Annotated in this window: 53 protein-coding genes and 1 riboswitch (1 of these 54 only partly in view); of the genes, 41 read left to right on the forward strand and 12 right to left on the reverse strand. The window is 70.7% G+C overall.

The window, feature by feature from the left end; translation table 11 throughout:
- Positions 1 to 138 precede the first annotated feature (138 nt).
- On the reverse strand, positions 139 to 642 hold the full coding sequence (gene bldD, locus ACFQ6S_RS35240; protein WP_007491469.1) for a transcriptional regulator BldD: 504 nt from the start codon (positions 640 to 642) through the stop codon (positions 139 to 141).
- A gap of 255 nt (positions 643 to 897) precedes the next feature.
- On the opposite strand from bldD, the gene pyrR reads away from it, so the two are divergent.
- From pyrR to ACFQ6S_RS35310, 14 genes are all read left to right on the forward strand, one after another.
- Complete coding sequence (gene pyrR / locus ACFQ6S_RS35245; RefSeq protein WP_383418818.1) at positions 898 to 1,470, forward strand: bifunctional pyr operon transcriptional regulator/uracil phosphoribosyltransferase PyrR; 573 nt, start codon at positions 898 to 900, stop codon at positions 1,468 to 1,470.
- Positions 1,471 to 1,573: 103 nt separating this feature from the next.
- On the forward strand, positions 1,574 to 2,551 hold the full coding sequence (locus ACFQ6S_RS35250; RefSeq protein WP_383418820.1) for an aspartate carbamoyltransferase catalytic subunit: 978 nt from the start codon (positions 1,574 to 1,576) through the stop codon (positions 2,549 to 2,551).
- A gap of 5 nt (positions 2,552 to 2,556) precedes the next feature.
- The gene (locus ACFQ6S_RS35255) at positions 2,557 to 3,846 is read left to right on the forward strand and encodes a dihydroorotase (protein ID WP_383418822.1); all 1,290 of its coding nucleotides are present in this window, start codon (positions 2,557 to 2,559) and stop codon (positions 3,844 to 3,846) included.
- On the forward strand, positions 3,843 to 4,430 hold the full coding sequence (locus ACFQ6S_RS35260) for a hypothetical protein (protein WP_383418824.1): 588 nt from the start codon (positions 3,843 to 3,845) through the stop codon (positions 4,428 to 4,430). The genes ACFQ6S_RS35255 and ACFQ6S_RS35260 overlap by 4 nt, the downstream gene beginning before the upstream one ends.
- On the forward strand, positions 4,427 to 5,569 hold the full coding sequence (gene carA / locus ACFQ6S_RS35265) for a glutamine-hydrolyzing carbamoyl-phosphate synthase small subunit (protein ID WP_383418826.1): 1,143 nt from the start codon (positions 4,427 to 4,429) through the stop codon (positions 5,567 to 5,569). Before ACFQ6S_RS35260 ends, carA begins: the two co-directional genes overlap by 4 nt.
- A complete protein-coding gene (gene carB / locus ACFQ6S_RS35270; RefSeq protein ID WP_383418828.1) occupies positions 5,562 to 8,870 on the forward strand; it encodes a carbamoyl-phosphate synthase large subunit in 3,309 nt (1,102 codons plus the stop codon). Before carA ends, carB begins: the two co-directional genes overlap by 8 nt.
- A 51-nt stretch (positions 8,871 to 8,921) precedes the next feature.
- Entirely contained in the window at positions 8,922 to 10,028 is a 1,107-nt protein-coding gene (locus tag ACFQ6S_RS35275; protein WP_383418830.1) for a quinone-dependent dihydroorotate dehydrogenase, read from the forward strand.
- Positions 10,025 to 10,864: an orotidine-5'-phosphate decarboxylase gene (gene pyrF, locus ACFQ6S_RS35280; RefSeq protein ID WP_383418832.1), complete on the forward strand. Its 840-nt coding sequence runs from the start codon at positions 10,025 to 10,027 to the stop codon at positions 10,862 to 10,864. The genes ACFQ6S_RS35275 and pyrF overlap by 4 nt, the downstream gene beginning before the upstream one ends.
- Positions 10,865 to 11,183: 319 nt before the next feature.
- Complete coding sequence (locus ACFQ6S_RS35285) at positions 11,184 to 11,507, forward strand: integration host factor (protein WP_003977346.1); 324 nt, start codon at positions 11,184 to 11,186, stop codon at positions 11,505 to 11,507.
- A 59-nt stretch (positions 11,508 to 11,566) separates the two neighbouring features.
- Positions 11,567 to 12,124 carry a guanylate kinase gene (gene gmk, locus ACFQ6S_RS35290; RefSeq protein WP_383418834.1) on the forward strand — a complete coding sequence of 186 codons (558 nt, stop codon included), beginning with the start codon at positions 11,567 to 11,569 and terminating at the stop codon, positions 12,122 to 12,124.
- A 51-nt stretch (positions 12,125 to 12,175) separates the two neighbouring features.
- Positions 12,176 to 12,448, forward strand: a complete 273-nt coding sequence (gene rpoZ, locus ACFQ6S_RS35295) for a DNA-directed RNA polymerase subunit omega (RefSeq protein ID WP_003988945.1) — start codon at positions 12,176 to 12,178, stop codon at positions 12,446 to 12,448.
- Positions 12,449 to 12,587: 139 nt separating this feature from the next.
- Positions 12,588 to 13,790, forward strand: coding sequence for a bifunctional phosphopantothenoylcysteine decarboxylase/phosphopantothenate--cysteine ligase CoaBC (gene coaBC / locus ACFQ6S_RS35300; RefSeq protein ID WP_383418836.1), 1,203 nt, complete (start codon positions 12,588 to 12,590; stop codon positions 13,788 to 13,790).
- A 240-nt stretch (positions 13,791 to 14,030) separates the two neighbouring features.
- The gene (gene metK, locus ACFQ6S_RS35305) at positions 14,031 to 15,239 is read left to right on the forward strand and encodes a methionine adenosyltransferase (RefSeq protein ID WP_383418838.1); all 1,209 of its coding nucleotides are present in this window, start codon (positions 14,031 to 14,033) and stop codon (positions 15,237 to 15,239) included.
- A gap of 109 nt (positions 15,240 to 15,348) precedes the next feature.
- Positions 15,349 to 17,511, forward strand: coding sequence for a primosomal protein N' (locus ACFQ6S_RS35310; RefSeq protein WP_383418840.1), 2,163 nt, complete (start codon positions 15,349 to 15,351; stop codon positions 17,509 to 17,511).
- A 110-nt stretch (positions 17,512 to 17,621) separates the two neighbouring features.
- Here ACFQ6S_RS35310 and ACFQ6S_RS35315 read toward each other — a convergent pair whose 3' ends face one another.
- On the reverse strand, positions 17,622 to 18,164 hold the full coding sequence (locus tag ACFQ6S_RS35315; RefSeq protein ID WP_030048834.1) for a hypothetical protein: 543 nt from the start codon (positions 18,162 to 18,164) through the stop codon (positions 17,622 to 17,624).
- Between the two features lie 350 nt (positions 18,165 to 18,514).
- Here ACFQ6S_RS35315 and fmt point away from each other — a divergent pair, with 350 nt between their 5' ends.
- Together fmt and ACFQ6S_RS35325 are read left to right on the forward strand one after the other, a co-directional pair.
- Positions 18,515 to 19,447, forward strand: a complete 933-nt coding sequence (fmt, locus tag ACFQ6S_RS35320; RefSeq protein ID WP_383418842.1) for a methionyl-tRNA formyltransferase — start codon at positions 18,515 to 18,517, stop codon at positions 19,445 to 19,447.
- Between the two features lie 74 nt (positions 19,448 to 19,521).
- Positions 19,522 to 20,940 carry an RsmB/NOP family class I SAM-dependent RNA methyltransferase gene (locus ACFQ6S_RS35325; protein WP_383418844.1) on the forward strand — a complete coding sequence of 473 codons (1,419 nt, stop codon included), beginning with the start codon at positions 19,522 to 19,524 and terminating at the stop codon, positions 20,938 to 20,940.
- Between the two features lie 172 nt (positions 20,941 to 21,112).
- Here ACFQ6S_RS35325 and ACFQ6S_RS35330 read toward each other — a convergent pair whose 3' ends face one another.
- Complete coding sequence (locus ACFQ6S_RS35330) at positions 21,113 to 23,275, reverse strand: MMPL family transporter (protein ID WP_383418846.1); 2,163 nt, start codon at positions 23,273 to 23,275, stop codon at positions 21,113 to 21,115.
- Positions 23,276 to 23,409: 134 nt separating this feature from the next.
- Between ACFQ6S_RS35330 and rpe the strand changes: the two genes are divergently transcribed.
- From rpe to ACFQ6S_RS35365, 7 genes are all read left to right on the forward strand, one after another.
- Entirely contained in the window at positions 23,410 to 24,096 is a 687-nt protein-coding gene (rpe, locus tag ACFQ6S_RS35335) for a ribulose-phosphate 3-epimerase (protein WP_383418847.1), read from the forward strand.
- A gap of 78 nt (positions 24,097 to 24,174) precedes the next feature.
- Positions 24,175 to 25,218, forward strand: a complete 1,044-nt coding sequence (locus ACFQ6S_RS35340) for a sugar-binding transcriptional regulator (RefSeq protein ID WP_383418849.1) — start codon at positions 24,175 to 24,177, stop codon at positions 25,216 to 25,218.
- Positions 25,219 to 25,301: 83 nt separating this feature from the next.
- Entirely contained in the window at positions 25,302 to 25,616 is a 315-nt protein-coding gene (locus ACFQ6S_RS35345; RefSeq protein ID WP_383418851.1) for a barstar family protein, read from the forward strand.
- Between the two features lie 131 nt (positions 25,617 to 25,747).
- Entirely contained in the window at positions 25,748 to 27,190 is a 1,443-nt protein-coding gene (locus ACFQ6S_RS35350) for a GuaB1 family IMP dehydrogenase-related protein (protein ID WP_383418853.1), read from the forward strand.
- Between the two features lie 95 nt (positions 27,191 to 27,285).
- Positions 27,286 to 27,783 (forward strand): GNAT family N-acetyltransferase, encoded by a 498-nt coding sequence (locus ACFQ6S_RS35355; protein ID WP_383418855.1) that lies wholly within the window; start codon positions 27,286 to 27,288, stop codon positions 27,781 to 27,783.
- A 231-nt stretch (positions 27,784 to 28,014) separates the two neighbouring features.
- The gene (locus ACFQ6S_RS35360) at positions 28,015 to 29,487 is read left to right on the forward strand and encodes an amino acid permease (RefSeq protein WP_383418857.1); all 1,473 of its coding nucleotides are present in this window, start codon (positions 28,015 to 28,017) and stop codon (positions 29,485 to 29,487) included.
- Between the two features lie 10 nt (positions 29,488 to 29,497).
- Positions 29,498 to 29,950 carry an Lrp/AsnC family transcriptional regulator gene (locus ACFQ6S_RS35365; protein WP_370255821.1) on the forward strand — a complete coding sequence of 151 codons (453 nt, stop codon included), beginning with the start codon at positions 29,498 to 29,500 and terminating at the stop codon, positions 29,948 to 29,950.
- A 50-nt stretch (positions 29,951 to 30,000) separates the two neighbouring features.
- Here the strand turns inward: ACFQ6S_RS35365 and ACFQ6S_RS35370 are convergent, their stop codons facing one another.
- Both ACFQ6S_RS35370 and ACFQ6S_RS35375 read right to left on the reverse strand, forming a co-directional pair.
- On the reverse strand, positions 30,001 to 30,363 hold the full coding sequence (locus ACFQ6S_RS35370; protein WP_383418860.1) for a hypothetical protein: 363 nt from the start codon (positions 30,361 to 30,363) through the stop codon (positions 30,001 to 30,003).
- Positions 30,364 to 30,439: 76 nt separating this feature from the next.
- Positions 30,440 to 31,180 carry a GntR family transcriptional regulator gene (locus ACFQ6S_RS35375; protein ID WP_383418862.1) on the reverse strand — a complete coding sequence of 247 codons (741 nt, stop codon included), beginning with the start codon at positions 31,178 to 31,180 and terminating at the stop codon, positions 30,440 to 30,442.
- A 250-nt stretch (positions 31,181 to 31,430) separates the two neighbouring features.
- Here ACFQ6S_RS35375 and ACFQ6S_RS35380 point away from each other — a divergent pair, with 250 nt between their 5' ends.
- The 6 genes from ACFQ6S_RS35380 (at position 31,431) to ACFQ6S_RS35405 (ending at position 38,203) form a co-directional block, all read left to right on the forward strand.
- Positions 31,431 to 32,588, forward strand: a complete 1,158-nt coding sequence (locus ACFQ6S_RS35380) for an ABC transporter substrate-binding protein (RefSeq protein WP_383418864.1) — start codon at positions 31,431 to 31,433, stop codon at positions 32,586 to 32,588.
- Positions 32,585 to 33,481: an ABC transporter permease gene (locus ACFQ6S_RS35385; RefSeq protein WP_383418866.1), complete on the forward strand. Its 897-nt coding sequence runs from the start codon at positions 32,585 to 32,587 to the stop codon at positions 33,479 to 33,481. Before ACFQ6S_RS35380 ends, ACFQ6S_RS35385 begins: the two co-directional genes overlap by 4 nt.
- Positions 33,469 to 34,281, forward strand: a complete 813-nt coding sequence (locus ACFQ6S_RS35390) for an ABC transporter permease (RefSeq protein WP_383418868.1) — start codon at positions 33,469 to 33,471, stop codon at positions 34,279 to 34,281. Before ACFQ6S_RS35385 ends, ACFQ6S_RS35390 begins: the two co-directional genes overlap by 13 nt.
- 3 nt (positions 34,282 to 34,284) lie before the next feature.
- Positions 34,285 to 35,364, forward strand: a complete 1,080-nt coding sequence (locus ACFQ6S_RS35395; protein ID WP_383418870.1) for an ABC transporter ATP-binding protein — start codon at positions 34,285 to 34,287, stop codon at positions 35,362 to 35,364.
- Positions 35,365 to 35,425: 61 nt separating this feature from the next.
- A complete protein-coding gene (locus ACFQ6S_RS35400; RefSeq protein WP_383418872.1) occupies positions 35,426 to 36,886 on the forward strand; it encodes an HAD-IA family hydrolase in 1,461 nt (486 codons plus the stop codon).
- 120 nt (positions 36,887 to 37,006) lie between these two features.
- Positions 37,007 to 38,203, forward strand: coding sequence for an MFS transporter (locus ACFQ6S_RS35405; protein WP_383418875.1), 1,197 nt, complete (start codon positions 37,007 to 37,009; stop codon positions 38,201 to 38,203).
- On the opposite strand, the gene ACFQ6S_RS35410 is transcribed toward ACFQ6S_RS35405, so the two are convergent.
- Positions 38,172 to 38,711, reverse strand: coding sequence for a Repetin (locus ACFQ6S_RS35410; RefSeq protein WP_383418877.1), 540 nt, complete (start codon positions 38,709 to 38,711; stop codon positions 38,172 to 38,174). The genes ACFQ6S_RS35405 and ACFQ6S_RS35410 overlap by 32 nt on opposite strands.
- Before the next feature lie 297 nt (positions 38,712 to 39,008).
- Between ACFQ6S_RS35410 and ACFQ6S_RS35415 the strand changes: the two genes are divergently transcribed.
- Together ACFQ6S_RS35415 and ACFQ6S_RS35420 are read left to right on the forward strand one after the other, a co-directional pair.
- The gene (locus tag ACFQ6S_RS35415) at positions 39,009 to 39,797 is read left to right on the forward strand and encodes a carbon-nitrogen hydrolase family protein (protein WP_383418879.1); all 789 of its coding nucleotides are present in this window, start codon (positions 39,009 to 39,011) and stop codon (positions 39,795 to 39,797) included.
- A 47-nt stretch (positions 39,798 to 39,844) separates the two neighbouring features.
- Entirely contained in the window at positions 39,845 to 41,548 is a 1,704-nt protein-coding gene (locus ACFQ6S_RS35420) for a flavin monoamine oxidase family protein (protein ID WP_383418881.1), read from the forward strand.
- A gap of 5 nt (positions 41,549 to 41,553) precedes the next feature.
- Here ACFQ6S_RS35420 and ACFQ6S_RS35425 read toward each other — a convergent pair whose 3' ends face one another.
- Both ACFQ6S_RS35425 and ACFQ6S_RS35430 read right to left on the reverse strand, forming a co-directional pair.
- A complete protein-coding gene (locus ACFQ6S_RS35425; protein ID WP_383418883.1) occupies positions 41,554 to 42,483 on the reverse strand; it encodes an LLM class F420-dependent oxidoreductase in 930 nt (309 codons plus the stop codon).
- Between the two features lie 119 nt (positions 42,484 to 42,602).
- The gene (locus ACFQ6S_RS35430; RefSeq protein ID WP_383418885.1) at positions 42,603 to 43,286 is read right to left on the reverse strand and encodes a DUF5995 family protein; all 684 of its coding nucleotides are present in this window, start codon (positions 43,284 to 43,286) and stop codon (positions 42,603 to 42,605) included.
- Positions 43,287 to 43,459: 173 nt separating this feature from the next.
- Between ACFQ6S_RS35430 and ACFQ6S_RS35435 the strand changes: the two genes are divergently transcribed.
- Positions 43,460 to 44,593 carry a glycoside hydrolase family 6 protein gene (locus tag ACFQ6S_RS35435; protein WP_383419031.1) on the forward strand — a complete coding sequence of 378 codons (1,134 nt, stop codon included), beginning with the start codon at positions 43,460 to 43,462 and terminating at the stop codon, positions 44,591 to 44,593.
- Here ACFQ6S_RS35435 and ACFQ6S_RS35440 read toward each other — a convergent pair.
- Positions 44,575 to 45,984, reverse strand: coding sequence for a uracil-xanthine permease family protein (locus tag ACFQ6S_RS35440; RefSeq protein WP_383418887.1), 1,410 nt, complete (start codon positions 45,982 to 45,984; stop codon positions 44,575 to 44,577). The genes ACFQ6S_RS35435 and ACFQ6S_RS35440 overlap by 19 nt on opposite strands.
- Positions 45,985 to 46,140: 156 nt before the next feature.
- Between ACFQ6S_RS35440 and ACFQ6S_RS35445 the strand changes: the two genes are divergently transcribed.
- Entirely contained in the window at positions 46,141 to 46,599 is a 459-nt protein-coding gene (locus ACFQ6S_RS35445) for an acyl-CoA thioesterase (protein WP_383418889.1), read from the forward strand.
- Here the strand turns inward: ACFQ6S_RS35445 and ACFQ6S_RS35450 are convergent.
- Entirely contained in the window at positions 46,559 to 47,770 is a 1,212-nt protein-coding gene (locus ACFQ6S_RS35450) for an MFS transporter (RefSeq protein WP_383418891.1), read from the reverse strand. The two genes, ACFQ6S_RS35445 and ACFQ6S_RS35450, sit on opposite strands and share 41 nt — an antisense overlap.
- Before the next feature lie 138 nt (positions 47,771 to 47,908).
- Here ACFQ6S_RS35450 and ACFQ6S_RS35455 point away from each other — a divergent pair, with 138 nt between their 5' ends.
- Entirely contained in the window at positions 47,909 to 49,240 is a 1,332-nt protein-coding gene (locus tag ACFQ6S_RS35455) for an ROK family transcriptional regulator (protein WP_383418893.1), read from the forward strand.
- Positions 49,241 to 49,275: 35 nt separating this feature from the next.
- On the opposite strand, the gene ACFQ6S_RS35460 is transcribed toward ACFQ6S_RS35455, so the two are convergent.
- A complete protein-coding gene (locus ACFQ6S_RS35460) occupies positions 49,276 to 50,013 on the reverse strand; it encodes an SDR family oxidoreductase (RefSeq protein ID WP_383418895.1) in 738 nt (245 codons plus the stop codon).
- A gap of 91 nt (positions 50,014 to 50,104) precedes the next feature.
- Complete coding sequence (locus ACFQ6S_RS35465) at positions 50,105 to 50,995, reverse strand: RNA polymerase sigma-70 factor (RefSeq protein WP_383418897.1); 891 nt, start codon at positions 50,993 to 50,995, stop codon at positions 50,105 to 50,107.
- A gap of 343 nt (positions 50,996 to 51,338) precedes the next feature.
- A riboswitch (FMN riboswitch) is annotated at positions 51,339 to 51,469 on the forward strand.
- A 147-nt stretch (positions 51,470 to 51,616) separates the two neighbouring features.
- On the opposite strand from ACFQ6S_RS35465, the gene ACFQ6S_RS35470 reads away from it, so the two are divergent.
- The 7 genes in view from ACFQ6S_RS35470 to ACFQ6S_RS35500 are tightly spaced (at most 50 nt apart) and all read left to right on the forward strand, a layout consistent with a single transcriptional unit that may run on beyond the window.
- On the forward strand, positions 51,617 to 52,234 hold the full coding sequence (locus ACFQ6S_RS35470) for a riboflavin synthase (RefSeq protein ID WP_383418899.1): 618 nt from the start codon (positions 51,617 to 51,619) through the stop codon (positions 52,232 to 52,234).
- Positions 52,231 to 52,872: a nicotinamide riboside transporter PnuC gene (locus ACFQ6S_RS35475; protein ID WP_383418901.1), complete on the forward strand. Its 642-nt coding sequence runs from the start codon at positions 52,231 to 52,233 to the stop codon at positions 52,870 to 52,872. Before ACFQ6S_RS35470 ends, ACFQ6S_RS35475 begins: the two co-directional genes overlap by 4 nt.
- Positions 52,869 to 54,227, forward strand: a complete 1,359-nt coding sequence (locus ACFQ6S_RS35480) for a bifunctional 3,4-dihydroxy-2-butanone-4-phosphate synthase/GTP cyclohydrolase II (RefSeq protein WP_383418903.1) — start codon at positions 52,869 to 52,871, stop codon at positions 54,225 to 54,227. The genes ACFQ6S_RS35475 and ACFQ6S_RS35480 overlap by 4 nt, the downstream gene beginning before the upstream one ends.
- 24 nt (positions 54,228 to 54,251) lie before the next feature.
- Positions 54,252 to 54,737: a 6,7-dimethyl-8-ribityllumazine synthase gene (ribH, locus tag ACFQ6S_RS35485; RefSeq protein WP_003988915.1), complete on the forward strand. Its 486-nt coding sequence runs from the start codon at positions 54,252 to 54,254 to the stop codon at positions 54,735 to 54,737.
- Between the two features lie 34 nt (positions 54,738 to 54,771).
- Positions 54,772 to 55,044, forward strand: a complete 273-nt coding sequence (locus ACFQ6S_RS35490; protein WP_383418905.1) for a phosphoribosyl-ATP diphosphatase — start codon at positions 54,772 to 54,774, stop codon at positions 55,042 to 55,044.
- 50 nt (positions 55,045 to 55,094) lie between these two features.
- Positions 55,095 to 55,955, forward strand: coding sequence for an ATP phosphoribosyltransferase (gene hisG, locus ACFQ6S_RS35495; RefSeq protein WP_383418907.1), 861 nt, complete (start codon positions 55,095 to 55,097; stop codon positions 55,953 to 55,955).
- Positions 55,956 to 55,966: 11 nt separating this feature from the next.
- Positions 55,967 to 56,038, forward strand: partial view of a PH domain-containing protein gene (locus tag ACFQ6S_RS35500; RefSeq protein WP_383418909.1) — the start only. Its footprint extends 384 nt past the window's final position; only the first 72 of its 456 coding nucleotides appear in the window; its start codon is at positions 55,967 to 55,969; its stop codon lies off the right edge, out of view.

Consider the following 56,038-nt stretch of genomic DNA (forward strand, 5'->3'; position numbering starts at 1 on the left):
CATGGAGCCTTTTGTATCCCCCCCTTCTCTTCTCTCCCCCCCTGGTCCCCCCCGGCCCACCACACCCCCTTCGCGCTCCCCCCCCCCCCCCTCCCCCCCCCCCCCCCGCCGGTACGTTTCTGCTCAGTCGTGGAGGGCTCAGCCCTCGTCGGCGTGCGAGACCGCGCGGCGCGCGTCCGCGTCCAGCACGCCCCAGCTGATCAGCTGCTCGGTGAGGACCGAGGGCGACTGGTCGTAGATGACGGCGAGTGTGCGCAGGTCGTCCTGGCGGATCGAGAGCACCTTGCCGTTGTAGTCACCGCGCTGCGACTGGATGGTCGCGGCATAGCGCTGCAGGGGACCCGCCTTCTCGGCCGGCACATGGGCGAGCCGCTCCAGGTCCAGGACCAGCTTCGGCGGCGGCTCGGCGGCCCCGCCCGGCGTGGTGCCCGGCAGCAGCTCCTGCACCGGAACGCCGTAGAAATCCGCCAACTCGGCGAGGCGCTGCACGGTCACGGCGCGGTCACCGCGCTCGTACGAACCGACCACGACGGCCTTCCAGCGTCCCTGGGACTTCTCCTCGACACCGTGGAGGGAAAGGCCCTGCTGGGTGCGGATGGCCCGGAGTTTGGCCCCGAGCTGTTTGGCGTATTCGCTGGACATATAGCTCCCCGGACACTGTGTCGACGCGGCGTGGCTTGGGTTCCATGCCGCGCGGTTGGTAACTCACTGTGAGGTTACGCAGCGTTACTCTGGCGCGTCAAGCCGAATGGTCCACACCGACGCTTCCGTGCCGGCGGTGGCCGATTGAGCCAAGGGGGTGATGAGACGCGCCCGGATGGCCTGCTACGGTGGATGGCGCAAACCAGACGTCCTTTAAGGTCCGTCCCGTGAGGCGGAGAAGGAGGTCCTTTTCGTATGGACAGGCACCAGGACACGCAAGCGTCCGACGCCAGGCCCGTTCTCGAAGGCCCTGACATCGCGCGGGTGTTGACCCGCATCGCCCACGAGATCGTCGAACGCGCCAAGGGCGCCGACGACGTGGTGCTCCTCGGCATCCCCACCCGAGGCGTCTTCCTCGCCCAGCGGCTCGCCGCCAAGCTCGAGGAGATCACCGAGCGCAAGATGCCGGTCGGCTCGCTCGACATCACGATGTACCGCGACGACCTGCGCATGCACCCGCCGCGTGCGCTCGCCCGCACCGAGATCCCCGGTGACGGCATCGACGGCCGCCTCGTCATCCTGGTCGACGACGTCCTCTTCTCCGGCCGCACCATCCGGGCCGCCCTCGACGCCCTGAACGACATCGGCAGGCCGCGCGCGGTCCAGCTCGCGGTGCTCGTCGACCGGGGCCACCGCGAACTGCCCATCCGCGCCGACTACGTCGGCAAGAACATCCCCACGTCGCTGCGGGAGACGGTCAAGGTCCAGCTCGCCGAGGAGGACGGTCGGGACACCGTGCTGCTCGGTGCCAAGCAGACCTCCCAGTAGCGCCCACGGCGTACGCCGCTGTCGTACGCCCGCTGAGTGCGCTCTGGTGCGCACCCGTCTGCCCCGATTCTTCCTGAATTAACTGCCTTACGGAGCCTGACAGATGCAGCGTCATCTCATCTCGGCCGCCGACCTCACCCGCGACGACGCCGTCCTGATCCTCGACACCGCCGAGGAGATGGCCCGGGTCGCCGACCGGCCGATCAAGAAGTTGCCGACCCTGCGCGGCCGTACCGTCGTGAACCTCTTCTTCGAGGACTCCACGCGCACGCGTATCTCTTTCGAGGCCGCCGAGAAGCGGCTGTCGGCGGACGTCATCAACTTCACCGCCAAGGGGTCGAGCGTGTCCAAGGGCGAGTCCCTGAAGGACACCGCCCAGACCCTGGAGGCCATGGGTGTCGACGCCGTCGTCATCCGGCACGGCGCCTCCGGAGCGCCGTACCGCCTCGCCAACTCGGGCTGGATCGACGCGGCCGTGATCAACGCCGGCGACGGCACCCACCAGCACCCCACCCAGGCCCTGTTGGACGCCTTCACGATGCGGCGCCGGCTCGTCGGCCGGGACGCCGGGATAGGGCAGGACCTCGACGGCAGGCGCATCACGATCGTCGGCGACGTCCTGCACAGCCGGGTCGCCCGCTCCAACGTCGACCTGCTGCACACCCTCGGGGCCGAGGTCACCCTGGTCGCCCCGCCGACCCTGGTGCCGGTCGGCGTCGAGACCTGGCCCTGCGAGGTCTCGTACGACCTCGACAGCACGCTTCCCAAGTCCGACGCGGTGATGATGCTGCGCGTGCAGCGCGAGCGGATGAACGCCGCGTTCTTCCCGACCGAGCGCGAGTACTCGCGGCGCTACGGCCTGGACGGCGACCGCATGGCGCGGATGCCCGAGCACGCCATCGTGATGCACCCCGGCCCGATGGTCCGCGGCATGGAGATCACCGCCGAGGTAGCCGACTCCGAGCGCTGCACCGCCATCGAGCAGGTCGCAAACGGAGTCTCCATCCGGATGGCCGTTCTGTACCTGCTGCTCGGGGGCAACGAGCCCGCCGTCACGCACACCCGTACCGAGGAGAAGTAAGACACATGAGCAAGATCCTGATCCGTGGTGCGAAGGTGCTCGGCGGCGAGCCGCAGGACGTGCTGATCGACGGCGCCGTCATCGAGGCCGTCGGCACGGGGGGGCTCTCGGACGAGGGTGCCCAGGTCGTCGAGGCGGCCGGCAAGGTGCTGCTGCCGGGCCTGGTCGACCTGCACACGCATCTGCGTGAGCCCGGCCGCGAGGACTCCGAGACGGTGCTGACCGGCACCCGCGCGGCGGCCTCCGGCGGCTTCACGGCCGTGTTCGCCATGGCCAACACCTTCCCGGTCGCCGACACCGCCGGTGTCGTCGAGCAGGTCTACCGGCTCGGCCAGGAGCACGGCTACTGCGACGTCCAGCCGATCGGCGCCGTCACTGTCGGCCTGGACGGCAAGAAGCTCGCCGAGCTGGGCGCCATGCACGAGTCGGCCGCCGGTGTCACCGTCTTCTCCGACGACGGCAAGTGCGTCGACGACGCCGTGATCATGCGCCGCGCGCTGGAGTACGTGAAGGCCTTCGGCGGGGTCGTCGCCCAGCACGCGCAGGAGCCGCGGCTGACCGAGGGCGCCCAGATGAACGAGGGCGTCGTCTCCGCCGAGCTGGGCCTCGGCGGCTGGCCGGCGGTGGCCGAGGAATCGATCATCGCCCGGGACGTCCTGCTCGCCGAGCACGTCGGCTCGCGCGTCCACATCTGCCACCTGTCGACCGCCGGCTCGGTGGAGATCGTGCGCTGGGCCAAGTCCCGCGGCATCGACGTCACCGCCGAGGTCACCCCGCACCACCTGCTCCTCACCGACGAACTGGTGCGCACCTACAACCCGGTCTACAAGGTCAACCCGCCGCTGCGGACCGAACGTGACGTCATGGCGCTGCGCGAGGCGCTCGCCGACGGCACGATCGACATCGTCGCCACCGACCACGCCCCGCACCCGCACGAGGACAAGGACTGCGAGTGGGCCGCGGCCGCCATGGGGATGGTCGGACTGGAGACCGCCCTGTCGGTGGTGCAGGAGACCATGGTGGACACCGGGCTCCTCACCTGGGCCGGGGTCGCCGAGCGCATGTCCGTCAAGCCCGCGCAGATCGGGCAGGCGAAGGGGCACGGTCGTCCCGTCTCGGCTGGTGAGCCCGCCAACCTCACGCTCGTCGACACGGAATACCGTGGGTCCGTGGACCCCGCAGGCTTCGCCTCGCGCAGCCGCAACACCCCGTACCAGGGGCGTGAGCTGCCGGGCCGTGTGACGCACACGTGGCTGCGGGGCAAGGCCACGCTCGTCGACGGGAAGCTCACGTGACACCTGCAACACTGCTCGCAGCCGGCACCGGACTCGCGGCCGAGGAGAAGTCGGCCGAAGTGACCGACTGGGCCGCCCGCATCGGCTGGGTCGTCGGACTCGTCCTCTTCATCGCGCTCGTCTACTGGCTGATGCGCGAGGGCTGGAAGTGGCGCGGCACGCTCCAGGGCGACCTGCCCGAGCTGCCCAGCGCGCCGGACGACCCCGGCCCGGCGAGACTGAGCATGAGCGGCCGCTACCACGGCTCCACCACCGCCGGTCAGTGGCTGGACCGCATCGTGGCGCACGGCCTCGGCACCCGCAGCCGGGTCGAGCTCACGCTGACGGACGCGGGACTGGACGTCGTACGCCCCGGCGCGACCGACTTCTTCGTCCCGACCGCACAGCTGCGCGAGGCCCGGCTCGACAAGGGCATCGCCGGCAAGGTCCTGACCGAGGGCGGACTGCTCATCGTGACCTGGGCGCACGGCGAGCGGCTGATCGACTCCGGCTTCCGTTCGGACCACGCGGCCGAGCACAACGAGTGGGTCGACGTCATTAACTCCATGATCAACAACAACAGCACGGAAGGCGCCGAACGATGACGACCTCCACAAGGGGAGCCGCCAAGGTTCCCGCAGTACTCGTCCTGGAGGACGGCCGGATCTTCCGCGGCCGCGCCTACGGGGCCGTGGGGGTGACCTTCGGCGAGGCCGTGTTCTCCACCGGCATGACCGGCTACCAGGAGACCCTCACCGACCCGTCGTACCACCGCCAGGTCGTCGTCATGACCGCCCCGCACGTCGGCAACACCGGCGTCAACGACGAGGACCCCGAGTCCCGGCAGATCTGGGTCGCCGGGTACGTCGTGCGCGACCCCGCGCGCGTGCCGTCCAACTGGCGCTCCCGCCGCTCGCTGGACGACGAACTGCGCCACCAGGGCGTCGTCGGGATCTCCGGCATCGACACCCGCGCGCTCACCCGCCATCTGCGCGAGCGCGGCGCCATGCGCGTCGGCATCTTCTCCGGCAACGCGCTGCCCGACGAGGGCACCATGCTCACCGAGGTCCGCCAGGCCCCCGAGATGAAGGGCGCCGACCTCTCCGCCGAGGTCGCCACCAAGGAGACGTACGTCGTCCCGGCGATCGGCGAGAAGAAGTTCACCGTCGCCGCCGTCGACCTCGGCATCAAGGGCATGACGCCGCACCGGATGGCCGAGCGCGGCATCGAGGTGCACGTGCTGCCCGCGACGGCGACCGCCGAGGACGTCTTCGCCGTGAACCCGGACGGTGTGTTCTTCTCCAACGGCCCCGGCGACCCGGCCACCGCCGATCACCCGGTCTCCGTGATGCAGGCCGTCCTGGAGCGCGGCACCCCGCTCTTCGGCATCTGCTTCGGCAACCAGATCCTGGGCCGCGCGCTCGGCTTCGGCACCTACAAGCTGAAGTACGGCCACCGCGGCATCAACCAGCCGGTGCAGGACCGCACCACCGGCAAGGTTGAGGTCACCGCGCACAACCACGGCTTCGCCGTGGACGCCCCGCTCGACAAGGTCTCCGAGACCCCCTACGGCCGCGCCGAGGTCTCCCACGTCTGCCTCAACGACAACGTGGTGGAGGGCCTCCAGCTCCTCGACAAGCCGGCCTTCAGCGTCCAGTACCACCCCGAAGCGGCAGCGGGTCCGCACGACGCCGCCTACCTGTTCGACCGCTTCGTTTCCCTGATGGAGGGCCAGCGTGCCTAAGCGCACCGATATCCAGTCCGTCCTGGTCATCGGCTCCGGCCCGATCGTCATCGGCCAGGCCGCCGAGTTCGACTACTCCGGCACGCAGGCGTGCCGTGTCCTGAAGTCCGAGGGCCTGCGCGTCATCCTCGTGAACTCCAACCCGGCGACGATCATGACCGACCCGGAGATCGCCGACGCCACGTACGTCGAGCCGATCACCCCGGAGTTCGTCGAGAAGATCATCGCCAAGGAGCGGCCGGACACCCTGCTGCCCACGCTGGGCGGCCAGACGGCCCTCAACACCGCGATCTCGCTGCACGAGGCGGGCACCCTGGAGAAGTACGGCGTCGAGCTGATCGGCGCCAACGTCGAGGCCATCAACAAGGGCGAGGACCGCGACCTCTTCAAGGGCGTCGTCGAGGCCGTCCGCCAGAAGATCGGGCACGGCGAGTCCGCCCGCTCGGTCATCTGCCACTCCATGGAGGACGTTCTCGCGGGCGTCGACACGCTCGGCGGCTACCCGGTCGTGGTCCGGCCCTCGTTCACCATGGGCGGCGCCGGCTCCGGCTTCGCCCACGACGAGGAAGAGCTGCGCCGCATCGCCGGCCAGGGCCTGACCCTCTCTCCCACCACCGAGGTGCTCCTGGAGGAGTCCATCCTCGGCTGGAAGGAGTACGAGCTGGAGCTGATGCGCGACAAGCACGACAACGTCGTGGTCGTCTGCTCCATCGAGAACTTCGACCCGATGGGCGTGCACACCGGTGACTCGATCACCGTCGCGCCCGCGATGACGCTGACCGACCGCGAGTACCAGACCCTGCGCGACATCGGCATCGCCGTCATCCGCGAGGTCGGCGTCGACACCGGCGGCTGCAACATCCAGTTCGCGGTGAACCCCGAGGACGGTCGTGTGATCGTCATCGAGATGAACCCGCGCGTGTCGCGTTCGTCGGCCCTCGCGTCCAAGGCGACGGGCTTCCCGATCGCCAAGATCGCCGCCAAGCTGGCGGTCGGCTACACCCTCGACGAGATCCCGAACGACATCACGCAGGAGACCCCGGCCTCCTTCGAGCCGACGCTCGACTACGTGGTCGTGAAGGCGCCGCGCTTCGCCTTCGAGAAGTTCCCGCAGGCCGACTCGACGCTGACGACCACCATGAAGTCCGTCGGTGAGGCCATGGCCATCGGCCGCAACTTCACCGAGGCCTTCCAGAAGGCGCTGCGCTCGCTGGAGAAGAAGGGCAGCCAGTTCACCTTCGTCGGCGAGCCCGGCGACAAGGAGGAGCTGCTGCGCGAGGCCGTGCGGCCCACGGACGGCCGTATCAACGCCGTCATGGGGGCCATCCGCGCGGGCGCCACCCAGGAGGAGGTCTTCGAGTACACGAAGATCGACCCCTGGTTCGTCGACCAGCTCTTCCTCATCAAGGAGATCGCCGACGAGATCGCCGAGGCCGCGAAGCTCACCCCGGAGCTGCTCGCCGAGGCCAAGCGGCACGGCTTCTCCGACCAGCAGATCGGCGAGATCCGCGGGCTGCGCGAGGACGTCGTGCGCGAGGTGCGGCACGCGCTGGGCATCCGGCCGGTCTACAAGACGGTCGACACCTGCGCCGCCGAGTTCGCCGCGCGGACGCCGTACTTCTACTCCTCCTACGACGAGGAGACCGAGGTCGCCCCCCGCGAGAAGCCGGCCGTCATCATCCTGGGCTCCGGTCCCAACCGCATCGGCCAGGGCATCGAGTTCGACTACTCCTGCGTCCACGCCTCCTTCGCGCTGAGCGACGCCGGGTACGAGACCGTGATGGTCAACTGCAACCCGGAGACCGTCTCCACCGACTACGACACCTCCGACCGGCTGTACTTCGAGCCGCTGACGCTGGAGGACGTGCTGGAGATCGTCCACGCGGAGCAGCAGGCCGGTCCGGTGGCGGGCGTGGTGGTCCAGCTGGGCGGCCAGACCCCGCTGGGTCTGTCGCAGGCGCTGAAGGACAACGGCGTGCCGATCGTCGGCACCTCCCCGGAGGCCATCCACGCCGCCGAGGACCGGGGCGCCTTCGGGCGGGTCCTGGCCGAGGCGGGCCTGCCGGCCCCCAAGCACGGCACCGCGACCACGTTCGCCGGCGCCAAGGCCATCGCCGACGAGATCGGCTACCCGGTGCTGGTGCGGCCGTCGTACGTCCTCGGTGGCCGCGGCATGGAGATCGTCTACGACGAGACCCGGCTGGAGTCCTACATCGCCGAGTCGACCGAGATCAGCCCCTCGCGGCCGGTCCTCGTCGACCGGTTCCTGGACGACGCCATCGAGATCGACGTCGACGCCCTCTACGACGGCGAGGAGCTCTACCTCGGCGGCGTCATGGAGCACATCGAGGAGGCCGGCATCCACTCCGGCGACTCGGCGTGCGCCCTGCCCCCGATCACGCTCGGCGGCTTCGACATCAAGCGCCTGCGGGCCTCCACGGAGGCCATCGCCAAGGGCGTCGGCGTGCGCGGCCTGATCAACATCCAGTTCGCGATGGCCGGCGACATCCTGTACGTCCTGGAGGCCAACCCGCGCGCGTCCCGTACGGTCCCCTTCACCTCGAAGGCGACCGCGGTGCCGCTGGCCAAGGCCGCCGCCCGGATCTCGCTGGGCTCGACCATCGCCGAGCTGCGCGCCGAGGGTCTCCTGCCGGCGAACGGCGACGGCGGTGAGCTCCCGCTCGACGCGCCGATCTCCGTCAAGGAGGCCGTCATGCCGTGGTCGCGCTTCCGTGACATCCAGGGGCGTGGCGTCGACACCGTCCTCGGCCCGGAGATGCGTTCCACCGGCGAGGTCATGGGCATCGACTCCGTCTTCGGCACGGCGTACGCCAAGTCGCAGGCGGGCGCCTACGGCCCGCTGCCCACCAAGGGCCGCGCCTTCATCTCGGTGGCCAACCGCGACAAGCGCTCGATGATCTTCCCGGCTCGTGAACTGGTCGCCCACGGCTTCGAACTGCTCGCCACGTCCGGCACGGCCGAGGTGCTCAAGCGCAACGGCATAAACGCCACCGTCGTGCGCAAGCAGTCCGAGGGCACCGGCCCGAACGGCGAGAAGACCATCGTCCAGCTCATCCACGACGGCGAGGTCGACCTCATCGTCAACACCCCCTACGGCACCGGCGGCCGCCTCGACGGCTACGACATCCGTACGGCGGCCGTGGCGCGGTCCGTGCCCTGCCTGACGACGGTCCAGGCGCTCGCCGCCGCCGTCCAGGGCATCGACGCCCTCAACCACGGTGACGTGGGCGTGCGTTCACTGCAGGAACACGCCGAGCATCTGACCGCGGCCCGCGACTAGCAGCCCTGAGGGGGACACCGGAGACGGTGTCCCCCTCTTCATGAGGACACCATGTACAAGATCTTCTTCAACCTCGTCTTCAAACGAATGGACCCCGAGAAGGCCCACTACCTGGCCTTCCGCTGGATCCGCCTCGCCGTCCGCATCCCCGTACTGCGCACGTTCGTCGCCGCCGCACTCGCGCCCCGCCACGAGGAGCTGCGCACGGAGGCCTTCGGTCTGCGTATGCACGGCCCCTTCGGGCTCGCCGCGGGCTTCGACAAGAACGCGGTCGCGATCGACGGCATGTCGATGCTGGGCTTCGACCATGTCGAGATCGGCACGGTGACCGGGGAGGCGCAGCCCGGCAATCCCAGGAAGCGGCTGTTCCGCCTCGTGAAGGACCGTGCGCTGATCAACCGCATGGGCTTCAACAACGAGGGTTCGCTCGCCGTGGCGGCCCGTCTGGCGTCCCGTGAGGCGGTCTTCAGGACCGTCGTCGGCGTCAACATCGGCAAGACCAAGGTCGTCCCGGAGGAGGAGGCCGTCGGCGACTACGTGAAGTCGACGGAGCGGCTGGCGCCGTACGCCGACTACCTGGTCGTCAACGTCTCCTCGCCCAACACGCCCGGCCTGCGCAATCTGCAGGCCACGGAGGCCCTGAGGCCGCTCCTGAGCGCCGTCCGCGAGGCCGCCGACCGTACGGTGTCCGACCGCCGTGTGCCGCTGCTGGTGAAGATCGCGCCGGATCTCGCCGACGAGGACGTCGACGCCGTCGCCGACCTGGCCGTCGAGCTCGGCCTGGACGGGATCATCGCCACGAACACCACCATCGCGCGCGAGAGTCTCGGTTTGAAATCCGAACCCTCGCTGGTCAAGGAGACCGGCGGTCTCTCCGGGGCGCCCTTGAAGGCGCGCTCCCTGGAGGTGCTCAGGCGCCTCTACGCGCGCGTGGGCGACCGGATCACCCTCGTGGGCGTCGGCGGCATCGAGAACGCCGAGGACGCCTGGCAGCGCATCCTCGCCGGTGCCACCCTCGTGCAGGGATACAGCGCGTTCATCTACGAGGGGCCCTTCTGGGGCCGTGCCATCCACAAGGGGCTCGCCGCGCGCCTGCGCACCAGCCCGTACGCCACCCTCGCCGACGCGGTCGGCGCCGACGTGAGGAAGACGGCATGACCGAGTCCTTCGGTACACGACTGCGCCACGCCATGGACGAGCGCGGCCCCCTGTGCGTCGGCATCGACCCGCACGCCTCTCTCCTCGCGGAGTGGGGCCTGAACGACGATGTGGCCGGCCTGGAGAGGTTCAGCCGTACGGTCGTCGAGGCGATGGCCGACCGGGTCGCCGTGCTCAAGCCGCAGAGCGCGTTCTTCGAGCGCTTCGGGTCGCGCGGTGTCGCCGTCCTGGAGAAGTCGGTGGAGGAGGCGCGGGCGGCCGGTGCCCTGGTGGTGATGGACGCCAAGCGCGGCGACATCGGCTCGACGATGGCCGCGTACGCCGAGTCCTTCCTGCGCAAGGACTCCCCGCTGTTCTCGGACGCTCTCACCGTCTCGCCGTACCTCGGCTACGGCTCGCTCTCCCCGGCGATCGCACTCGCGCGGGAGAGCGGCTCGGGCCTCTTCGTGCTCGCGCTGACCTCGAACCCGGAGGGCGGCGAGGTGCAGCACGCGATCCGCGCCGACGGTCGCAGCGTCGGCGCGACGATGCTCGCCCATCTGGCGGCCGAGAACGAGGGCGAGCAGCCCTTGGGCTCCTTCGGAGCGGTCGTCGGCGCCACGCTCGGCGACCTGTCGACCTACGACCTCTCGATCAACGGTCCGCTCCTCGCCCCCGGCATCGGAGCCCAGGGCGCCACACCGGCGGATCTGCCGCGTGTCTTCGGCGCCGCGGTGCGCAATGTCGTCCCGAACGTCAGCCGGGGTGTGCTGCGGCACGGGCCGGACATCGTCGCGCTGCGTGAGGCCGCGTCACGCTTCGCCGATGAGATCACTGACGCTGTGACGGGTGCCTGACCGTCGTCAGAGGCGTTCGAGCCGGTCGGAGAGTCCTCGGATGCGTGGTCGGCGGACGACTTGAGTCTGAATACATCCTCAAATCCGGGGCATTATGTCCTAAATGTCCGGCCTGACGGAGGCTGACCAGGACTTTTCCGCTGTTCTCGCTGACTCTGGCGGACTTGGCCGCTAGTCTCCGACGAGTGAGGGCGCCTCCCACGCCCTTCAGGCAGTGGGGGAGAACGGGCAGCGTGTTGCTCGTGGCTCCCCAGGTGTGGGGCGACTAGGTTCCTCACCGGTCCGTATCCGACAGTTCGACATCCGAGGTGACGTAGGCGTGGCTCTTCCGCCCCTTACCCCTGAACAGCGCGCAGCCGCGCTCGAAAAGGCCGCCGCGGCTCGCCGGGAGCGGGCCGAGGTCAAGAATCGACTCAAGCACTCCGGCGCCTCTCTTCACGAGGTCATCAAGCAGGGCCAGGAGAACGACGTCATCGGCAAGATGAAGGTCTCCGCACTGCTCGAGTCCCTGCCGGGCGTGGGCAAGGTCCGCGCCAAGCAGATCATGGAGCGACTCGGCATCTCCGAGAGCCGCCGCGTGCGCGGTCTCGGCTCGAACCAGATCGCCTCCCTGGAGCGTGAGTTCGGCAGCACCGGCTCCTGAGTCCGCGCTCTTGGGACAGGGAGTCCCGGGCACTCCGGGATTGCTGGAATAATCGCTGCATGAGTGAACGTCCGCGGCTGACCGTGCTCTCCGGCCCCTCCGGGGTCGGCAAGAGCACGGTCGTCGCCCATATGCGCAAGGAACACCCCGAGGTCTGGCTCTCGGTGTCGGCGACGACCCGCAAGCCCCGCCCCGGCGAGCGGCATGGGGTCCACTACTTCTTCGTCAGCGACGACGAGATGGACAAGCTGATCGCCAACGGGGAGCTGCTGGAGTGGGCCGAGTTCGCCGGCAACCGCTACGGCACGCCGCGTGCGGCCGTGCTGGAGCGGCTGGAGGCCGGTGAACCCGTCCTGCTGGAGATCGACCTCCAGGGTGCGCGGCAGGTCCGCGAGTCCATGGCCGAGGCTCAGCTGGTGTTCCTCGCCCCTCCCTCCTGGGAGGAGCTCGTGCGCAGACTCACCGGACGTGGCACCGAGCAGCCCGAGGTGATCGAGCGTCGCCTGGAGGCGGCGAAGGTCGAGCTGGCGGCCGAGCCGGAGTTCGACATGACCTTGGTCAACACCTCCGTCGAGGACGTGGCGCGCGAGCTGCTAGCCTTGGTGGACGTTGTGTGATCGTCTCTGATCATTCACACTGAATCTTTCCCATCCATCGGAAGGTAGAGCGTGTCCTCTTCCATCTCCGCGCCCGAGGGCATCATCAACCCGCCGATCGACGAGCTTCTCGAGGCCACCGACTCGAAGTACAGCCTCGTGATCTACGCGGCCAAGCGGGCCCGCCAGATCAACGCGTACTACTCGCAGCTCGGCGAGGGCCTCCTCGAGTACGTCGGTCCGCTCGTCGACACCCACGTGCACGAGAAGCCGCTCTCGATCGCCCTGCGCGAGATCAACGCGGGTCTGCTGACGTCCGAGGCCGTCGAGGGTCCGGCGCAGTAAGTAGTATTTTCAGCTTTGAGCTCGCTTTTCCACAGGCCCGGCAGCGCGACTGTCGGGCCTGTGGTCTGCTCGGGGGTGCGGGGGTCGTCCCCCGCTGTGATGCAGCATGGAGTCGTCGGTCAACGAGTGGGGAGGCCCGGTGGACAAGCCGAAGGTCGTTCTGGGGGTCAGCGGTGGTATCGCCGCGTACAAGGCCTGTGAGCTGCTGCGCAGACTCACGGAGTCCGGCCATGACGTCCGGGTCGTGCCCACCGCCTCCGCCCTGCACTTCGTCGGCGCCGCCACCTGGTCCGCGCTGTCCGGCAACCCCGTCTCGACGGAGGTCTGGGACGACGTCCACGAGGTGCCGCACGTCCGCATCGGCCAGCACGCCGACCTGGTGGTCGTCGCCCCGGCCACGGCCGACACCCTCGCCAAGGCGGCACACGGTCTCGCCGACGACCTGCTGACCAACACCCTGCTCACCGCACGCTGCCCGGTGGTCTTCGCCCCCGCCATGCACACCGAGATGTGGGAGCACCCGGCCACTCAGGAGAACGTGGCGACGCTGCGCCGGCGCGGCGCGGTCGTCATCGAGCCCGCCGTCGGCCGCCTCACCGGCGTCGACACCGGCAAGGGCCGGCTGCCCGAGCCCGCGGAGATCTTCGAGGTCTGCCGCCGTGTGCTGGCCCGGGGTGTCACCGAGCCGGACCTCAAGGGCCGGCACATCGTGGTCAGCGCCGGCGGCACGCGCGAGCCCCTCGACCCCGTCCGCTTCCTCGGCAACCGCTCCTCCGGCAAGCAGGGCTACGCCCTCGCCCGCACCGCCGCCGCCCGGGGCGCCCGCGTCACCCTGGTGTCCGCCAACACCGGACTGGCCGATCCGGCGGGCGTGGACGTCGTGCGGGTCGGCACGGCCGTACAACTGCGGGAGGCGGTCCTCAAGGCCGCCTCGGACGCCGACGCGGTGGTCATGGCGGCGGCGGTCGCCGACTTCCGCCCGGCTACGTACGCCGCCGGAAAGATCAAGAAGAAGGACGACCAGGAGCCCGAGCCGATCGTCCTGGTGCGTAATCCGGACATCCTCGCGGAGATCTCCACCGACCGCGCCCGCCCCGGCCAGGTGATCGTCGGCTTCGCCGCCGAGACGGACGACGTGCTGGCCAACGGCCGCAAGAAGCTGGACCGCAAGGGGTGCGACCTCCTCGTGGTGAACGAGGTGGGGGAGCGCAAGACCTTCGGCTCGGAGGAGAACGAGGCGGTCGTCCTGGGCGCCGACGGCAGCGAGACCCCGGTCCCGTACGGGCCCAAGGAGGCCCTGGCCGAAACCGTGTGGGACCTGGTGGCGCGACGGTTGGGGTGAATTGTTTGATGCGCTCGGGCTTCTCTGGAGCCTTCCTCGATTCGGGTGTGGCGTCCCTGGTCAAGGGTGTGTGAGAGTGGGCAGAATGCCCGTGCCGCAGGTCACAGCGCTCCCGAGAGGCGAGACAGGGGGTCTGTGACCGAGCACGACAGATAAACTGTCCTCGGACGACGCCGGGCGCAGCCCCCAGGCCCGTCCGCCAATGATCAGCCAGCAGCCGCTGCAACCACAGGGAGCGTTGTGTCCCGTCGCCTGTTCACCTCGGAGTCCGTGACCGAGGGTCACCCCGACAAGATCGCTGACCAGATCAGCGACACCATTCTCGACGCGCTTCTGCGCGAGGACCCGACCTCCCGGGTCGCCGTCGAGACCCTGATCACGACCGGCCTCGTGCACGTGGCCGGAGAGGTCACGACCAAGACGTACGCGGACATCGCGACGCTGGTCCGCAACAAGATCCTCGAGATCGGCTACGACTCCTCGAAGAAGGGCTTCGACGGCGCCTCCTGCGGCGTGTCGGTGTCGATCGGCGCGCAGTCCCCGGACATCGCGCAGGGCGTGGACACCGCGTACGAGACCCGGGTCGAGGGCGACGAGGACGAGCTGGACCGCCAGGGTGCCGGTGACCAGGGCCTGATGTTCGGCTACGCCTCGGACGAGACGCCCACCCTGATGCCGCTGCCGATCTTCCTGGCGCACCGCCTGTCCAAGCGCCTGTCCGAGGTCCGCAAGAACGGCACGATCCCCTACCTGCGTCCGGACGGAAAGACGCAGGTCACCATCGAGTACGACGGCGACAAGGCGGTCCGTCTGGACACGGTCGTCGTCTCCTCGCAGCACGCGAGCGACATCGACCTGGACTCGCTGCTCGCCCCCGACATCCGGGAGTTCGTCGTCGAGCCGGAGCTGAAGGCCCTGCTGGACGACGGCATCAAGCTGGACACCGAGAACTACCGTCTGCTGGTGAACCCGACCGGTCGTTTCGAGATCGGCGGTCCGATGGGTGACGCGGGCCTGACCGGCCGGAAGATCATCATCGACACCTACGGCGGCATGGCCCGCCACGGTGGTGGCGCGTTCTCCGGCAAGGACCCGTCCAAGGTGGACCGTTCGGCGGCGTACGCGATGCGCTGGGTCGCCAAGAACGTCGTCGCGGCAGGCCTCGCCTCGCGCTGCGAGGTGCAGGTGGCGTACGCGATCGGCAAGGCCGAGCCGGTGGGCCTGTTCGTCGAGACCTTCGGCACGGCCAAGATCGACACCGAGAAGATCGAGAAGGCCATCGACGAGGTCTTCGACCTGCGCCCGGCCGCGATCATCCGGGACCTGGACCTGCTGCGCCCGATCTACGCCCAGACCGCCGCGTACGGGCACTTCGGCCGTGAGCTGCCCGAGTTCACCTGGGAGCGTACGGACCGGGTCGAGGCGCTGCAGAAGGCCGCGGGGCTGTAGGGCCTGGCTTCAAGGGTTTGTTCGAGGCCCGGTGTCCCCTGTCGGGGCGCCGGGCCTCGGCGTTTCCCGGTGCATCCCGATGTCAGTGGGGTTTGGTAAGAATGCAAGCGTGAGCAGCGAGAACGGGACCGGTGGTGGCGGGGCCGAGGGGGCGTCGCCGGAGCAGCTCGCGCTCATTCGGGAGAGCGTGCGGAAGGCCAAGGCACCGCGGGCCAAGCCGAGGACGTGGCGGGGGGCCGGTCTCGCCAAGGAGTTGCCTGTCGCGCGGGTGCTGGTCGACAAGGGTGTGCTGCATCTCGATCGCTACTTCGACTACGCCGTGCCCGAGGAACTCGACGCCGATGCGCAGCCCGGGGTGCGGGTGCGCGTGCGGTTCGGGGCCGGGCGGCATCGGGTGCGCGAGGGGCGGCGTGAGGGCGGGGGGCTCATCGACGGGTTCCTCGTGGAGCGGGTCGCGGAATCCGACTACTCCGGGCCGCTGGCTGCCCTCGCCCAGGTCGTTTCGCCCGAGCGGGTGCTGAGCGAGGAGCTGTTGGGGCTCGCCAGGGCTGTCGCCGACCGGTATGCCGGGGGGCTCGCCGATGTGCTGCAGCTCGCTGTGCCGCCGCGCAGCGCGCGCGCCGAGCAGCGTCCCTCGCCGGAGCCGCTTCCACGGCCCGGGGCACCTGAGGTGGGGTCATGGGCACGCTATGAGCGGGGGGCCGGTTTTCTGGAGGCGCTGGCCTCCGGGGGTGCGCCGCGGGCCGTGTGGAATGCGCTGCCCGGACCGGAGTGGAGTGAGGAGCTGGCTCGGGCCGTCGTCGCCACGCTGGCCTCCGGGCGCGGGGCCCTGGTCGTGCTGCCGGACGGCAGGGCCGTCGCCCGGGTCGACGCCGCCCTGACCTCGCTGATGGGCGAGGGACGGCACGCGGTGCTGACCGCCGACGCCGGACCCGAGAAGCGGTATCGCGAGTGGCTCGCGGTGCGGCGGGGGAGCGTGCGGGCCGTCGTCGGGACGCGGGCCGCCATGTTCGCGCCCGTGCAGGACCTCGGTCTGGTCGCGCTCTGGGACGACGGCGACGACAGCCACAGTGAGCAGCACGCCCCGCAGCCCCATGCGCGTGAAGTGTTGTTGCTGCGGGCCGCGCAGGACAAGTGCGGCTTTCTGCTGGGGAGTTGGAGCTGCACCGTCGAGGCGGCCCAGCTCGTGGAGAGCGGCTGGGCCCGGCCGTTGGTCGCCACGCGGGAACAGGTGCGGGGAGCCGCTCCGCTCGTACGGACCGTGGGCGACCAGGATCTCGCGCGCGACGAGGCCGCTCGGGCCGCCCGATTGCCCACGCTCGCCTGGCAGGCGGTGCGGGACGGGCTGCGGCACGGGCCGGTGCTCGTACAGGTGCCCCGACGGGGGTATGTGCCACGGATGGCCTGCGCCAACTGCCGTGCGCCGGCTCGGTGCCGGCACTGCTCGGGGCCGCTTCAGGCGCAGGGCTCCGGGGCCGATCTGCAGTGCGAGTGGTGCGGGCGCGAGGAGGGCGCCTGGCACTGCCCGGAGTGCGGCGGGTTCCGGCTGCGGGCCCAGGTGGTGGGGGCACGGCGGACCGCCGAGGAGTTGGGGCGGGCCTTTCCCGCCGTTCCGGTGCGGACCTCGGGGCGTGAGCATGTGCTGGACACCGTGCCGGGCACGCCCTCGCTGGTCGTGAGCACACCTGGCGCCGAGCCCGTCGCCGAGGGCGGGTATGCGGCGGCCCTGCTGCTGGACGGCTGGGCGATGGTCGGGCGGCCCGATCTGCGGGCGGGCGAGGACGCGTTGCGGCGGTGGATCGGGGCTGCCGCCCTGGTACGGCCGCAGGGCGCCGGGGGGACGGTGGTCGTCGTCGCCGAGCCCACGCTGCGGCCCGTACAGGCGCTGGTGCGCTGGGATCCCGTCGGGCATGCGGTGCGGGAGCTCGCCGAGCGGGCCGAGCTGGGGTTTCCGCCGGTGTCCCGGATGGCCTCCGTGGCCGGGCCCGGGGAAGTGATCGCCGAGTTCCTCCGTGCGGCTGAACTGCCGCCGGACGCGGAGGTGTTGGGGCCCGTGCCGCTGCCCGTCACGGCGGCGGGGCGGCCTCGGCGCGTGGGGGCGCCGCCGCCGGGGGAGCACTGGGACCGGGCGTTGGTCCGGGTTCCGCCGGGGAGCGGGGCCGCGTTGGCCTCGGCGCTGAAGGCCGCGCAGGCTGCTCGGATGGCGCGTGGTGGTGGGGCCGGGGAGGCCGCGGCCGTGCGGGTTCGGATCGATCCGCCTGATATCGGGTGACGGCGGCGGAGCGCTTGGTGTGGCCCTCCGGCCCCGGCAGCGGTCCGGCAGTGCTCCGGAAATGGTTCTGCCCTCCCGGGTGCGCTCCGGGAGGGCAGAGTTCAGGGGGGTCAGCCGTTGCGCGGGCCCGGGAACGCCGTGGGCCTGGCCTCGTCGCGGAGGCCGGGGCTGCCTGCGGTCGGCTGCGTCGGCATGGAGCGGGCGGCGGGAACCGTCGGCACCGTGGGGAGGGCGGTGGAGACGTTGACCGTCCGGGTGCCCGCCGGCTCGGTGGTCCGCTCTGCCTCGGCTGCCGCCTGGGTGGCGGCGCGGCGTGCGCCGTAGCGGCGATGGACGGCCTGCTTGGTGACGCCGAGGGCGCTGCCCACCGCGTCCCAGGAGAAGCCGAGTGAGCGGTCGAAGTCCACGGCTGCCGTGACCAGGGTTTCGACACTGTCCCGCAGCTCCTGGGCGAGACGGACCGTCGGGGCGGGGGCGCGTCCGTAGACGACGAAGCCCGTGGAGGGACCGGAGCGGCGCGGGCGGTAGACATTGCCCAGTTGCGCGGTGAGCGTGCGCAGTGCGTCCACCTGCCGGCGGACCCGCTCGATGTCCCGCACCAGCAAGTGCAGGCTGGCCCGAGCCTGGGCGTCGTGGGTTGCGTGGTCGGCCATGAACAAGCCTCTCGAACCGGCGTTGAAGGAGTGGGCCGCGAAAACAGATGCGACGGATGCGGCCCGTTGTGGTCAACTCTTTCTTGACCAACGCGGCAGCGCTCCGCTGGTCACGCAGTGGGGGCGTGTGGGCATATGCCTACGCCCCTGGGCCGGGGGTCCGTGCGCCTTGGTGCCTCGGCCTTCGGCCTCGGTATGTCCCCAGCCGGCGCTTCACCCGTTTCCAGTCGGCCAGGAGGAGCCAGGAGCCCAATAGCGTGCGTGCGCTGCCGTGGTGAGCCCCTGCGCCGTGCACCAATAGACTTGTGTGTCGCCCCTGCCAACCTCGCCCGAGAGGCCCGTGCCCACCCATGAAGCTTGTCTTCGCCGGTACCCCCGAGGTCGCCGTTCCCGCTCTGGACGCTCTGATCGCCTCCGGGCGGCACGACGTCGCCGCCGTAGTCACGCGGCCCGACGCGCCGGCCGGGCGGGGGCGCAGGCTGGTGGCGAGCCCGGTGGCCGAGCGGGCCGAGGAAGCGGGCATCGAGGTGCTGAAGCCCGCCAAGCCGCGGGATCCCGAGTTCCTGGAGCGGCTCAGGGAGATCGCGCCGGACTGCTGCCCCGTCGTCGCCTACGGCGCCCTGCTGCCCCGCGTCGCCCTCGACATTCCGGCCCACGGCTGGGTGAACCTGCACTTCTCGCTGCTGCCCGCCTGGCGGGGGGCCGCGCCCGTGCAGCACTCGATCATGGCGGGCGACGAGATCACCGGCGCCTCCACCTTCCTCATCGAGGAAGGGCTCGACTCGGGGCCCGTCTACGGCACGGTCACCGAGGAGATCCGGTCCACCGACACCAGCGGTGACCTGCTGACCCGGCTCGCCTTCGCGGGCGCCGGGCTGCTCGCCGCGACCATGGACGGGATCGAGGACGGCGCGCTGAAGGCCGTACCGCAGCCGTCCGACGGGATCACCCTCGCCCCCAAGGTCAACGTCGAGGACGCCCACATCGACTGGAGCGCCCCCTCCCTGCGCGTCGACCGGCTAGTGCGTGGGTGCACGCCCGCGCCGGGCGCCTGGACCGTCTTCCGGGGTGAGCGGCTCAAGCTCATCCAGGTCCAGCCTCTGCCTGGGCGGGACGATCTCGCCCCCGGTGCGCTTTCCGTCGGGAAGAACAACGTGTACGTCGGGACCGGTTCGTACGCCGTCGAGTTGCTGTGGGTGCAGGCGCAGGGCAAGAAGCCGATGCGGGCCGCGGACTGGGCGCGGGGCGTGCGGATCGGCGACGGAGAGAGCCTCGGGGCGTAACCGGACGTCCGCCGGACCGACCGTGCGACGTAGGCTGGGCGTACATCTCATCCAGTAATCCGGAGCACCTTTTCGTGAGCGACACCTCCCGTCGGCCCCGCAGAACCGGCAAGCCCTACCGGCGGCCCCAGAAGGACCCCGTCCGCATCCTCGCCTTCGACGCGCTGCGCGCCGTGGACGAGCGGGACGCGTACGCCAATCTCGTGCTGCCGCCCTTGCTGCGGAAGGCGCGGGAGAAGGGCGACTTCGACGGGCGGGATGCCGCGCTCGCGACCGAGCTGGTGTACGGGACGCTGCGGCGGCAGGGAACGTACGACGCGATCATCGCCGCGTGTGTGGACCGGCCGTTGCGTGAGGTCGACCCGCCTGTGCTCGATGTGCTCAGTCTGGGTGTGCATCAGCTGCTGGGGACGCGGATTCCCACGCATGCCGCGGTGTCAGCGTCCGTCGAACTGGCCCGGGTCGTGCTTGGTGACGGGCGGGCCAAATTCGTCAACGCCGTGCTGCGGAAGGTCGCTCAGGACGACCTCGACGCGTGGATCCAGCGGGTCGCGCCGCCGTACGAGGAGGATGCGGAGGACCATCTCGCCGTTGTGCACTCGCATCCGCGGTGGGTCGTCTCCGCGCTCTGGGACTCGCTCGGTGGCGGGCGGGCCGGGATCGAGGCGTTGCTGGAGGCCGACAACGAGCGCCCCGAGGTGACGCTGGTCGCGCGGCCGGGGCGGGCCACGACCGAGGAACTTCTCGGTGAGGAGGCCGCGGTGGCGGGGCGTTGGTCGCCTTATGCCGTGCGGCTCGCCGAGGGCGGGGAGCCCGGGGCCATCGAGGCTGTGCGGGAAGGGCGGGCGGGGGTGCAGGACGAGGGGAGCCAGTTGGTCGCGCTCGCCCTGGCCAATGCTCCGCTCGACGGCCGTGATGAGAAGTGGCTCGACGGGTGTGCCGGGCCCGGGGGGAAGGCGGCGCTGCTCGGGGCGCTGGCTGCTGAGCGGGGGGCTGTGTTGCTCGCCTCCGAGAAGCAGCCGCATCGGGCGGGGCTGGTGGCGAAGGCGTTGCACGGCAATCCGGGGCCGTATCAGGTCATCGCCGCGGATGGGACCCGGCCGCCTTGGCTGGCCGGGAGCTTTGATCGGGTGCTGGTGGATGTGCCTTGCACCGGGCTGGGGGCGTTGCGGCGGCGGCCCGAGGCTCGGTGGCGGCGCCGGCCGGAGGATATGGAGGGGTTTGCTCCGCTTCAGCGGGCGTTGTTGCGGGGGGCGATCGAGTCCGTGCGGGTGGGGGGTGTGGTCGGGTACGCCACCTGTTCGCCGCATCTTGCGGAGACTCGGGTGGTTGTGGACGACGTGATGAAGGAGCGGGGTGGGGTGGAGCTGGTGGATGCCCGGCCCCTGTTCGTTGGGGTGCCGGAGTTGGGGGAGGGGCCTGATGTGCAGTTGTGGCCTCATCGGCATGGGACGGATGCGATGTATATGGCTTTGATGCGGCGGGTGAGCTGAGGGTTGGCCGTGGGGGGGTTTTTCCCCCCCCCCCCCCCCCCCCCCCCCCCCCCCCGGGCGCTTCCCCCTTCACCCCCCCCGGGGTGTCCCCCCAGAAATCGGTTTTGCCCTGAAGGGGCCTTGTCCTCAAACGCCGGACGGGCTGAAGTACCTGGCCCGCCGTTGGTCGACCTCAACCACCCCGCCGCCCCGCAACCTCCCGCGCACCCCCATCCTCCCGCGCCAGCCGATGCGGCCACCAAACCTTCGGGCCCACGTCCAGGAACAGCGCCGTCACCAGTACCGAGCGCACGATGAACGTGTCCAGCAGCACTCCCAGCGCCACCGCGAAGCCGATCTCGGCGAAGGCGACCATGGGGAGGGTGCCCAGGGCGGCGAAGGTGCCGGCCAGGACCAGGCCGGCCGAGGTGATGACCGCTCCCGTGGCGGCGAGGCCCGTGATGACGCCGGGTCGGGTGCCCTGGCGGAGGGCCTCCTCGCGGATGCGGGTCGTGAGGAAGATGTTGTAGTCGATGCCCAGGGCCACCAGGAAGACGAAGACGAACAGCGGGAAGTCGGTCGACTCGCCCGCGTAGTCGAAGAGGTGCCGGAAGGCCAGCGCGCTGATGCCCAACGCCGCCGCGAAGGACAGGATCACCGTGCCGATCAGCAGCAGGGGTGCGACGACGGCGCGGAGCAGGGCAGCGAGGATCACCATCACCACGACCAGGACCAGCGGGATGATCAGGATGTTGTCGTGCGTGGTCGCCTTGTCCATGTCCAACAGGGCCGCCGTACCGCCGCCCACCTGGGCGTCCGCGTCCGGCACCGCGTGCACGGCGTCGCGGACCCGCTCGACCGTCTGCTTCGCGGCCTCGCTGTCGGCGGGAGCGGTCATCGTCGCCTCGAAGAGCACCTTGCCGTCGAACGACGGTTTGGTGCCGGGTGGCAGGCCCAGCGACTCGGGGACCACGCCCTCGGTGTCGGCGACCGCACGGCCCACCTCCCGCGCCTGGGCCTGGTTGCTGACGATGACCAAGGGGTCGCCGCTGCCCGCCGGGAAGTAGCGCTCGGAGATCTCCTGGCCCGTGATGGACTCCGGTTTGTCGGTGAACGCGTCGGCGTTGCTCAGGCCCTCTGCACGCAGTTGGATCAGACCCAGGGAGCAGACCGCGAGGACCGCGGCAGTGATGGCCCAGGTCATGCGGGGACGGCCGGCGATACCGCGGCCCATGCGGGCCCAGGCGCCGCGCTCGTGCGGGTTCTCCGCACCGACGTGCGGGATCGCCGGCCAGAAGATCCAGCGGCCGCAGATCACGAGAAGCGCGGGGAAGAGGGTCATCATCGCCAGCAGGCCCACCGCCACGCCGATCGCGGCCACCGGGCCGAGGCCGCTCGTCGAGTTCATCTCAGCCGCCAGCAGCACCAGCATGCTCAGCACGACCGTCGCGCCGGAGGCGAGCACCGCCGGGCCGGCGCGGTGCAGGGCCAGGGCCATCGCCTCGTGGCGGTCCTCGTGATGGCGGAGTTCTTCCCGGTAACGGGCGACGAGGAGTAGTGCGTAGTCGGTGCCCGCGCCGAAGACCAGGACCGTCAGGATGCCGGCGCTCTGGCCGTTCACCGTCAGGCCGCCGTACTCCGCCAGGAGGTAGATGAGGGCCTGGGCGGTGAACAGGGCGACGATCACGGCGACCAGGGGGACCAGGAGCAGGGTCGGGCTGCGGTAGGTGATGAGGAGCATGACGATGACGACCGCCATCGCCGACAGCAGGAGTGTGGAGTCGATGCCCTCGAAGGCCTCGGCGAAGTCCGCCGAGGTGCCGCCCGGTCCCGTGATGTGCACGGTGATCCCGCCGCCGCCCTCGCCGACGATGTCGCGGATGGAGTCGACGGCGGGGGCGATACGGTCCCAGCCCTGCTCGTCCATCGTGATCGGGACCTGGACCTGGGCCGCGCGCGGGTCCACCTCACGGTCGAAGACCGGGCCCCGGGTCTCCGCGCCGCGAATGCCGTGGTCGGTCAGCTGCTTGAGCTGGGCCACGTCCTCCGTGATCGCGGCCCGGTCCTGTGCCGTGAGACCGTCGGCACGGGCGTAGATGACGACCGCGGGGATCTGCTCCGGCCTGAAGTTCTCGGAGATTTCCAGGACTTGGGTGGATTCCGCGGACCCGGGCAGCCAGGAGGCCGCGTCGTTGTCCTGCGCGTCGCTCAGCTTCTGGGCGAGCGGTGCGGTCACGAAGAGCGCCACCAGCCACAGGACGAGCACCACCCACTTGGCCCGCCGTCCGCAGACCAGGTGCGCGATGCCCTGCTGCCCGGACCCGGTGGGCCGCTTCTTCTCCTGGATCTCCGTCATGGCCACCCCCGCAGCCGCACAACGATCCTGTGGGCCGCCCAGCATGGCACGCGCGACCCGGACACAACATCCGATGAACGTCTTAGGTCTGGACCGGCGCGAACATTCGTGCCCGGACATGGCAGTCTTGGGTCATGGCCGCGCAGATCAACCCCAGCATCCTGTCCGCCGACTTCGCCCGCCTCGCGGACGAGGCGAAGTCGGTGCAAGGAGCCGACTGGCTCCACGTCGACGTCATGGACAACCATTTCGTCCCGAACCTCACGCTCGGCGTGCCGGTCGTAGAGTCTCTGGCCCGTGCGACGGACACTCCGCTGGACTGCCATCTGATGATCGAGGCCCCCGATCGGTGGGCGCCCCAGTACGTGGAAGCGGGGGCCTCCTCCGTCACCTTCCATGTCGAGGCGGCCGCGGCCCCGGTGCGGCTGGCCCGGGAGATCAGGGCCAAGGGCGCTCGTGCCTCCATGGCACTGAAGCCCGCGACGCCGATCGAGCCGTACGAGGATCTGCTGCCCGAACTCGACATGCTGCTGATCATGACGGTCGAGCCGGGCTTCGGTGGTCAGGCGTTTCTCGACATCATGCTTCCGAAGATTCGCCGCACCCGCGAGTTGATCAGCAAGCACGGCCTCGACCTGTGGCTCCAGGTCGACGGCGGTGTCTCGGCCTCGACGATCGAGCGGTGCGCGGAGGCGGGCGCGGACGTCTTCGTCGCCGGTTCGGCGGTGTACGGGGCGGACGACCCGGCCGAGGCGGTCCGGGCACTGCGTGCGCAGGCGGAAGGCGTGACTAAGTCTGCGGCCTGGGCATGCGACCACTGAGCCAAGGGAACGTGAACGCCGCCCATCAGGGCGGATCAAGAGCGCCGGATCTGCAAGGATGAACGGCGAATCCAGAGTGTGAACAGCAGTGAGGAGATCGCCGTGTCGGGTATGTCGGCGGGCCGGTCAGCCATGCGGATGGGACCCGCTGAGCTGGTGCAGGCGGCGGCCATGGCCCGCCGCTTCTACCTCGAGGGCAAATCCAAGATCCAGATCGCGGAGGAGTTCGGCGTCAGCCGCTTCAAGGTGGCCCGGGTCCTGGAGACCGCTCTCGAACGGGATCTGGTGCGCATCGAGATCCGTGTGCCGGCCGAGCTGGACGCCGAGCGCTCCGACGCGCTGCGCGCCCGGTACGGCCTCAGGCATGCCGTCGTGGTCGAGGCCCCGGCCGAGGCCGAGGAGTCGCCCGACCCGGAGAACCTGGGAGAAGTGGCCGCCGATCTGCTCGGCGAGCTGGTGAACGAAGGCGATGTGCTGGGTCTGGCATGGGGCCGGTCCACCATCAACATGGCGGCAGCCCTCGACCGGTTGCCGCCCTGCACGGTGGTGCAGCTGACGGGCGTGTACGACGCCGGGACCGCCGAGCGCGGTTCGGTCGAGGCCGTGCGCCGCGCCGCGCAGGTCTCCGGCGGCGACGCGCACCCCATCTACGCGCCGATGCTGCTGCCGGACGCGGCCACCGCGGCGGCACTGCGCCACCAGACCGGAATCGCCCGGGCCTTCGAGTACTTCGACAAGGTCACGGTCGCCTGTGTCTCCATCGGTTCCTGGGAGCCGGGCATCTCGACGGTGCACGACATGCTCAGCGACGAGGAGCGGGCGCACTACGCCTCGCTCGGCGTCGCCGCGGAGATGTCCGCGCATCTCTTCGACGCGGAGGGGCGCCGGGTCGGACGGGACCTCCAGGAGCGGTGCATCACGGTCAAGGCCGACCAGCTCCGCCGTATCCCCGAGGTCGTCGCCATCGCGGGTGGGCAGCGCAAGGCGGCGGCGATCGACGCCGTGCTGCGCTCCGGGCTCGTCACCTCGCTGGTGACGGACACCTCGGCGGCGGACTACCTGATGACGTCCGGTCCTACGCCGAAGAACACCCTCAACAGGGCCGACCCGGACGGGAACTGACGAGTCATCAGTCAGGAGGGGGCGGCCGCGGGCGTCGTCCCCTCGTTCATGGACGATCACTACGAGACCTGGGCGGTAACCGGATGACGGAGCTCGTGGTCACGCTGGACCTCGACGGGGTCACGGACAAGGCCGGCCTGATGGACCGCTGCGCCCGCGACCTGCGGCTGCCCGACTGGTTCGGGCGCAACTGGGACGCGCTGGCCGACTCCCTCTCCGACCGCGCCGTGTGGCCCGAGGGTGCCGTGGACCGGGGGATGCGGATCGTCGTACGGAACTGGCAGCCGTATGCCAAGGCGCGGCCCGACGAGTGGCGGATCGCCGAGGAGGTCCTCACCGAGGCGGTGGACCGGACGTCGGCGCTCTCGGTGCTGCTGGCCCTTGGAGGATCCTCCTAAGGAGCCCCTGACCTGCTTGGATGATATGACCGTACAGCGCATTCCGGTCAGCATGGGACAATGAAGTACGTGCTCTTCCCCCTGGCTGACCTGTCCGGGGGCCACCTCTGATCGACTGGGATGTGCAGCACGTGCGTTTCCTCAATGACATCCAGCCCGCGTACGACCTGACGTACGACGACGTCTTCATGGTCCCGAGCCGCAGCGCGGTCGGCTCGCGGCAGGGTGTGGACCTCAGCTCCCCGGACGGCACGGGCACCACGATCCCGCTGGTCGTCGCCAACATGACCGCCATCGCCGGCCGCCGTATGGCCGAGACGATGGCCCGGCGCGGCGGCCTGGTCGTCATCCCGCAGGACATCCCGATCGACGTCGTCACCGAGGTCGTCACCTGGGTGAAGAGCCGCCACCACGTTCTCGACACCCCGATCGTGCTGGCCCCGCACCAGACCGTCGCCGACGCGCTGGCCCTGTTGTCCAAGCGCGCCCACAACGCCGGTGTGGTCGTCGACGAGAACCACCGGCCGATCGGCGTGGTCACCGACGAGGACCTCTCCGGCGTGGACCGCTTCACGCAGCTCGAGGTGGTCATGTCCCGTGACCTGCTGCTCCTCGACGCCGGCATCGACCCGCGAGAGGCCTTCAACAAGCTCGACGGCCACAACCGGCGCTACGCCCCGGCCGTGGACTCCGAGGGCCGTCTCGCGGGCATCCTGACCCGCAAGGGCGCCCTGCGCGCCACGCTGTACACGCCGGCCGTCGACGCGAACGGCAAGCTGCGCATTGCGGCCGCCGTCGGCATCAACGGCGACGTGGCGGGCAAGGCCAAGCAGCTGCTCGACGCGGGCGTCGACACCCTCGTCATCGACACGGCGCACGGCCACCAGGAGTCGATGATCACCGCGATCCGGACGGTGCGGGCGCTCGACCCGCAGGTGCCGATCGTCGCGGGCAACATCGTCGCCGCCGAGGGTGTACGCGACCTCATCGAGGCCGGTGCCGACATCATCAAGGTCGGTGTCGGTCCGGGCGCGATGTGCACGACCCGCATGATGACCGGCGTCGGCCGGCCGCAGTTCTCGGCGGTCCTCGAATGCGCGGCCGAGGCGAAGAAGTACGGCAAGCACGTGTGGGCCGACGGCGGTGTCCGGCACCCGCGCGATGTCGCCATGGCGCTCGCGGCCGGTGCGTCCAACGTGATGGTCGGGTCCTGGTTCGCGGGCACCTACGAGTCCCCGGGCGACCTCCAGCAGGACGCGAACGGCCGCCTCTACAAGGAGTCGTTCGGGATGGCCTCCGCGCGGGCCGTGGCCAACCGTACGTCCGACGAGTCGTCGTACGACCGCGCCCGCAAGGCCCTGTTCGAGGAGGGCATCTCCACCTCCCGCATGTTCCTCGACCCGACCCGCCCGGGCGTGGAGGACCTGATCGACTCGATCATCGCGGGCGTGCGGTCGTCCTGCACCTACGCCGGTGCCGGCTCCCTGGAGGAGTTCGCCGAGAAGGCGGTCGTCGGCATCCAGAGCGCGGCCGGCTACGCCGAGGGCAAGCCGCTGCACGCCAGCTGGAGCTGACGCCACGTCAACGTCGTTTTGCACGGCCCCCGTCGAACCCGCCTGCCGGGAAAACCGGGGGCCGTTCCCATGCCCCGGGAAGTAGCTTCGGCGACATGGAGATCACCGTCTGCGGACCCGCCGATGTGGCGCTGCTCGACCGGCACATCGCTTCGCCCGGCGCCCTGTCGTTCCATGCGCGAAGGTTCGCACGTCAGGAGCGGGGTGAAAGCACCTATCTGGTCGCCTGGTTGGAAGGACGGCCGGTCGGGCACGTGGAGATGCGCTGGATCGGCTGCGACGCCCCCGCTGTGCGCACCGCCCGGCCCGGCTGTCCGGAGATCAACGGACTGGGTGTCTGGCCGGAGGAACTGCGCTCGCGGGGCATCGGCACCGCACTCGTCCGGGCCGCCGAGGAGCTGGCCCGTGAACGCGGCATCACGGTCGTCGGTCTGGGAGTCGCGAAGGACAACCCGCGTGCTGCCGCGCTCTATACGCGGCTCGGCTACCGGCCCCTGATCGACTACCACGACCGCTGGTCCTACGAGGGCCCCGACGGAGCGCTGCACGACTGGGTCGACGCGTGCACGTTCCTCGTCAAAGACCTGCCCTGACCAGCCGAGCGCAACGGTCGAAAGCCCTCCTGCAACGAACACCCACCCAACCCCCAGACACGCAATGATCTTGCGGGCACACGCAAGGTTGCTGCATTTCACCAGCAACGTCACTCCTCGTAGGCTGTCGCCTCGTACGTGGCGTGGCAGGGACCCCGCTCGGTGGGTCCCTGCTGCAAGGGGTGCCGCCGGTCCCTGCCGCCCTGACCGGCAGCGATAAGGAGCCAGCGCGTGCTCGACCAAGGCGCACCCCCGCAATCCCCAGGCCAGACAGCCGCCCCCGCGTCCCTCGGCGTCGGCGCGCGTCTGATGCGCCGCAAGCCCGTGGAACACCTGGTCGCGGAGGGTGGCCAGGGCGAGGGAGGGTCCCTGCGACGCTCCCTCGGCCTGTGGCAGCTCACCATGATCAGCATCGGTGCCACCCTCGGCACCGGCATCTTCGTCGTCCTCGGCGACGCCGTCCCGGAGGCCGGTCCCGCGGTCACCCTGGCCTTTGTGATCGCCGGTCTCACGGCGCTGTTCTCGGCCCTGTCCTACGCCGAGCTGGCGGGCAGCATCCCGGTCGCCGGTTCCTCGTACTCGTATGCGTACGCAACGATGGGCGAGCTGGTCGCCTGGGTCTGCGGCTGGTGTCTGGTGCTGGAGTACGGCGTGTCGGTGGCCGCCGTCGCGGTCGGCTGGGGCGAGTACCTCAACGAGCTGCTCGACGGGACGATAGGCGTCACCATCCCGTCCGTGCTGTCCTCCGCGCCCGGCGAGGGCGGGATCATCAACCTGCCCGCGCTGATCGTCGTCCTGCTGGCGATGGTGTTCCTGCTCGGCGGCGTCCGCGAGTCCGCGCGCGCCAACACGATCATGGTCGCCGTCAAGATCGCCGCGCTGGTGCTGTTCTGCTCGGTCGGCTTCATGGGCTTCAAGTCCGGCAACTACGAGGACTTCATGCCGCTCGGCATGGCCGGCGTGAGCGCCGCGGGTGCCACGCTCTTCTTCTCCTACATCGGCTTCGACGCCGCCTCCACCGCCGGTGAGGAGGCCAAGGACCCCAAGAAGGACCTGCCGCGGGCGATCATGCTCTCGCTGATCATCGTGACCGCGCTGTACGTGCTCGTCGCGGGTGTCGCCGTCGGTGCCTGGAACTGGACCAAGTTCGAGGGCTCCGAGGCCTCCCTCGCCGCGATCATGAACGACGTCAGCGGCCAGAGCTTCTACGGCACCCTGCTCGCCCTCGGCGCCGTCATCTCCATCGCGAGCGTGGTCCTCACCGTGCTCTACGGCCAGACCCGCATCCTCTTCGCGATGTCCCGCGACGGCCTGGTGCCCAAGGCGCTCGGCAAGGTCCACGCGAAGACCGGCGCGCCCCGCCTCAACACGATCATCGTGTCCCTGTTCTGCGGCGCCCTCGCGGCCCTCATCCCGCTGGGCAAGCTCGTCGACGCCACCAGCATCGGCACGCTGTTCGCCTTCGCGCTGGTCAACATCGCGGTGATCGTGCTCCGCGTGAGGCGGCCGGAGCTCGAGCGCACGTTCAGGGTGCCGTTCGGGCCGGTGCTGCCGGTGCTGGGCTTCCTGTTCTGCGCCTACAACATGTTCAGCCTCGACACCGTCACCTGGGTGGTCTTCGGGTGCTGGATGGCGGCCGGTCTCGTGTTCTACTTCCTGTACGGCTATCGCCGTTCCCGTCTTGCCGTGCCTGAAGTGAAGTGAACCACCCGCAGTGCTGAACGATCTCGACGAACGCATCGTGCACGCCCTCGCCGAGGACGCCCGCCGCTCCTACGCGGACATCGGGCAACTCGTCGGCCTGTCCGCGCCCGCCGTGAAGCGGCGCGTGGACCGGCTGCGCGCGACCGGCGCCATCACCGGATTCACCGTACGGGTGGACCCGTCGGCTCTCGGCTGGGAGACCGAGGGGTTCGTCGAGATCTACTGCCGGCACAACACCTCGCCGGACACGATCCGGCGGGGTCTTGAGCGGTATCAGGAGGTCGTGGCCGCGTCTACCGTCACCGGTGAGGCGGATGCGGTGGTGCAGGTCTTCGCCTCTGATATGCGGCATTTCGAGCGGGTGCTCGAGCGGATCGCCGGGGAGCCGTTCGTGGAGCGGACCAAGTCCGTGCTGGTGCTGTCGCCCTTGTTGCGGCGGTTTTCCTCCGGGTCGCCCACGTAGTTTTTTGGGTGCGGGTGGGTGGGGGCTTGTCGCGCAGTTCCCCGCGCCCCTCAAGCGGCGTTCTTGCGGACCTTCGTCAGCATGTGCCGTACGAACAGTGCGTGGGCGCCCGTGCCGATGACCAGCCGCCGGTAGACGGCGCCCTTGCGGCCGGGGAAGTCGGCCCTCGTCTCGGCCCGCAGGCGCGTGTTCCCCTGGGGCGTCTCGTCCAGGTGGAAGATCAGGGCGTAGGTCGAGAAGGGGTGGTGGCCGATGTAGGCCAGCTCATGGCCCGGGTCCGACACCGCCACCCGGAAGCCTCGGGAGCCATGCATCATGGCGCTTAGTTCGTGCCAGACGGCGTCGGCGTTCGCCTCGACCGTCGTCGCGTGTTCGTCGACGAACGGCAGTGCGGGGATTTCGGTGGCGTCCATGGGGGAAGTCTCGCCGCTCGTCCACGCGGCGGCCTCCTCCGGCAGGCGGACCCGGATAGCCGTTCGGCGGAGGGTGTCAGTCGGCCGTCTTCCTCGCCAGCGCGTTGTTGTCGATCGAGTTGTGCACACTGAAGCTCACCGCGTCGGAGCGGTAGCGGTCGTCCGACCACTCCACCGGGCGGCCCTCGCGGGTCGTCGTCACGCGTCGTACCCGCAGAAGGGGGCTCGTGCGGCGGATGTCCAGCAACTCGGCGTCCTGGGCGCCCGCCGAGACCGCGTCGATGACGTGCTCGCCGTAGGCGAAGACCAACCCCGTGTCGTCGTAGAGGCGTTGGGTGACGGACGGGCATTCGGGCTCTATCGCCTCGACGGCCGGGGAGATCCAGTCCGCGTAGACCGTGCGCTCGAGGAGCACCGGCTCGCCGTCCAGGCCGCGCACCCGCAGGACGTGCAACACCGGGGTTCCGGCGCTCAGTTGGAGGCGTACCGTGTCCTCCTTCGTCGCCGGGCGGTACTCCTGTGCGACCACGTGGCCGGTCGCCTCCCGCCCCATCGCGTGCGCCCACTGGGCGAAGCTGCGCAGCTCGGCGAAGCTCTGGCTGCGGCGGCTGGCCAGCACCACGCGACGGGCGCCCTGGCGTGAGCCGATGAGTCCCTCGGCGGTCAGTGCCGCGACGGCCTGGCGGAGCGTGCCGCGTGAGACGCCGTAGTGGGCCGCGAGGTCCGTCTCGGCGGGCAGCAGTGAGCCGACCGTGTACTCCTCGCGGTCGATCGCCCGGCGCAGTTCGTCGGCGATCTCCTCGTGTCGCGCCCCCATGCTTCCCCTCTGAGTCGGTTGCTGTGCACAGCGTGACCAGCGTAAACGAGATCCGATGGTGATCCGTGTCAGCCGGGATTGTGCACGAACAAAGGGGTCAGGGTTTCGACGCCGTTCACTTTCGGGTCACCGAGGCCGGGCGTACTGAGGCCAACTTGTTCAGACAAGTTGCTGGCGTAGCTGCTCTGCGGTTGCGCCCGTAGCTGCTCCCGTAGGTCTCCTGCACCCTCGCGCGTCCCCTGGAGAAACCGTGTCCGTTTCCCTGCCGAGAACCGTCGCCCTGAGTGGCGCCCTGGCCGTCGTCGCCGCGCTCGCCCTGAGCGCGTGCGGCGCCGCCCCCGACAACGCGTCCACCACCGCCGACGGCAAGAGCGCCGCCACCGCCACCTCCGCCGCCGACCTCGGCGGCATGGACAAGCTGGTCGAGGCGGCCAAGAAGGAGGGCACGCTGCACGCCATCGCGCTGCCCCGCGACTGGGCCAACTACGGCGCCCTCATCGACGGCTTCCAGAAGAAGTACGGCATCAAGATCGAGGTCGAGAACCCCGACGGCTCCAGCCAGGACGAGATCAACGCCGTCACCTCGCGCAAGGGGCAGGACCGCGCCCCCGACGTGCTCGACCTCGGCAGCTCCTTCGCGATCAGCGCCGCCCAGCAGGGGCTGCTCGCGCCGTACAAGGTGGAGGCGTTCGCCGACATCCCCGAGGGCCAGAAGGACGCGCAGGCCCGCTGGTTCAACGACTACGGCGGCTACATCTCCATCGGCTGCGACGCGGGGCGCGTCAAGGAGTGCCCGAAGACCTTCGCCGACCTGCTGAAGCCGCAGTACAAGGGCCAGGTCGCCCTCAACGGCAATCCCACCAAGTCCGGCTCGGCCTTCGGCGGCGTGTACGCGGCGGCGCTCGCGAACGGCGGCTCTTTCGACGACATCCAGCCCGGCCTGGACTTCTTCGCCAAGCTGAAGAAGAACGGCAACTACACGCCCGTCGAGTCGACCCCGGCCACCGTCGAGAAGGGCGAGACGCCCATCAGCATCGACTGGGACTACCTCAACGCCGGGTACGCCGAGGAGTTCAAGTCCAAGGGCGTCGACTGGCAGGTGTCGGTGCCGAGCGACGGCCAGTTCTCGCAGTACTACTCCCAGGCGATCAACAAGGACGCCCCGCACCCCGCGACCGCCCGCCTGTGGCAGGAGTACCTCTACAGCACCGAGGGCCAGAACCTTTGGCTCGAGGGCTTCGCCCGCCCGGCGCTGATGACCGCCATGGAGAAGGCCGGCACCCTCGACAAGACCGCCGCGGCCAAGCTGCCCCAGGTCTCCGGGACGCCCTCCTTCCCGACCGAGGAGCAGCAGGGCAAGGCCAAGACGGTCCTCGGCCAGGGCTGGGCGAAGGCCGTCTCCGGATGACGACCACCCTCACCCGGGTCGACACGGCGACCGCCGCCCCGCAGCGGCGGCGCCGTGCCGTCGGCGGCTGGCTCGCCGTCGTCCCGCTCCTCGTCTTCACCGCGCTGGCCTTCGGGCTGCCCGCCCTGGCCATGCTGGACGGCGCCTTCACCGTCAAGGACCCGGCCACGGGCGCGACTTCGTACAGCGCCGACAACCTGACGAACTCGCTCCAGGGCGCCTACCTCACGGCCCTGCTCGGCAGCGTCAAGCTGTCCGCCGTCTCCGCCGCCCTCGGCACCCTCCTCGGGCTGCCGCTCGCCCAGGCCGTGGTGACCTCCCGCTTCCGTGCGCTGCGCGAGGCCGTGCTCACCGCGTCCGGGGTGCTCGCCAACTTCGGCGGGGTCCCGCTGGCCTTCGCCTTCGTCGCCACACTCGGCAACGCCGGAGTGCTGACCCGGCACCTGGGCCTGACGGACAAGGGCTGGGACCTGTACAGCTTCTGGGGCCTGGTGCTGGTCTACCTGTACTTCCTGATCCCGCTGATGGTGCTCACCATCACCCCGGCCCTGGACGGCCTGCGCTCCCAGTGGCGCGAGGCCGCGCAGAACAACGGCGCCACGACCGTGCAGTACTGGCGGCATGTGGCCCTGCCCGTTCTGCTGCCCACGCTCCTCGGCGGGTTCGTCCTGCTCTTCGGCAGCGCCTTCGCCGCGTACGCCACGGCCGCCGCCATGGTGGGCAGCTCGATCCCGCTGGTCACCCTCCAGATCGCCGACGCGCTCTCCGGCAACGTCCTGGTCGGGCAGGAGAACGTGGCGCTCGCCCTCAGCCTCGACATGGTCCTGGTCGCCGGACTGGTCATGGCCGTGTATCTGCCCCTGCAACGACGGAGCGCGCGATGGCTCGCCTGAACCTGTGGCGGTGGGGCGTGCTCGGCCTCGCCGGCCTGTACTTCCTGGTGCCATTGGCCGCGTCGGTCGTCTTCACGGTCGACGTGCCGGGGCAGGGCCTGACCTTCGAGGCCTACACCCGGATCTTCTCCACCGAGGGCTTCGTCGACGGTCTGCTGCTCTCCCTGGAGCTGGCCGCCGCCACCATCGTCCTCGTCCTGCTGCTGATGGTCCCCGCCATGGTCGCGCTGCGGCTGGGCGCGCCCCGGCTGCGGCCGGTCGTGGAGGTGGTGTGCTCGCTGCCGCTGGTCGTGCCGCCGATCGCCTTCGTCGCCGGGATCGGGACGGTGCTGAAGTGGGGGCCCGAGCACCTGTCGCGTACACCGCTGTTCCAGACGTTCGTCGCCATCCAGAACCCCGACTTCCCGTTCGTGCTGGTCCTGGCCTACGTCGTGATGGCGCTGCCCTTCGTGTACCGGGCCCTGGACGCCGGACTGCGCGCCATCGACGTACGCACCCTAGTGGAGGCCGCCCGCAGCTGCGGGGCCGGCTGGCCGCAGGCGCTGATCCAGGCCGTTCTGCCGAACCTGCGCGGCGCGCTGCTCAACGCCTCCTTCCTCACCCTCGCCCTGGTGCTGGGCGAGTTCACCGTGGCGCAGTTGCTGGGCTTCCAGCCCTTCGCCGTGTGGATCGTGAACGTCAGCGGCTCGCAGGCCCAGCTGTCCGTCGCCGTGTCGGTGCTCAGCCTGCTCGTGACCTGGGTGCTGCTCCTCGTGCTCGCCGGCTTCGGCGGCCGTACCCGTCCTACCTCCCGGGGATGAACCATGACCGTGCTTGAAAAGACAGCCGAAGACACGGCGACCAAGGCCGCCACCGTCGAATTCCGCGCGCTGCGCCGGGAGTTCGGAACCACCGTCGCCCTCGACGGACTCGACCTGACCGTCGAATCGGGCGAACTCCTCGCCCTGCTCGGCCCGTCCGGCTGCGGCAAGACCACCGCGCTGCGCATGCTCGCCGGCTTCGAACATCCCGACTCCGGCCAGGTGCTGGTCGACGGCCAGGACGTCACCGGCATCCCCGCGCACCGCCGCGACGCCGGGATGGTCTTCCAGTCGTACAGCCTCTTCCCTCATCTGAGCGCCCTCGACAACGTGGCGTTCGGGCTGCGTATGCGCAAGGTCGGCAGCGGCGAACGGCGGTCCCGCGCCGCCGAGTTGCTGGAGCTGGTCGGCCTCGCCGACAAGGGCGAGCGGTTCCCGCACCAGCTCTCCGGCGGCCAGCAGCAGCGCATCGCCCTGGCCCGCGCCCTCGCGCTGCGCCCGCGGGTCCTGCTGCTCGACGAGCCGCTGTCGGCGCTCGACGCCAAGGTGCGGCTGACGCTCCGCGAGGAGATCCGGCGGCTCCAGCAGGAGCTCGGCATCACCACGCTGTTCGTCACCCACGACCAGGAGGAGGCCCTGTCGATGGCCGACCGGGTCGCGGTCATGCGCTCCGGACGGCTCGAACAGTGCGCCGCGCCCGCCGAGTTGTACGGCCGCCCCGCCACCGCCTTCGTCGCCGAGTTCGTCGGCACCATGAGCCGGATCCCGGGCACGCTCGTCGACGGCGGTGTCGAGGTGCTGGGCCGGCGGCTGCCCGTCGACGGCGACGTACCCTCGATGACCGACGTCGATGTGCTGGTGCGGCCGGAGGCGGTGGCCGTGCGCGCCGACGACGCCTCCGACGCGCGCGTGCTCGCCACGGCCTTCCTCGGGGCCACCACCCGGGTGACCGTACGACTCGCCGACGGCACCGAGGTCAAGGCCGACCTGCCCGCACACGAGGGCGCCTCGCTCGGCGCCGGGGCCGCGGTGAGCGTGTCGCTCCCGGAGAGGCCGGTGCTGGTGGCCGAACGTAACCGCTGACCCCCGTACGACGACCTACTGATCCCCCCACGCAAGAACACGCAGGAAAGAGACAGCAACCGTGACTGAACTCCCGCTCCAGGCCGTCCTGTTCGACATGGACGGCACGCTCGTCGACACCGAGCGACTGTGGTGGGAGGCGGTGGAGCAGGTCGCCGGCCGGACCTTGACCGAGGCGGACGAGCCGGAGGTGCTCGGCCGGCCCGTCGAGTACACCGCCGGCTGGCTGGCCGCGGCCACCGGCACCCCGGCCGCCGACCTGGCCGAGCTGCTCCACCGTGAGTTCGCCGACCGCGTCCGCGCCGGCATCGTCCCCCGCCCCGGCGCGCTCGACCTGCTCGACGCCCTGGCCCACGAGGGCATCCCCGCGGCCCTGGTCACGGCGTCGCCGCGCACCGTCGCCGACACCGTCCTCGAAGCCCTCGGCGCGAGCCGCTTCGCGGTCTCCGTCACCGCCGACGACACCGACCGCACCAAGCCCGCCCCCGACCCCTATCTCGCCGCCTGCCGTGCCCTCGGCGTCGACCCGGCGGCCTGCGTCGCCGTCGAGGACACCCGCACCGGTGTCAGCTCCGCCGAGGCGGCCGGCTGCACGGTGCTCGCGGTCCCCTCGCTCGCCCCGATCGAGCCGGCCCCCGGCCGCACCGTCCTCGCCAGCCTCGAGGGCGTCACCCCCGAGCGTCTGCGCACCCTGCCCAGGCACACCCTGCCGTCGGACGAACTCCGCGTCATGAGCTGGAACCTCTGGTTCGGCGGCACCAAGGTCCACGACCACCGGGCCAAGCAGCTCAAGGTCATCGCCGAGACCGGCGTGGACGTGGTCGGCCTCCAGGAGACCTACGGCACCGCCGCCCAGGAACTCGCCGACGCCCTCGGCTGGTACCACCACCGGGCCGGCGAGAACCTCGGCATCATCAGCCGCCACCCGATCACGGCCCGCTTCGGCGACCCGGCGGTCGGCTTCTACGGGGCGGCCGGGGTCCGGATCCGGGTCGGGGACCGGCACGTAGACATCTGGACGGCCCACCTCGACTACACGCCCTACGGCCCCTGCGAGTCCGCCTTCGACGGGCTGCCGGCCGCGCAGCTGATCGCCCACGAAGAGGTGCGGCTCGGGCAGTTGCGGGACGCCCTGGGCCGGATCGCGGAGGCGGCCGACCCCGCCGTGCCCGTGGTCCTCGTCGGCGACTTCAACAGCCCCTCCCACCTGGACGGCGACGTCGAGTGGCCGGTGACGAAGGCGGCCGAGGAGGCGGGGCTGCGCGACTCCTACCGCGAGGCCCACCCGGACCCGGTCACCCACCCCGGACACACCTGGTCGCCGATCCACGCCGTGCACGAGGACGGCAGCGGACGCCCCGAGCCCCAGGACCGGATCGACTTCGTCCTGCACCGGGGTCTCGGCGTGCTCCACTCCGAGACCCATGTCTGCGGCCGCCCGCGTCCCTGGCCGGACGTCGAGGACAACGACTGGCCGTCCGACCACGCGGCCGTGATCACCGGATTCTCCCTGCGCGAGTGAGCCGGACCCGCCTACCATCGGTGTCATGACCTGGCGACATTGATCCACCGGCCATGCCTCCCGAGGGCCGCCTCGGACGCCGTACCTCCGGCGTCCGAACAGTCCCTGCGGGAAGGCATCATGACACTCTCACCTGCGCGTGTGCCCGCCACCGGTGCCCGGCGGCTGACGACCACGCTGTACGGCTACGCGTTCCTCGACGACTTCGTCCTGCTCTACCCGGTGTACGCGCTGCTGTTCGCCGACACCGGCCTGTCGCTCTGGCAGATCTCCTCCCTGTTCGCCCTGTGGTCGATCACAGCCGTGGTGCTGGAGGTGCCCTCCGGCGCCTGGGCCGACACCGTGTCGCGTCGTCGGCTGCTGTGGATCGGCCCGCTGCTCACCGCCGTCGGCTTCGCGCTGTGGGTGGTCGTCCCGTCGTACTGGGCCTTCGCGGCCGGCTTCGTCCTGTGGGGCGCCGGAGGGGCGCTCGGCTCCGGCGCCCTGGAGGCGCTGGTGTACGACGAACTGGACCGGCTGGGCGCCGCCGACCGGTACGCCGGGGTCATGGGTCGGTCCCGGGCCGCGCGGCTGCTGGGAACCGTGTCCTCCATCGGCCTCGCGGCGCCCGTCCTCGCCCGCGGAGGCTATGCGGCGGTCGGTGCCGCGAGCTTCGTGGCGTGTGTGCTGACCGCCGCCGTCGCGACGCGGTTCCCCGAGCACCGGGTACGGCCGGAGACCGGCGGCGACAGCTGGGCGACGACCCTGCGGACCGGTCTGGCCGAGGTCCGCGGGGACCGTTCGGTGCGCGGCGCCCTGCTGCTGGTCCCGGCCGTCGCCGCGGTGTGGGGCGCGCTCGACGAATACACCCCGCTGCTGGTCCGGGACATCGGCGTCGCCGAGGCGACCGTGCCGTATCTGATCATGCTGATCTGGGCAGGCGTCACCGTCGGCAGCCTCCTGACCGGACCGGCCGAACGCCTCGGCACGACCGGGCTCGCGGCGCTCCTCGCGGGCGCTGCGCTCGCCCTCGCCGTCGGTGCCGCGGCCCGCTCCTTGGCCGGTATCGCGCTCGTGAGCCTGGCCTTCGCCGCGTTCCAGCTGGCCGAGGTGCTCGCCGACGTCCGCCTCCAGCACCGCATCGACGAGTCCCGCCGGGCCACGCTCACCTCGGTGGCGAGCCTGGGCACAGAGCTCGCCACGATCGCCACCTTCGGCGCGTACGCGCTGCTCGGCACGGACGCGGCGCACAGCACCGTCTTCGCGGTGCTGGCCGTGCCCTATCTGGTGACGGCGCTGGTGCTGGCTAGAAGTCGGGCCGCCACGGCACGACCGTGAAGTCGCCCGTCCCCTTCTTGACCTTCTCGAAGGGGGCGGAGCTCACGCACTTGGGCAGCTCCTTCGTCTCGACAGGGTTGCCCGTGGAGGCCCAGCTGTAGCCGAGCCGGTCGCGCCGGCCGACGTCATGGACGGTGATGCCGACCCGCTTGCCCTCGGCACCCGGCAGGTCGGATGAGGTGATGACCCCGGAGACGACGGCCACCTTGCCGCCGGTCAGCAGGCAGTCGACCTTCGCCTTCGCCCGGGCGCCCTCGCCGTTCAGGTAGTGGCTGAACTCGAAGGTGCCGGTGGCCTTCGTCGGGTCGGCGGTGTCCTTCGCCGCCAGATGGGCGTCGAAGGAGAACGTGATGTCGTCCTCGGCCGAGCGGTACAGCTTGGCGGTGCCGGTGAGCGCGGCGGCCTCGCGCTGCCGTGGTGCGTCGTCGGACGCGGTGGCGACGGAGGCCGCCCCGGCGGTGAGCAGCAGTGCGGAGCCCAGCACGACGATCTTCGTACGGCGCTTCATCGTGGTCCTTTCTGCAGGTCAAGCGGATGGTCACCACTGTCCCGTGGCCGCGCCCGCCCCACATCGCGCCGGAGGCGGGACCCCTCCTCCGCCGTCCGGCGGGGACGCCCTCGCGCCTTGCGCCCCAAGGACGAGCGGACCTACGCCGGCGGTCGCGCAACGAATCGCCGCCCACCCCTCCACGCACGCAACAAACCGCTCACCGGCGCGCAACGGCTCCTTCTTGTCCGGCCCGGTCGGCCGCCCGTACCTTCTAGATGGCCCCCACAATCACCCTTCCGCCCGGTGAGGACACGCATGCGCACCGCCCTGCTCCAGAGCTCCGGCCGCCCCGGCTCGACCGTCGAGAACCTCAAGGTCCTCGACGAGGCCGCGGGCCGTGCCGCAGCCGCGGGTGCCGGACTGCTGGCGGCGCCGGAGATGTTCCTGACCGGGTACGCGATCGGCGACGACATCGCCCGCCTCGCCGAGCCCGCCGACGGCGACTGCGCGGACGCGATCGCCGAGATCGCCGGCCGGCACTGCCTGGCGATCGTCTACGGCTACCCGGAGCGCGACGGCGACCTCGTCTTCAACGCCGCCCAGCTGATCTCCGCCGACGGCACCCGTCTCGCCAACTACCGCAAGACCCACCTCTTCGGCTGCTTCGAGCGCGACCACTTCACACCGGGCGGGCAGCAGGTCGTCCAGGCCGAGCTCGACGGCGTCCGGATCGGCATCCTGATCTGCTACGACGTCGAGTTCCCGGAGAACGTCCGGGCCCACGCCCTCGCCGGCACCGACCTGCTTGTCGTCCCGACGGCGCAGATGCACCCGTTCCAGTTCGTCGCCGAGTCGATGATCCCGGTGCGGGCCTTCGAGAACCAGATGTACGTCGCGTACGTCAACAGGGTCGGTCAGGAGGGGGAGTTCGAGTTCGTCGGCCTGTCCACGCTGGCCGGTCCCGACGGGATCGCCCGCACCCGCGCCGGGCGCGACGAGGAACTCGTCCTGGCCGACGTCGACCCCGCGTTCGTCGCCGCCTCCCGCGAGGCCAACCCGTATCTGACCGACCGCCGCCCCGGCCTCTACGGGTCGCTCGTCTGAACCTCCCCCCGCTTTTCCCTGTCGCAGTCGCAAGGAGTCCGTACCCCATGACGTCCATGGTGCCCAACGCCGTCGAGCACACCGACGAGCAGCAGCAGCCGCCGATCACCATGTTCGGCCCGGACTTCCCCTACGCCTACGACGACTTCCTGGCCCACCCGGCGGGGCTCGGTCAGATACCCGCGACCGAGCACGGCACCGAGGTCGCGGTCATCGGCGGCGGCCTGTCCGGCATCATCGCCGCGTACGAGCTGATGAAGATGGGCCTGAAGCCGGTCGTGTACGAGGCCGACCAGATCGGCGGCCGGCTGCGCACCGTCGGCTTCGACGGCCCCAGCACCGAGGGCCTGACCGCCGAGATGGGCGCGATGCGCTTCCCGCCGTCCTCCACCGCCCTCAACCACTACATCGACCTGGTGGGCCTCAAGACGGAGCCCTTCCCCAACCCCCTGGCCGAGGCGACCCCTTCGACGGTCGTCGACCTCAAGGGCGAGAGCCACTACGCCGAGACGATCGGCGATCTCCCGCAGGTCTACCGGGACGTCGCCGAGGCGTGGAACAAGTGCCTCGAAGAGGGCGCCGACTTCTCCGACATGAACCGCGCGATGCGTGAGCGGGACGTGCCGCGCATCCGCGAGATCTGGGCGAAGCTCGTCGAGAAGCTCGACAACCAGACCTTCTACGGATTCCTCTGCGACTCCGAGGCCTTCAAGTCCTTCCGGCACCGCGAGATCTTCGGCCAGGTCGGCTTCGGCACCGGCGGCTGGGACACCGACTTCCCGAACTCCATCCTGGAGATCCTGCGCGTCGTCTACACCGAGGCCGACGACCACCACCGCGGCATCGTCGGCGGCTCCCAGCAGCTGCCGCTGCGCCTGTGGGAGCGCGAGCCGGAGAAGATCGTGCACTGGGCGTACGGCACCTCGCTCGCGAAGCTGCACGAGAACGGCGAGCCGCGCCCGGCCGTGACCCGGCTGAACCGCGCCGCCGGCAACCGGATCACCGTGACCGACGCGAACGGCGACATCCGCACCTACCCGGCGGCCGTCTTCACCGCCCAGTCCTGGATGCTGCTCTCGAAGATCGCCTGCGACGACTCGCTCTTCCCGATCGATCACTGGACGGCGATCGAGCGCACCCACTACATGGAGTCCAGCAAGCTCTTCGTGCCCGTCGACCGGCCGTTCTGGCTGGACAAGGACGAGGAGACCGGCCGGGACGTCATGTCGATGACGCTGACCGACCGGATGACGCGCGGCACCTATCTGCTGGACGACGGCCCGGACAAGCCGGCCACCATCTGCCTGTCGTACACATGGTGCGACGACAGCCTGAAGTGGCTGCCGCTGTCCGCGAACGAGCGGATGGAGGTCATGCTGAAGTCGCTCGGCGAGATCTACCCGAAGGTCGACATCAGGAAGCACATCATCGGCAACCCGGTGACCGTCTCCTGGGAGAACGAGCCCTACTTCATGGGCGCGTTCAAGGCCAACCTGCCCGGCCACTACCGTTACCAGCGGCGCCTGTTCACGCACTTCATGCAGGACCGGCTGCCCGAGGACAAGCGGGCCATCTTCCTCGCCGGCGACGACATCTCCTGGACGGCCGGCTGGGCCGAGGGCGCCGTCCAGACCGCGCTGAACGCGGTCTGGGGCGTGATGCACCACCTCGGCGGGGAGACGGACGCGAGCAACCCGGGCCCGGGCGACGTCTACGACGAGATCGCGCCGGTCGAGCTGCCCGAGGACTGAGCCGGTTACAGCCCGGCGGCCCGTACCTTCTCGTACACCTCCGCGGCGACGTCCTTGAGTTCCTGGGCGTCGCGCGCGAGGCCCTGGAGCTCGAAGAAGAACTCGTCGAGCCCGTCCACGGCGTGCGCGGCCAGGTCCTCGACGATCTGGTCGGCGCTGCCCTGGAACGGGGAGCGGTCGGGGCCGTCGTACGCCTTCGCGCTGTACTGGACGTTGACCCGGACCACCGCCTGGATCGGCTCGGTGCGTCCGCGCTCGGCCGCCAGGTCCTGCAACTGCCGCCACTGCGCGGTGAGTTGCTCCGCGCCCATGGCGATCGGCATCCAGCCGTCGAGGCGGTCGACGAGCCGGGTCATGGCCTTCTTGCTGTTGGTGGGCACCAGGATCGGGATCGGCCGGGCGGGCTTGGGCGCGACCACGGCCGAGGCGACCTTGGAGTGCGGGCGGTCGTAGGACACGGGATCCGGGCCCCACACGGCCCGGCACACGTCGATGATCTCGTCGAGGACCTTGCCGCGCTCCTCGAACGGCTCCACGCCCGCCGCCGCGTACTCGTCGAGCGACCAGCCGGTGCCGAAGCCCGCCACGACCCGGCCGCCGCTCGCCGAGTCCAGCGTGGCGAGCGCCTTGGCCAGTTGGAACGGGTTGTGCAGCGGTGCCACCAGGACGCTGGTGCCGAGCCGGGCCCGCTCGGTCGCCGTCACCGCCAGGGTCAGCGTCACCAGGGGGTCCGGGACGCCGCGGTACATCTCGGGCCAAGCCAGCCCTTCGATGCCGTACAGGCCCTGGGTCTGGGGTTCGGGGAACAGGGCCCGCTCATAGACCCACAGGCTCTCGTAGCCGATCCGCTCGGCGGTGCGCGCGACGTCCGGTACGTCACGGCCGATGTCGTACTGCTGTGCTTGAGGGAGGCTGAGCCCCAGCCGAAGGGCCATCCGTACGCTCCTTTGCGTCGGTCGGTCACAGATTCACGACGGGTCGTCACTGACGGTTCAATCGTCAACTTAACTCGGGTACCCGCGTGGGTCAGGTGTACCGCGCGGTGTGGCCGAGATCAGTCCGCCAGTGGCGTGAGCATCATGCGTCCCGCGAACCCCACCGCCGCGTCCAGCCGCTCGGTGAAGTCCTCGGCGACGTCCGGGAGCCGGCGCAGCGCCCACAGCGCCCGGGCCGCCGACCAGGTGGCGTCCCGCGCACGCTCCAGGCTCCACGAGCCGAGCAGATGGGTGAGCGGATCGGCGATCTGAAGCAGATCGGGGCCCGGCATCAGATCTTCGCGGATGCGCTCCTCCAGCGAGACGAGGAGATCACCCACTCGATCGAACTCGTCCTCCAGATCGACGGGTTCGCAGCCGAGGCTACGACAGGCGTCCACCACGGCGAGCGCCAGATCGTGGCCGATGTGCGCGTTGATGCCCGCCAGCGCGAACTGCAACGGTCGTACGCCGGGGTGCCGGCGCATCTGGAACAGGGGCCGCCAGCACGCGGGCGGGCGCCGCTCGTCCTCGGCCGCCACCGCGGCGAGATACCGCTCCGCGAACCGCACGTCCAGCGTGATCGCCGCCCGTGCGTCCGGGAACCGGCCGCCGTCGATGTGCCGGTCGACCGCCTCTGTGACGGCGAGGTAGACGCGGTTGAAGACGGCGACGCCGTCGCGTTCGGGCAGCGTCGCGTCGAGGGCGCGCATACGGAAGACGACCGCGTCCACGGCTGTGGTGAATTGTTCGCATTGCGCCATGGGGGCAATGTCCCAGCTTTAGGCTGGCGGAGTTGTCGGCGGGCCCGGCGCTTCCCCAGAACGGGGGAACGCGCTCGCTGTGGGGGAGGGGGAGCAGGACCGTGCAAGGCTTACGTGCCCAGCGACTGGCCGCACGCAGGGCCGAGCGCAGGAGGTCCGCACGCCGGGGCGCCATGGTCATGGCGGCCTCGGTCGTGGTTGCCGTCGGCGCCGCCACGGGCCTGCTCACCGCGTTCGACGACAGAAGGGGCGCCGACGAGGCCCGCCCGTCCGAGGCCACCGGCTCGCCGAACCTTCGGTACCTGCCGATCCTGCCGTCGGCGTCCCCGTCGGCCACCCGGTCCGCCCCGCCCACCTCCGCTTCGCCGACACCCACTCCGAAGCGGCCCACCCCCACGCCCTCACCGACGAGGACCGAGAGGAAGCAGCAGCCGGCCGTGGTCTCCGCCCGCCTCTACCGCCACCCCGACTCCCAGGTGCTGGAGTGGGTCCGCGACAACCCCGCCGACCCGCGCCACGCCGTCATCGAGTCCAGGATCGCCGCCCAGCCGGCCGCGGTGTGGTTCGCCGACTACACGCCGGACACCATCACCGACCGGGTCCGCGCGGTCACCTCGGGCGGGTCGGCGCTGGGGCGGGTACCGGTGGTCGTGCCCTACGCCATACCGGACCGGGACTGCGGCGGATACTCCGAGGGCGGGGCGCCGAGCCTCGACGCCTACGACGCCTGGATCGACAGGTTCGCCGCCGGGCTGGGCTCCGGTGACGTCATCGTCATCCTGGAGCCCGACTCCGTCGCCCAGTCCGAGTGCCTCTCCGCCGGTGCGCGCGCCGACCGCTTCGCCTCCCTCGCCCGCGCGGGCCGCGCCTTCAAGGAGGCCAACCCCAAGGCGCGCGTCTACTACGACGCCGGGCACTCCGGCTGGAACGCGCCGGGCAAGCAGGCGCAGTGGCTGAAGCAGGCCGGCGCCGCCTCGACCGCCTCCTCCGACGGCGTCTTCAGCAACGTCTCCAACTTCCACGCCACCACCGACGAGATCGCCTACGACCGACAGGTCCTCGACGCCCTCGGCGGGCCGCCGGGCCTGGGCGCCGTCATCGACACGAGCCGCAACGGCGCCGGGGCACCCCCTGACGGGCAGTGGTGCGACCCCGACGGCCGCAAGCTGGGCCGGGCGCCCACCCTCGGCACGGGGGAGGCGCGGATCGACGCCTACCTGTGGGTGAAGCTGCCGGGGGAGTCGGACGGCTGCAAGGGCAGGCCGGGGACCTTCACGGCGTCGTACGCCTATGACTTGGCGCGCTGAGGCGCCTCGTCGGTGTCGCTCTCCTCGTCGTAGGAGGACGTGCCCTCGTCGAGCAGCGGGTGCTGTGTCTTGAGGTGGGCCGGGGCGAACGCCCGCAGCGCGTGATAGCCGGTGATGACGACGAGGGTGCCCAGCGCGATGCCGCTCAGCTCGAAGGTGTCGGTGAACTCCATGGTGACGTTGCCGACGCCGATGATGATGCCCGCCGCGGCCGGCACCAGGTTGAGCGGATTGCGCAGGTCCACCCCGGCGTTGATCCAGATCTGCGCGCCGAGCAGGCCGATCATTCCGTACAGGATCACGGTGATGCCGCCGAGGACGCCGCCCGGGATGGCGGCCACGACCGCGCCGAACTTGGGGCAGACGCCGAAGAGCAGCGCGAAGCCGGCGGCGGCCCAGTAGGCGGCGGTGGAGTAGACGCGGGTCGCGGCCATCACGCCGATGTTCTCGGAGTACGTGGTGTTGGGCGGGCCGCCCACCGCGGTGGAGAGCACCGAGGCGACGCCGTCGGCGGAGATCGCGGTGCCCAGTTCGTCGTCCAGGTTGTCGCCGGTCATCTCGCCGACCGCCTTGACGTGACCGGCGTTCTCGGCGACCAGGGCGATCACGACGGGCAGCGCGACGAGGATCGCCGACCACTGGAAGGACGGGCCGTGCAGATCCGGCAGGCCGATCCAGTCGGCCTTGGCGACTCCGGAGAGGTCGAGCCGCCAGTGGTCGGTGAGCTTGCCGCTCGCGTCCACGGAGTGGATCCTGCCGAAGATCCGGTCGAGGGCCCAGGAGATGCCGTAGCCGAAGACCAGCCCGAGGAAGATCGCGATCCGGGACCAGAAGCCGCGCAGACACACCACCGCAAGGCCGGTGAACAGCATCACCAGCAGTGCCGTCCACTGGTCCTGCGGCCAGTACGTCGAGGCGGTCACCGGGGCGAGGTTGAAGCCGATGAGCATGACCACCGCGCCGGTGACGATCGGCGGCATGGTGGCGTGGATGATCCGCGCCCCGAAGCGCCGCACGGCGAGGCCCACCAGGAAGAGCACGGCGCCGACGACGAGGACCGCGCCGGTCACGGTGGCGCTCGTGCCGCCGTCGGCCCGGATGACCGCGGCCACGCCGACGAAGGAGAGCGAGCAGCCGAGGTAGCTCGGGACCCGGCCGCGGGTGGCGAGCAGGAAGATGACCGTCGCGACGCCCGACATCATGATCGCCAGGTTGGGGTCGAGCCCCATCAGGACCGGCGCCACGAAGGACGCGCCGAACATCGCCACCACATGCTGGGCGCCGAGCCCGACGGTGCGGGGCCAGGAGAGCCGTTCGTCGGGGCGGACGACCGCTCCGGGCGCCGGTGTGCGTCCGTCGCCGTGCAGTTTCCAGCGGACGCCGAGATCCATGGTGCGGTTTCGCTTTCGTCGTGCGGGTGAGTGTCCGGACCATTGTCAGGGACATCAGAGGTCGCGCCGACCGGGGCTGAGCAGGGCCGATCCGAACATGCTGAGCGTCCGCTTAGGATGGGGGCAGTCAACTCGTACGTCCCAGGAGTCCCGCACGTGACCGCCGAAGCCCCGATCGCGCCCGTTCTGTCCTACGGCCGACTCGTCCCCGTCACCGTCCACTTCGACGACCTGGACGCGCTCGGGCTGCTGCACAACGCCCGCTATCCGCTGATGGTCGAGCGGGCCTGGGCCGGGCTGTGGCAGGAGCACGGCTTCCGGTTCGAGGGCGACTGGGTGGCGGCGGGCGACGCCTGCAACGCGGTAAAGGAACTGCGTATCGGCTACGAGGCACCGGTCACCAAGCCCGGCACCTACGCCGTCCACCTCTGGCTGGAGCGGCTCGGCGACACCGGCCTGACCTACGGCTTCCGGTTCTGCTCGGCCGACGGCTCGGTGACCTACGCCCAGGGCGCCCGGGTGCTGGTGCGGCTGGACGCCGGGACGCTGCGGCCGGCCCCGTGGAGCGAGGCCTTCAGGGCCGCGGGTCGGGAACTGCTGCGTCCGGCCGGCTGACCTTCGGGCGGTCGCGGTCACCGGCGCGCAGGACGCGCGCGAACACCACGAGTCCGAAGGCCAGGACCGTGACCAGGCAGAACGACACCATCAGGCTGGTGGCCTGGGCGATCCCGCCGATCGCGCTCGGGGCGATGAGCCCCGAGGTGTAGGTGATCGTCGCGACGCCCGCGATGGCCAGCGAGGGGTTGGGGCCGCTGCGGCCCGCCGCCGCGAAGCACAGCGGGACGACGACCGCGATGCCGAGCCCCAGCAGCGCGAACCCGGCCATCGCCAGGACCGGCTGGTCCGACACGATGATGAGCAGTCCGCCGAGCGTGGCGAGGACGCCGCTGAACCGGACCGTGCGCACGGAGCCGTAGCGGTCCACCACCTTGTCGCCGGCGAGCCGGGCGATCGCCATGGTGAGCGTGAACCCGGTCGTGCACGCGGCCGCGAGACCGGCCGAGGTGTCCAACTGATCCCGCAGATAGACCGCCGACCAGTCCAGGCTCGCCCCCTCCGCGAAGACCGCGCAGAACCCGACCGCGCCGATCAGCAGCGCCGACTTGGGCGGCAGCGCGAAGCGGGGCGGGGGCTCCTCGTCCTCGGCGGGCTGGAGGTCGAGCACCCACTGACAGGCCGCCACACCGAGGAGCGTGAGCGTCGCCGCCGCGAGCGCGTGATGCAGCCGGGCGTCCGAGCCCAGGTGCGCGGCGAGTGTGCCGGCCGCCGAGCCGACCAGGGCGCCCGCGCTCCACATGCCGTGCAGGCCCGACATGATCGAGCGGCCGAGCCGGCTCTCGACCTCGACGCCGAGCGCGTTCATCGCGACGTCCGACATGCCCGCCGTGGCGCCGTACACGAACAGGGCCAGACACAGGGTCAGCAGATTCGGGGCGAGGGCGGGCAGGATCAGGGCGAGCGTCCACAGGGCGATCAGTCCGCGCAGGGCGTTGCGGGCGCCGAAGCGGTGGGTGATGCTGCCCGCGAGCGGCATCGCCACGGACGCGCCCAGCGCGGGGAAGGCGAGTGCGAGCCCCAACTGGCCGGCGCTGACCCCGGCATGGTCCTGAATCCACGGCACGCGCGTCGCGAACGAGCCGGTGACGGCTCCGTGCACGGCGAAGACGGCGGCCACGGCGTACCGGGCCCGCCTCACCTCGCGCAGGTCGTAGACCACCTCACTCATTGTGCGACCCCTCCCGGTCCTCGCTCTGTCCTCGAGCCGCGCGTAAACTATCAGGAACCCTGCCTGATAGATAGAGTCCCTTTACGGCCGCCGAAGCCGCCCGCTCTGCCGGCCTCGCCGATCTGGAAGGATCCCGGCATGCCCGCATCCCCGAGCACCGCCCGGGCCATCAACGACCGGCTCGCCCTGCGTCTGCTCCAGCAGGAGGGCCCGTTGACGGCAGGGCAGTTGAAGCAGCTGACCGGACTGTCCCGGCCGACCGTCGCCGACCTCGTCGAGCGCCTCACCGACGCCGGCCTGATAGCGGTCGTCGGCGAGGCCGGCGAACAGCGGCGGGGTCCGAACGCCAAGCTGTACGGCATCGTGGCCGACCGCGCCCACCTGGCCGCGCTGGACGTCCGTACCGAGGGTGTCTCGGTGGTCGTGTCCGACCTGGTCGGGGCCGTGCTCGCCGAGGCCTCGGTGCCGATCGGCGGCGACATCGGGACCGGGCCCGCCGTGGAGCAGGCGGTGGCGCTGGTGGAGCGGGTCGTGAAGGAGGCGGGAGCGGACCGGCTGCACACGGTGGGTATAGGCGCCCCGGGCCTGATCGACCCGGCGAGCGGCGAACTGCGCGACTCGACGGGCCTGCCCGAATGGCACCGCCGTCTGGTCGCGACCCTCCAGGAACGGCTTCCCGAGGCCCGCGTCAGCGTCGAGAACGAGACCAACCTCGCCGCCCTCGCCGAACAGCGCGACGGCGTGGCCCGGGACCGGGACACCTTCGTGCTGCTGTGGCTCGGACACGGCACGGGCGCGGCCGTGGTCCTCGACGGGGCGCTGCGCCGCGGTGCCTCCGGCGGAACGGGCGAGATCGGCTTCCTGCCGGTGCCGGGGACGACGGGGCTGCCGTCGGCGGTGGACTGCGAGGGCGGGTTTCACTCGCTGGCCGGGTCGGCGGCGATCGTGGAGTTGGCGCGGGCGTACGGGTTCTCCGCCGAGGGCAGGTCCACGCGCGAGCCGGTTGCCGCCGAGGTCGTGAGGGCGGCGGTGGCGCTGGTCGAGGGGCAGGGCGGTGGGGAGGCGGGGGCCGGTTCGCCGGAGCGCGGCGGACCGGGAGCCGAGGACCCAGCCCACCGCAGCTACGACCTGGCGGCGCCGGCCGGCGCGCCGCACCAGATGCCCTCGGCCGCCCCCCGCGACGCCGCTACGGCCGATCGCTTCCTCGATGCCCTCGCCGACCGCCTCGCCATCGGTGCCGCCTCCGTCGTCGCCATCCTCGATCCCGGCTGTGTCGTCCTCGGTGGCGAGGTCGGACAGGCCGGGCGCGAGGTGCTCGCCGCGCGGGTGGAGACGCGGATCCGGCGGATGTCGCCGCTCGTGACCGTCGTACGGCCCAGCAGCCTGGGCGGCGCCGCGGTCCTGCGCGGTGCGCTGCTCACCGCGCGCGACACCGCGCAGAACGAGCTGTTCGCACCACCGGAACGCTGACGGTCACGCGTGTGACATCCGGATCAGGCGCCCGTTCAGACGCCCCGCCCCAGAAACTCCTCGAACGTCCCCTTGCCCACCGCGTGCTCCGGCGCCAGATGCCCGCCCGAGCGGAAGGCCTTGTACGCCTTCCCCCACAGCGGCACGCGCAGCACGAGCCGCCTGCGGCCCTTCGCCTCGAGGTACGCGCGGGCCAGCGAGTCGAAGGTCCGGATCTCCGGGCCGCCCATGTCCGCCACCCGGCCGGCCGGGGCCGCGAGGGCCAGTTCCGCGAGCCGGTCCGCGACCTCCGCCACCTCGACCGGCTGGTCCTTCACGCGTGCAGGCAGCAGCACGACCGGCAGCCTGGACATGGCCCCCAACACCCGCACGACCAGGTCGTGGAACTGGGTCGCGCGCAGCACGGTCCAGCCCAGCCCCGCCTCCTCGACCAGATTCTCCACGGCGAGCTTGGACTTGTAGTAGCCGAACGGCACCTGGTCGACGCCGACGATCGAGATGTAGACCAGATGCCGTACCCCTGCCGTGCGCGCTGCGGCGATCAGATGCCGTGCCGCCTCCTCGTCGCCGCCGCCCTGCGAGGTCGCGCAGTGCACGATCGTGTCCACGCCCGCCATCGCGACGTCCAGACCGGGACCGCCCTTGCGCAGATCGACGGCGTACGGCTGGGCGTGCCGGCTGAGCACCCGTACCTCGTTGCCGCCCGCGCGCAGCCGCTCGCTGACGAGCCGGCCGAGCGTGCCGGTGCCGCCGGTCACCAGGATCGTGGTCATGCTGTTCAGTCCCTTCGGACGCCGGGCACTCCCGAACGGAGCGCCCCTCACCAGCTGAGACCGAGTACCCCACGCGAAATGTGACAGCCGCCTACGCCGTCCGGGCCAGCTGACGGCGTACGAACTCCAACTTGTCCGGGTTCACCACGGCCCACGCCTGCGTGACCAGCCCGTCCCGCAGCTCGAACGCCGTCACCGACATGAGCGTGTCGCCCGCCCATACGGCCGCCGCGGGCGAACCGTTGATCTCCACGACCGTGAACTCCAGGCCGGTCAGGAAGGTCCGCGTCGCGCCCGCCAGGAAACGGAACACCTTGTCCCGGCCCTCGATCGGCCGCCGCGCCGCCGAGACCTTGCCACCGCCGTCGCTCCACCAGATGACGTCCGCCGCCAGCACCTTCTCCAGCCCGGCGAGGTCGCCGTCGCGGGCCGCCGTGAGGAACGACCTGACCAGTTCCTCCCGCCGCTCGGGAGTCGGTTCGAACCGCGTCCCCGGCTCACCCAGCCGCCGCACCGCCCGCCGATGGAGCTGCCGGCTGTTCGCCTCGGTCAGCTCCAGCACCTCGGCGATCTCCCGATGGGCGTACGCGAACGCCTCCCGCAGCACGTACACGGCGCGCTCGGTCGGCGTGAGCCGCTCCAGCAGCACCAGCATCGCCAGGGAGACGGCGTCCCGCCGCTCGGCGGACTCCAGTGGTCCCAGCGTGCCGTCCGAGGTCGCCACCGGCTCCGGCAACCAGGGGCCGACGTACTGCTCGCGCCGCGCCCTGGCCGAGGTCAGCCGGTTGAGACAGAGGTTGGTGACGACCTTGGCGAGCCAGGCCGCCGGACGCTCGATCGTGTCCCGGTCGGCACCGCTGAAGCGCAGATAGGCGTCCTGGACCGTGTCCTCGGCCTCCTCGGCGGAGCCGAGCATGCGATAGGCCAGGCCGAACAGCCGCGGGCGATGGGTCTCGAACTCGTCGGCGGTCGCGGTCGTCATGTCCTCACCCTGCCAGAGCCGCCGCAGGCAGGGATTGGGGGACCCGGCGGCGGGCAAGGGCCGTCGTCACCGCCGCCGGGCCGTCTGCGTGCCCCTGGCTCTCCGTGGGAAGAGGTCGCAGAGGGCGAGGGGGTTCCCGAACCGTCGTCAGTTGCGCTGACCTTAAAGAGGACTAGACCATAGCGTCAATAGGTATGGACCAATCCCAAGGTCGTTCCCGCGCGCGGAAGTTGGGCCGCCCTGAGCTGCCGCGGAAGTCCAGCGCAGCGGCCTGTGAGGCACCCCACAGGATTCGCCCGCATGGACATCGATCAGGCGTGGCACACTGGCCCTGTACCAGAAGCAGCGCACTCCGGGGTCGGTGAAAGTCCGAACCGGCGGTTACAGTCCGCGACCCGGTCGCCTCCAGCGGCCGGTTGACCAGGTGAAATTCCTGGACCGACGGTTAAAGTCCGGATGGGAGGCAGTGCGCGGCGGGCGGGCATTCGTGCGCGCCGCCGTACCGGTTCGTCCTTGAGGCGAGCCCTGTCCGGCGTCGCCCCCGGTGTCCCTGCTCGTACATTCTGTCGTCATCGACAGGCCCCGGAGTCCGTGCCCCTATGTGGCAGGAGGACCCGGGAAGTGTTCACCGGAATCGTCGAAGAGCTGGGCGAGATCACCGCCGTCGAGACCCTCGACGACGCCTGTCGCTTCCGACTGCGCGGCCCCGTCGTCACCGAAGGCGCGAAGCACGGCGACTCCATCGCGGTCAACGGCGTCTGCCTCACGGTCGTCGACCACGAGGGCGACGAGTTCACCGCCGACGTCATGGCCGAGACCCTGAACCGCTCCAGCCTGGGCGTCCTCACCGTCGGCTCCCGCGTCAACCTGGAGCGCCCCACCGCCGTGGGCGCCCGCCTCGGCGGGCACATCGTGCAGGGTCATGTCGACGGCACCGCCGAGGTGCTGGAGCGCAAGCCGTCCGAGAACTGGGAGATCGTGAAGATCTCGCTCCCCGCGGACCTGTCCCGGTACGTCGTCGAGAAGGGCTCCATCACCGTCGACGGCATCAGCCTCACCGTCGTCGACGCTGGCCCCGATTACTTCACCGTCAGCCTGATCCCCACCACCCTCGACCTGACCACGCTCGGCCTCAAGCAGGCCGGCGACCCGGTCAACCTCGAGGTCGACGTCATCGCCAAGTACGTCGAGCGGATGCTGGGCGACCGGCTCTCCTCCGAAGGGGCGACGAACCGGTGAACTCGCTGAACTCCGAGGCCTTCGCCCTGTTCGGCCAGCACATCCTCTGGTCGGACATGGTCGGCAACCTCTTCGGCCTCGCCGCCCTCGCCCTCGGCTGGCGGCGCTCCATATGGACCTGGCCCGTGCAGTTCCTCGCCGGTCTGATCCTCTTCGGCGCCTTCTTCGGCCATCTGACCGGCAGCGCGGGCAAGCAGGCGGTCGTCATGGTCGTCGCGCTGTACGGCTGGTGGCAGTGGCAGCGTGGCAAGGGCCAGGGCGAGGACGGCCACATCGCCGTACGGTTCGCCACCTGGCGCGAGCGCGGAGTCATGGTGGCGGCGGCCGCCGCGGGCACCGTCGCGGTGGCGCTGCTCTTCAAGGCGTACCCGACGCTGTCCTGGGACCCCTGGCCGGACGCCTACATCTTCGTCGGCACCGTCGTCGCCATGTACGCCCAGGCGCGCGGCATGGTCGAGTTCTGGTTCGCCTGGCTGCTCGTCGACCTGGTCGGCGTCCCCCTCAACTTCGCCAACGGCTACGCCTTCTCCGGCTTCGTCTACGTCATCTACGGCGCACTCGTCCTGTGGGGCATGCGCGACTGGTGGCTGCGCTCCCGCAGGGACGCGCGGCCCGTCCTGGAAGGAGCGCCGGCATGACCACGGCACCGATCCTGTACCGAACCGAAGGCGTCGAGGACCTGACGCTCGACCCGATCGAGCAGGCCATCGCCGACATCGCCGCCGGCCGCCCGGTCGTGGTCGTCGACGACGAGGACCGCGAGAACGAGGGCGACCTCGTCATCGCCGCCGAGCACGCGACCCCCGAGATCGTCGCCTTCATGATGAGCGAGTGCCGGGGCCTGATCTGCGCGCCCATGGAGCCGCAAGAGCTGGACCGGCTCGAACTCCCGCAGATGGTCGCGGACAACACCGAGTCGATGAAGACCGCCTTCACCGTGTCCGTGGACGCCTCCGCCGCGCACGGGGTGACCACCGGCATCTCGGCCTCCGACCGCGCGACCACGCTGCAGCTCCTCGCGAGCGGCGAGGCGGAGCCGACGGACCTCGTCCGCCCCGGCCACATCTTCCCGCTGCGCGCCAGGCCCGGCGGCGTCCTCGTCCGCAACGGCCACACCGAGGCCGCCGTCGACCTCGCCCGGCTCGCGGGGCTGCGCCCGGCCGGTGCCATCGTCGAGATCGCCGGCGAGGACGGCGAGATGCTGCGGCTGCCCGAGCTGATCCCGTTCGCCCGCAAGCACGGCCTGACGATCATCTCCATCGAGGACCTGATCGCCCACCTGCGCGACGCCGAGCACCCGAAGCCGGTCGAGCAGCGGACGGCCCGGCACGAGCAGGCTGCGACCGAGGCCACCGTCCGCCGCGAGGCCGAGGTCCATCTGCCCACCGCCCACGGCGCCTTCACGGCGTACGGCTACCGCTCCACCGTCGACGGCGTGGAGCACGTGGCCCTCGTCCACGGCGAGATCGGCGACGGCGAGGACGTCGTCGTGCGCATCCACTCCGAGTGCCTCACCGGCGATGTCTTCCACTCACTGCGCTGCGACTGCGGCCCCCAGCTGGAGTCGGCCCTGGAGCGCATCCAGGCCGAGGGCCGCGGCGTCGTCGTCTACCTGCGCGGACACGAGGGCCGCGGCATCGGCCTGATGTCCAAGCTGCGTGCCTACGAACTCCAGGAGCGCGGCCGCGACACCCTCGACGCCAACCTCGAACTCGGCCTGCCCGCCGACGCCCGCGACTACGGCGCCGGCGCCGAGATCCTGGCCGACCTGGGCGTGCACAGCGTGCGCCTGCTGACCAACAACCCCGACAAGACCGACGCGCTCCTCGCCCACGGCCTCAAGGTCACCGACCGGGAGCCGATGCCCGTACAGGCGGGTGAGCACAACCTGACGTATCTGCGCACCAAGCGGGACCGGATGGGCCACGACCTGCCCTGGCTGGACGAGGCCCCCGAGGCCCCGGCCCCGCTGTCCACCTGCACCAACCAGTAAGAGCACACGAGGAGACTCAAGAACGTGAGCGGCAAGGGCGCACCGGAGCTGTCCGTACGCAATGTGGGCGACCTGCGGGTCGCGGTCATCGCGGCACAGTGGCACGAGAAGGTGATGGATGGTCTGGTGGACGGCGCCCTGCGCGCCCTGCACGACCTGGGGATCGACGAGCCGACCCTCCTGCGGGTCCCCGGCAGCTGGGAGCTCCCGGTGGTCGCCAAGGTCCTCGCGGGCCGCGGCTACGACGCGATCGTGGCCCTCGGGGTCGTCATCCGAGGCGGCACCCCCCACTTCGAGTACGTGTGCCAGGGCGTGACCCAGGGCCTGACCCAGGTCTCCGTCGAGACCGGCGTCCCCGTCGGCTTCGGCGTGCTGACCTGCGACACCGAGGAGCAGGCCCTGGACCGGGCCGGCATCGAGGGCTCGAACGAGGACAAGGGACACGAGGCGGTGACCGCGGCCGTGGCGACGGCGGCGACCCTCCGCTCAGTATCTGAACCCTGGCGCTGACGAAAGCCGTATGTGGCATAGGCTGAGCGTCACCATGTCCAAGAAGACGTTCGAGGAGCTCTTCACCGAGCTCCAGCACAAGGCCGCCCAGGGCGACCCCACCACCTCCCGCACCGCCGAACTCGTCGAGAAGGGCGTCCACGCCATCGGCAAGAAGGTCGTCGAGGAGGCCGCCGAGGTCTGGATGGCCGCCGAGTACGAGGGCAAGGAAGCGGCAGCCGAGGAGATCTCGCAGCTGCTGTACCACGTCCAGGTGATGATGGTCGCGCGCGGCATCTCCCTCGACGACGTCTACGCCCACCTCTGAGCACCAGCAATCCCGCACACCCGCAAGAGCGAACGAAGGAAGCCGACCTCATGCTGCGCATCGCCGTCCCCAACAAGGGTTCCCTGTCCGGCCCTGCGGCGGAGATGCTGCATGAGGCCGGCTACCTGCAGCGGCGCGAGTCCAAGGAACTGCGGATCGTCGACCCCGGGAACGACGTCGAGTTCTTCTACCTCCGCCCCCGCGACATCGCCATCTACGTCGCCTCCGGTCAGCTCGACATCGGCATCACCGGCCGTGACCTGCTGATCGACTCCGACGCCGATGCCGAGGAGATCCTGCCGCTGGGCTTCGCCCGCTCCACCTTCCGTTTCGCCACCAAGCCGGGCACCGTCGGCGACGACCTGGCGGACCTGAAGGGCAAGACGGTCGCCACCTCCTACGAGGGCATCGTCGCCAAGCACCTCGCCGACAACGGCATCGACGCCTCCGTCGTCCACCTCGACGGCGCCGTCGAGACCGCCATCCAGCTCGGTGTCGCCCAGGTCATCGCGGACGTCGTCGAGACCGGCACCTCGCTGCGCAACGCCGGTCTGGAGGTCGTCGGCGAGCCGATCATGAAGTCCGAGGCCGTCGTCATCCGCCGCACCGGCGCGGACACCGAGGACGCCGCCGAGCCGAGGGTCCAGCAGTTCCTGCGCCGCCTCCAGGGCGTCCTGGTGGCCCGGACCTACGTGATGATGGACTACGACTGCCGCGTCGAGCAGCTGGAGAAGGCCGTCGCCCTCACGCCCGGCCTCGAGTCCCCGACCGTCTCCCCGCTGCACAACGAGGGCTGGGTCGCCGTCCGTGCCATGGTCCCGGCCAAGGAAGCCCAACGCATCATGGACGACCTGTACGACATCGGCGCCCGGGCCATCCTGACCACGGCCATCCACGCCTGCCGCCTGTAGAGAGCACAGAGATGTCCGAACTGCCTGCTCTTCCCGTCACGTTCCGACCGGGCCGCACCCGGGCCGTCCTGCTCACCGCGGGC

The sequence above is a fragment of the Streptomyces sp. NPDC056479 genome (assembly GCF_042795335.1).
Taxonomy (GTDB): Bacteria; Actinomycetota; Actinomycetes; order Streptomycetales; family Streptomycetaceae; genus Streptomyces.

Excerpts from the sequence above, each read along its gene's own strand:
- hisG (WP_383418907.1), top strand. The coding sequence starts at position 55,095 with ATGCTGCGCATCGCCGTCCCCAACAAGGGTTCCCTGTCCGGCCCTGCG.
- ACFQ6S_RS35330 (WP_383418846.1), bottom strand. The coding sequence starts at position 23,275 with ATGACGGAGATCCAGGAGAAGAAGCGGCCCACCGGGTCCGGGCAGCAG.
- ACFQ6S_RS35420 (WP_383418881.1), top strand. The coding sequence starts at position 39,845 with ATGACGTCCATGGTGCCCAACGCCGTCGAGCACACCGACGAGCAGCAG.
- ACFQ6S_RS35430 (WP_383418885.1), bottom strand. The coding sequence starts at position 43,286 with ATGGCGCAATGCGAACAATTCACCACAGCCGTGGACGCGGTCGTCTTC.
- ACFQ6S_RS35250 (WP_383418820.1), top strand. The coding sequence starts at position 1,574 with ATGCAGCGTCATCTCATCTCGGCCGCCGACCTCACCCGCGACGACGCC.
- ACFQ6S_RS35345 (WP_383418851.1), top strand. The coding sequence starts at position 25,302 with ATGACGGAGCTCGTGGTCACGCTGGACCTCGACGGGGTCACGGACAAG.
- ACFQ6S_RS35370 (WP_383418860.1), bottom strand. The coding sequence starts at position 30,363 with ATGGACGCCACCGAAATCCCCGCACTGCCGTTCGTCGACGAACACGCG.
- ACFQ6S_RS35410 (WP_383418877.1), bottom strand. The coding sequence starts at position 38,711 with ATGAAGCGCCGTACGAAGATCGTCGTGCTGGGCTCCGCACTGCTGCTC.
- ACFQ6S_RS35355 (WP_383418855.1), top strand. The coding sequence starts at position 27,286 with ATGGAGATCACCGTCTGCGGACCCGCCGATGTGGCGCTGCTCGACCGG.
- ACFQ6S_RS35450 (WP_383418891.1), bottom strand. The coding sequence starts at position 47,770 with ATGAGTGAGGTGGTCTACGACCTGCGCGAGGTGAGGCGGGCCCGGTAC.
- ACFQ6S_RS35455 (WP_383418893.1), top strand. The coding sequence starts at position 47,909 with ATGCCCGCATCCCCGAGCACCGCCCGGGCCATCAACGACCGGCTCGCC.
- ACFQ6S_RS35460 (WP_383418895.1), bottom strand. The coding sequence starts at position 50,013 with ATGACCACGATCCTGGTGACCGGCGGCACCGGCACGCTCGGCCGGCTC.
- ACFQ6S_RS35255 (WP_383418822.1), top strand. The coding sequence starts at position 2,557 with ATGAGCAAGATCCTGATCCGTGGTGCGAAGGTGCTCGGCGGCGAGCCG.
- pyrF (WP_383418832.1), top strand. The coding sequence starts at position 10,025 with ATGACCGAGTCCTTCGGTACACGACTGCGCCACGCCATGGACGAGCGC.
- bldD (WP_007491469.1), bottom strand. The coding sequence starts at position 642 with ATGTCCAGCGAATACGCCAAACAGCTCGGGGCCAAACTCCGGGCCATC.
- ACFQ6S_RS35390 (WP_383418868.1), top strand. The coding sequence starts at position 33,469 with ATGGCTCGCCTGAACCTGTGGCGGTGGGGCGTGCTCGGCCTCGCCGGC.
- ACFQ6S_RS35275 (WP_383418830.1), top strand. The coding sequence starts at position 8,922 with ATGTACAAGATCTTCTTCAACCTCGTCTTCAAACGAATGGACCCCGAG.
- ACFQ6S_RS35415 (WP_383418879.1), top strand. The coding sequence starts at position 39,009 with ATGCGCACCGCCCTGCTCCAGAGCTCCGGCCGCCCCGGCTCGACCGTC.
- gmk (WP_383418834.1), top strand. The coding sequence starts at position 11,567 with ATGAGTGAACGTCCGCGGCTGACCGTGCTCTCCGGCCCCTCCGGGGTC.
- pyrR (WP_383418818.1), top strand. The coding sequence starts at position 898 with ATGGACAGGCACCAGGACACGCAAGCGTCCGACGCCAGGCCCGTTCTC.
- rpe (WP_383418847.1), top strand. The coding sequence starts at position 23,410 with ATGGCCGCGCAGATCAACCCCAGCATCCTGTCCGCCGACTTCGCCCGC.
- ACFQ6S_RS35480 (WP_383418903.1), top strand. The coding sequence starts at position 52,869 with ATGACCACGGCACCGATCCTGTACCGAACCGAAGGCGTCGAGGACCTG.
- fmt (WP_383418842.1), top strand. The coding sequence starts at position 18,515 with ATGAAGCTTGTCTTCGCCGGTACCCCCGAGGTCGCCGTTCCCGCTCTG.
- carA (WP_383418826.1), top strand. The coding sequence starts at position 4,427 with ATGACGACCTCCACAAGGGGAGCCGCCAAGGTTCCCGCAGTACTCGTC.
- ACFQ6S_RS35405 (WP_383418875.1), top strand. The coding sequence starts at position 37,007 with ATGACACTCTCACCTGCGCGTGTGCCCGCCACCGGTGCCCGGCGGCTG.
- ACFQ6S_RS35465 (WP_383418897.1), bottom strand. The coding sequence starts at position 50,995 with ATGACGACCGCGACCGCCGACGAGTTCGAGACCCATCGCCCGCGGCTG.
- ACFQ6S_RS35315 (WP_030048834.1), bottom strand. The coding sequence starts at position 18,164 with ATGGCCGACCACGCAACCCACGACGCCCAGGCTCGGGCCAGCCTGCAC.
- ACFQ6S_RS35435 (WP_383419031.1), top strand. The coding sequence starts at position 43,460 with ATGGTCATGGCGGCCTCGGTCGTGGTTGCCGTCGGCGCCGCCACGGGC.
- ACFQ6S_RS35440 (WP_383418887.1), bottom strand. The coding sequence starts at position 45,984 with ATGGATCTCGGCGTCCGCTGGAAACTGCACGGCGACGGACGCACACCG.
- ACFQ6S_RS35425 (WP_383418883.1), bottom strand. The coding sequence starts at position 42,483 with ATGGCCCTTCGGCTGGGGCTCAGCCTCCCTCAAGCACAGCAGTACGAC.
- ACFQ6S_RS35395 (WP_383418870.1), top strand. The coding sequence starts at position 34,285 with ATGACCGTGCTTGAAAAGACAGCCGAAGACACGGCGACCAAGGCCGCC.
- ACFQ6S_RS35375 (WP_383418862.1), bottom strand. The coding sequence starts at position 31,180 with ATGGGGGCGCGACACGAGGAGATCGCCGACGAACTGCGCCGGGCGATC.
- ACFQ6S_RS35490 (WP_383418905.1), top strand. The coding sequence starts at position 54,772 with ATGTCCAAGAAGACGTTCGAGGAGCTCTTCACCGAGCTCCAGCACAAG.
- ACFQ6S_RS35385 (WP_383418866.1), top strand. The coding sequence starts at position 32,585 with ATGACGACCACCCTCACCCGGGTCGACACGGCGACCGCCGCCCCGCAG.